Origin of the sequence: Brucella pseudogrignonensis, assembly GCF_032190615.1 — a bacterium.
GTDB classification, from domain to species: domain Bacteria; phylum Pseudomonadota; class Alphaproteobacteria; order Rhizobiales; family Rhizobiaceae; genus Brucella; species Brucella pseudogrignonensis_B.
The window spans coordinates 113,185-170,855 of sequence record NZ_JAVLAT010000001.1; the positions used below are offsets into that span (position 1 = coordinate 113,185).

Here is a 57,671-nt window from a genome sequence, read left to right on the forward strand (position 1 = left end):
CGCCCGTCGTGTAGAAAGAATGAAGCGCTGCGCCATGCGGATCAGCGAGAGCGATCTTGATATCGGCGTTCTTATCCTTGAGGCCAAAGGCAGTGCCTGCAAGAGTCCCACCTGAGCCCACAGCCGAGACAAAACCATCGACCTTGCCATTGCTATCGCGCCAGATTTCCTGCGCAGTGGTTTCAATATGTGCGATGCGATTGGCAACATTGTCGAACTGGTTAGCCCAGATTGCGCCATTGGGTTCGGTCTTCGCAAGCTGCTCGGCGAGACGACCGGACAGCCGCACATAATTGTTCGGATTGCGGTAAGGCGCGGCAGGAACCTCAATCAGCTCAGCTCCCAACAGGCGCAGCGCGTCCTTCTTTTCCTGACTTTGTGTTTCAGGGATAACAATCACAGTGCGATAGCCAAGTGCCTTCGCAACAAATGTGAGGCCAATGCCGGTATTTCCAGCTGTACCTTCAACAATAACGCCACCGGGCTTTAGCAGGCCGCGCTTTTCAGCATCATGGATAATATAGAGTGCTGCGCGGTCCTTAACCGACTGGCCGGGATTGAGAAACTCAGCCTTGCCGTAGATTTCACAACCTGTGATTCCAGAAGCCTTTTTCAAGCGGATCAGTGGGGTGTTGCCGATAGCATCGAGTGCGGAATTGAGCATGGCTTCTGTTCCTTCTGTTGAGAGGAAACTATGTTGAAGCATGGCTTTCTTCAAGCAAGCGCGAAATATTTTCCGTGTGAAAGCGCAATTGCAAACTGGTTAGTATCAATGAAACGAAAAAACCGCCCTGTTGAGGGCGGTTTAAAGTAAATGTCATTCTGGCAGATTAAGCAGCGCGCTGACCGCCACCGCCGCCACTGGGACGGCGCTTGCGATGGAATGGACGCTTTGGCTTTGCAGCGGCTTCACCACTTGCAGGTTTTGCAGCCGGGGTTGCACGGTGTTCACCAGACTTTGCCATTTTGTGAGCTGGACGACGATGCTTCTGTGGAACGCCGTGCGAACCGGGCTTGCGGTCCGAACGTGGCTTGTCTTCTCCATCGTCGAACTTTGCGACTGGTGCAGGTGCCAGCTTAACAGGCGCTTCCTTAATGGTCAGCTTGTTACGCGTCACACGCTCAACGGCGCGCAGCTTTGTGTCTTCCGTTGCTGCATCATAGAGCGTGATCGAAGCACCGCTTGCGCCGTTACGACCGGTACGGCCAATACGGTGCACATAGGTTTCAGGCTCATCTGGCAGGTCGTAATTGACGACATGGCTGATGCCCGGAACGTCAATGCCGCGTGCAGCAATGTCGGTCGCAACCAGAATGCGCAATGTACCATCGCGGAAACCGTTCAGCGCGCGCTGGCGGGCGTTCTGCGACTTGTTGCCGTGAATTGCAGCAACATCAAAACCATCGCGTTCGAGATGGCGAACAACGGCATCTGCACCATGCTTGGTACGGGTGAAGACGATAACCGACTTCATGCCCTTATCGCCAAGAAGACCAGAGAGCAGACGGCGCTTATCTCTGGTTGGAACCGGATGCACAACCTGTGTGATTTCAGCGGCCGTTGTACCCTGCGGTGCAACTTCAACGCGTACTGGGGTTCGTAGCAGGCTCTGTGCAAGTTCTGCGATTTCTTTTGGCATCGTGGCCGAGAAAAGCGCTGTCTGGCGGTTTTTATGCGTGCCCTTGGCGATGCGCTTCACATCATTGATGAAGCCCATGTCGAGCATACGGTCAGCTTCATCGAGAACCAGCCAACGGGTTTCTGACAGATCAACGCAATTTTCGCGGACCAGATCGGTCAAACGACCCGGCGTTGCGATCAGAACGTCCACGCCGCCCTGCATGCGCTTGATCTGGCTCAGACGCGACACACCGCCGAGAATAAGCGCAGTGGAGATATGGGCCTGCTTGGCAACAGTGCGAATTGTTTCTTCGATCTGCACAGCCAGTTCGCGGGTTGGTGCGAGGATCAGCGCACGTGCAGTCTTGCCTTTACGCTTGTCGCCAAGTGCAATGATTTTCTGAAGGATCGGCAGGCTGAATGCAGCAGTCTTGCCCGAGCCTGTTTGTGCGATGCCCAGAATGTCGCGACCTTCCAGTTGATGCGGAATGGCCTGCGTCTGGATCGGCTTTGGCTCAGTCATACCAGCAGCCTCAACGCCCTTAAGCAGAACGCCAGTAATACCAAGAGCGGCAAAGCCGCCGATGTTTTCAGCTGCGTTTTCAGCAATATTTTCAGTCGTCAATTTAAACTCTTTCGGCGGCACCGCAAAGCTGCGGTCCGCTTTAAAACTTCGGACAAGCGCAACTTGCCGAACGGGAATTTCATGGATGTACGACGGGACGCCGGAAACAATCCGGTCGACTTGCGCTGCCGTGCCCGAAACCAGCCGGGTCTCCCCTGCTATCAGACCATTCTGACTGCAAGAGGCGAGACGCAACAAGTCCAATTCCGGGAGGGCTGAATTTGTTCAGCCCATGCGCCTGAGCCGCCATATGGGGTATTATGCCCCAAAAAGCAAATGAATTTTATCTTTAGCTCTATCAGATGATGAAATCTGCGAGCACCTGATTGTCTGTAATATCCTGATAAGCCCAGCCCGCTTCCGCAAACTTCTTTTCAAGAATTTTGAAATTTCCAGCATTCTTAGTTTCAATGCCAATCAGCACAGAACCAAAATTACGCGCAGATTTCTTCAGATATTCGAAGCGGGCAACGTCGTCTTCTGGTCCAAGCAGGTCGAGGAACGAACGCAGCGCACCGGGACGCTGCGGGAAGCGGAAGATGAAATATTTCTTCAGGCCTTCATACCGAAGCGCGCGTTCTTTCACGTCCGGCAGGCGTTCAAAATCGAAATTGCCACCAGAAACAACGATAACAATACGCTTACCTTTGAGCTCGCTTTTCTTGAAATCCTTGAGCGCATCAATGCCGAGCGCGCCAGCAGGCTCCAGTACAACGCCTTCAATATTGAGCATTTCAACCATTGTGGAACACAGGCGGTTTTCTGGAACCGTGATCACAGCGCTCTTATCGAAGCCCTTGAGAAACTTGAAGTTTTCTTTGCCGATTTCTGCAACCGCTGCGCCATCGACGAAATTATCAACCTGTGAAAGCTTAACCCGTTTTCCAGCTTCAAGGCTACCTTTAAGGCTTGCAGCTCCCTGCGGTTCGACGAAGCGATAAGACACTTTCCAGCCGATGCCATCGAAATACTGCGTCACACCGGCAGACAAGCCACCACCGCCGACTGGCAGAAATACGAAATCTGGCTTTTTGCCATCTGGTAGCTGGCGTTCGATTTCGAGCGCGACAGTCGCCTGCCCTTCGATTATACCCTGATGATCAAATGGCGGCACCATCACACCGCTGTTTTCTGCTGCATATTCCTGTGAAGCTGCATAGCAGACGTCAAAAATATCGCCGACGAGTTTGATTTCGATAAACTCCGCACCAAAAGCGCGTGTCTTGTCGATTTTCTGCTGTGGTGTTGTCACAGGCATGAACACAACGCCCTTGCGGCCAAAATGCCGACAGGCGAAGGCAAAGCCCTGTGCATGATTGCCAGCCGAGGCGCAGACAAAAACTGCATTCTCGTTCGTTGTCTTCACTGCGCGCGAAATGAAATTGAAAGCACCGCGTATTTTATAAGAGCGTACCGGCGTCAAATCTTCACGCTTGAGCCAAATCTCTGCGCCATATTTACGTGAAAGATAGTCATTGAGCTGCAACGGTGTCTCTGGAAAGAGCGCACGCATTGCAGTTTCAGCTTGAACTACGGCTTTAACGAAGGCGTTCATTGGTCGGCTTTCTGCATCCATAAAAATATTTGCGCATGGCTACATGGCTTTCGTGCCGCAAACAAGCGTGAAACACGAAACATGAGTATAATAGTTATATTTTACCAAGGGGCAGATGGTGCGGTCGGCGGGACTTGAACCCGCAAGCCTAAAAGGCGACGGATTTTAAGTCCGTTGCGTATACCAATTTCGCCACGACCGCAGCTGAGACTTTCTATGTCATGATTTGTGAAGCAAATTCAAGCGGTTTTGAGCGGTTGTAACAACTGGTTTTGATAACAGTGGAAAAAATTTAGAAAATAGCCCGCAACGAATCTGTTGAATAAAAGCGATATTGATAACAATCAATCGTATGCGGGGTCTCCAGTTTGAAAAACACAGAAAATCAGTTGCAGCTTTCGTCTGCCAGGGATTAACTATGTCGATACAGAATGGAGTCTGGGCATGACGAATACCCCGCAGCAGGCCGTAACGGCTGCAATGCTTGCTATTGGCGATGAACTTCTCTCAGGACGCACAAAAGATAAGAATATTGGTCATCTGGCTGATATGCTGACCGCTGTCGGCATCGACCTCAAAGAGGTTCGTATCGTTCCTGATGATGAAGACGCCATTGTTACAGCCCTCAATGCTTTACGCCCCGATTATGACTATATTTTCACGTCGGGCGGCATTGGCCCGACCCATGACGATATTACAGCTGATGCCGTATCGCGCGCTTTTGAAGTCCCTTGTGTCTATGACGAAAAGGCTATGAAATTGCTGGCTGACAATTATGCCAAGCGCGAACTTGAATTCACGGATTCGCGTAAACGCATGGCGCGTATGCCGCAGGGATCAGAGCATATCGATAACCCGATATCAGCCGCACCCGGCTTTCATATCGGCAATGTTTACGTGATGGCAGGTGTGCCGTCAGTGTTTCAGGCAATGCTCGACAATGTTTTGCCCACGCTGAAAACGGGCCGTAAGCTTTTATCCAAAGCTGTACGCTGTCCATTTGGTGAAGGTGTGATCGGCGCACCGCTGACCGCAATTCAGAAGGAAAACCCGGAGACAATAATCGGATCATATCCGAAATTTGAAAACGGTCGTTTCAGCACCGAACTGGTGGTTCGTGGCAGTGATGAAGCAAAAGTAGACGTGGCGGTTGCTGCAATCGAAGCAATGATTGCGACACTGCAAGAACAAGGTGCAGCGTAAAGGTTCAAACTTTACCTAAGCTTACACTGCGCCATATGTTAAAATAAGAGTATAGCCGGAAGGAGATCTGATATGTCCTACAAAACGGTCGTGGCCTATTCCCGCAGCGAGGCCGAACTGAAGCGGGTGTTGTCCGCAGTTGCTCTTCTGACGCGCAGAACGCCAGATATTCATGTTATCGGCCTTTATTCTGTTCCCTCGCCCGTCGTTTATGCCGACCCAAATGGTTTTATCGATCCGGGCATGTTTGAGCTGCATGATAAGCAGCACAAAGAAATATCGGAACATCTGAAAGCGCAGTTTGAAGAAGAAATGCGCCGTCAGGGAATCTATCATGAGTTCCGTATCACACGCTCTGAAACCGGAACCGCTGCTGATGGTGTATTAACGTCATGTCTCGGCGCAGAATTGTTGGTGGCAGGTCAGCCAGATCCAGATGATCCGGCGACGAATGATGAAACAGCCGATACGCTCGTGTTTAATTCCAGCTGTCCTGTGCTGTTGGTGCCTCATGCGCCCGTTGTTGCGATGGAGGCCATTGATCGCATCGTGGTTGCATTCAACGGCAAGCGTGAAGCAGCACGCGCCGCCTTCGACGCTTTGCCTTTAATGAAAAATGCGAGCCGAACGGAACTGGTTTGGATTGATCCGCCTGAGCGCGAAGGTGAAGACGAAGCCCTTGCTGGGAGCGAATTAGCAGAAGCCCTATCGCGTCACGGAGTGGATGTCAGCCTTACACCGCTCGCATCCAACAGCCGCAATGCGCAGGACGTGCTTCGGGAGCATATTATCGCGCACCGCACGGATCTTTTGGTGATGGGTGCATATAGCCATTCGCGATTGCGCGAACTGGTTTTCGGTGGCGTTACCCGTTCAATGTTAAACGACCTACCCATCTTAACGCTGTTCTCACGTTAAAAATATCCATAGCGTCGGGCTGCTTCATGCAGTCTGGCGCTATATTTTTAATATTGGGAGAACGTTCGACCTCACGCCGCTCTTGCGTAAAAGGTCATTTTGCGGTTATCAGCATCACCCGGCGCTGACTGTGCCGGGCGGAGAGCCTTTTCTTTTTGGGCAGCATGCATAGGAAATGCCGTGCGCGCATCAGGAAAAGCAGCAGATCCAAACAGTTCAGCGCGAGTGGCACCCGTCATCGCGCATTTTTGGTTTGACAAATCCGGAGTGAAACTCGCGGATTTTCCATGGAGCGTTCCGATGTCGTTGCCTGATAAAGCCTTTCCCGTTTCCTGGGATCAGTTCCACCGTGATGCCCGTGCGCTCGCCTGGCGTATCGCCGATATGAATCAGGAATGGCGCGCTATCGTCGCTATTACACGGGGCGGTTTGGTTCCTGCAGCTATTGTTTGTCGCGAACTTGGCATCCGCTTGATCGAAACGGTCTGCGTTGCATCCTATCACGATTATACATCGCAGGGTGAAATGGAGATTCTCAAAGGCATAAGCACTCCGCTTCTTGAAAATGGCGGAGAAGGCGTAATTGTCGTTGATGACCTGACGGACACTGGCAAAACCGCAGCCATCGTGCGCGAAATGATGCCGAAAGCGCATTTTGCAACCGTTTATGCAAAGCCGAAAGGTCGTCCGCTGGTCGACACTTTCGTGACAGAAGTCTCGCAGGATACGTGGATCTATTTCCCATGGGATATGGGATTCACCTATCAGGAACCAATAGCTGGCGCAAAACGAGGCTAAACGAAAATAAATGAAAGTCGATTGCGGTGGTAAAACAACCGCAATCGCACTATATTGAAAGTCTGCCAAAATTGGATGGAGGCGTGACTTCAAGCTATTTAGCTACAGTGTTACGTTTACTAATTTCAGCAAGGTCTTAAAAATAAATGCATTTTATGCTTCATATCGTGGACCCCTGTTAAACAAATCCATTGTCATTTTGGCGAATCAATCCATTCTGTTTTGAAAATGGTGGGACTTTCGCAGTGAAAACACAGGCTAAAAAATTTGTTGCGACGGAAAAGCGTATTTTGACGCCTTCTGGCCGTTTGCAGCAAGTTGCGGCTCTTGTTTACCGCTATGAAGCAGAGGAACGGCAAGTTCTTGTTATCACCAGTCGTGGAACCGGTCGCTGGGTCATCCCTAAGGGCTGGCCCCAAGTGGGTCGTACACTTGCCGAGACGGCTGCACGTGAAGCTTATGAAGAGGCTGGCGTGCGTGGGGAGATATCATCTCATCCGATTGGCAGCTTTGACTATTGTAAAAACGATCTTCCGCCTGAATGCATCAATCAGTTTACGGTTGCAGTTTATGCTTTGCACCTTGTTGAACGTGCGAAGGACTGGCCGGAGCGTGAGCAGCGTATCTGTGAGTGGGTTTCCCCTCGTCAGGCTGCTGAGCGTGTGGATGAATTTGACCTCAAGCGCATTCTTTTGGGTTTCGATGGGTCACTCACCGCGATCGCTGCTGAATGACGGTCGCTGCAGAAAGATAAGTCGCTGTTTTGTCAGATAGCTGTATAATCCAAATGACGGTGTTGCTAATTGGCATGTGTCACACCATTATTTGAGCTGACCTTCATATATCTGTCATTCTCCCCGTTATCCACATTCTCCCTCAAAGCTCGATCACAATATCTAGCGGCGTAAGCCTTATGGTAAACCAATGCTTGACGCTCATGTCCGAGTCGTTTTTTATGAAACTGTCGTTGCGTGAGTAGCGTGGCCGAGTGTAAAATTATGTCGGTCTTTTCTTCAATTTAGTCGGTCGAATTACGGGCGTAGCGTTGAAAATACGTTTATCGAACGAAATTTTTTGCGTCTAAATTTCAGATGCTTAGCTTAGCGGGAAGATTTCGGTTTATTGGTGTCGATGTCGGATTAATACTAGATTTAGTATTTTTAATCATGATAACATACCAGATAAGCAAAGTCCTATCCGAGAGCATGTTTAAATCTGCGTAAAACTGGCCTTATGGCTGGAGCGCTGATCATGCGCTGACTAGGGCATTTGATCGAATAAATTCTTGAGGAGCTTGCTCCTCGATATGATTGCCCTCCCGCATTGGGAGGACGTTCGAAACGAATATGCAAGACGCCGGTCGCGGCTGGCGTTCCAAGGCTGAACTAGGGCTGAAATCGATCAGTCCAGTTACTATATATAGAACGTTTGGATGGGACAGATGAAGATCGAACGCCGTTTTACGAAAGAAAACCAGTCAGCTTATGCGGAGATCGAATTTCGCACAGCGACGAGCGAGATCAAAAATCCCGATGGTTCGGTGGTGTTTCGCCTTGAAGGCATCAATGTTCCGGCACAGTTCAGCCAGGTAGCAGCCGATATTCTCGCGCAGAAATATTTCCGCAAAGCCGGTGTCCCTGCCCGCTTGAAAAAAGTTGAAGAGAACGATGTCCCATCGTGGCTCTGGCGTTCTATCCCGGATGAAGATGCTCTTGCAAAGCTACCAGAAGAAGAGCGTTATGGCTCCGAGATGGACGGCTGTCAGGTTTTCGATCGCCTCGCAGGAACATGGACCTATTGGGGCTGGAAAGGCGGCTATTTCAATTCTGAAGAAGACGCGCGCGCTTTCCGCGATGAACTGGCTTATATGCTGGCGACGCAACGGGTGGCACCGAACAGCCCGCAATGGTTCAACACGGGTCTTCATTGGGCCTATGGCATCGACGGTCCGGGTCAGGGTCATTTCTATGTCGACTGGCAGACCGGCAAGCTGACCAAATCCAAGTCCGCTTACGAGCATCCACAGCCACATGCCTGTTTCATTCAGTCGGTTGGCGACGATCTGGTAAACGAAGGCGGCATCATGGACCTTTGGGTTCGTGAAGCACGTCTGTTCAAATATGGTTCCGGCACTGGCTCTAACTTCTCTCATCTGCGTGGCGCTGGCGAAAAATTGTCTGGCGGCGGTAAGTCTTCCGGCCTGATGAGCTTTCTCAAGATCGGCGACCGTGCAGCGGGCGCGATTAAGTCGGGTGGCACAACACGACGGGCCGCCAAGATGGTGGTTGTTGATGTCGATCACCCGGATATTGAAGAATATATCGACTGGAAGGTGAAGGAAGAGCAGAAAGTTGCCGCTCTCGTCACCGGCTCCAAGATCGTCAAGCAGCATCTAACTGCAATCATGAAGGCTTGCGTCAATTGCGAAGCCGATAATGATGACTGCTTCGATGCATCGAAAAACCCTGTTCTCAAGCGCGAAATCAAAGCTGCTAAGAAAAACCAGGTTCCTGAAAATTACGTCAAGCGCGTTATTCAGTTTGCGCGTCAGGGTTATACGGACATTGAATTCAAGACCTATGACACCGATTGGGACTCAGAAGCCTACCTGACTGTTTCCGGTCAGAACTCCAACAACTCCGTGTCGCTCAAGGATGAGTTCCTGCGCGCTGTTGAAAATGACGGCGACTGGAACCTGACCGCGCGTCGTGATGGAAGCGTGATGAAGACGCTCAAGGCCCGCGATCTTTGGGAAAAAATTGGTTATGCGGCATGGGCATCGGCTGATCCGGGTCTCCATTTCAACACCACAATGAATGATTGGCACACCTGCCCTGCAGCTGGTCCAATTCGCGCGTCCAATCCGTGTTCGGAATATATGTTCCTTGATGACACAGCTTGTAATCTGGCATCGATAAACCTGCTGACTTATCGCAACAAGGATGGCTCGTTCGACATCGAAGCTTATGAGCACACCGCACGTCTCTGGACGATGGTTCTCGAAATCTCGGTAATGATGGCGCAGTTCCCGTCCAAGGAAATCGCCCGCCTCTCCTATGAATATCGCACGCTTGGTTTGGGCTTCGCCAATATTGGCGGCCTGCTGATGACATCCGGTATCCCATATGACTCCGACGAAGGTCGTGCGATCTGCGGTGCGTTAACTGCAATCATGACCGGCGTTTCCTATGCCACATCTGCGGAAATGGCCAAGGAACTTGGCGCATTCCCAAGCTATGAACCAAATGCTCAGAGCATGCTGCGCGTTATTCGCAATCATCGTCGCGCCGCTTATGGCGAAAATGACGGTTATGAAGGTCTGGCCGTTAATCCGGTTGGTCTGATTGCTGAAGATTGCCCTGATCAGAACATGATCATCCGCGCACGTGCTGTATGGGACAAGGCGCTGGAACTTGGTGAAAAACACGGCTACCGCAATGCCCAGGCAACCGTTATCGCGCCGACTGGCACGATTGGCCTCGTCATGGATTGCGATACCACAGGTATTGAGCCTGATTTCGCACTGGTAAAGTTCAAGAAACTTGCTGGCGGCGGCTATTTCAAAATCATCAACCGTGCCGTTCCTGAAGCGCTGCGCACCCTTGGTTATTCTGAAAGCCAGATTGCTGAAATCGAAGCCTATGCTGTCGGTCATGGCAACCTTAATCAGGCACCGGGCGTCAATCCTTCGACACTGAAAGCTAAGGGCTTTACAGATGAGAAGATTGAAGCACTGAATGCTGCTCTCAAAAGCGCTTTCGACATCAAGTTTGCTTTCAATAAGTGGACACTCGGCGAAGATTTCTGCAAAGACGTCTTGAAGCTGACCGATGAGCAGCTCAACGACTTCTCGTTTGAAATGCTGCCAGCAATTGGCTTTGGCAAAAAGGAAATCGAAGCAGCAAATGTTCATGTTTGCGGTGCGATGACCCTGGAAGGTGCTCCTTTCCTTAAAGAAGAGCATTATGCCGTGTTTGATTGCGCCAATCCTTGTGGCAAGATCGGCAAGCGTTATCTCTCGGTCGAAAGCCATATTTGGATGATGGCAGCGGCACAGCCGTTTATTTCGGGTGCGATCTCGAAAACCATCAACATGCCAAACGAAGCAACTGTTGAAGATTGTAAGAGTGCTTACTTGCTTTCCTGGAAGCTGGCACTGAAAGCCAATGCGCTTTATCGCGACGGCTCCAAGCTTTCGCAGCCGCTCAATGCATCACTGATCTCCGATGATGAAGACGAAGATGATGCAGTTGAAGCTTTGATCGAAGCGCCTGCTGCTGCACGCGCTGTTCAGATCACAGAACGCGTTGTCGAGAAGGTCATCGAAAAGATCGTTCATGAGCGTGAAAAACTGCCGAATCGTCGCCAGGGCTACACGCAGAAGGCTGTTGTTGGCGGCCACAAGGTTTACCTGCGTACAGGTGAATTTGGTAATGGTCGCTTGGGCGAAATCTTCATCGATATGCACAAGGAAGGCGCCGCTTTCCGTGCGATGATGAACAACTTCGCCATCGCCGTGTCGCTTGGTCTGCAATATGGCGTACCGCTCGAAGAATATGTCGAAGCTTTCACTTTCACCAAGTTCGAGCCTGCTGGCATGGTCATCGGTAACGATGCAATCAAGACAGCAACATCGATCATCGACTATGTGTTCCGTGAACTGGCTGTGTCTTATCTTGGCCGCAACGACCTTGCGCATGTCGATACGAGTGATTTCTCGAACACCGCACTTGGCAAGGGTATTCAGGAAGGCAAGACCAATCTCGTTTCTACAGGCTGGACCCGCGGCTACAAGCCAACGCTCGTGTCGAACACACAGACCGGCATTGAGTCAAAGGGTTCGGTCACATCGGCACCGCAGGGCTCCAATGTTACCACGCTGAAAGCGTCTGCGACGCGCTCGGCAACTGTTGGTCTGGCAACGGATGGGGCGACTGCGCTGAAACGTGAGTTTGAACAACAGCCAGCAACTGCACCGCAGCAGGATAATGTCGCGGCAACGGAATTGTTCTCCGACAAGGCAGCGGCTGATGCAGCATCTGCGCGAGCTGAGACAAACAATGCGGCTAAAAAGCTTGAGGCCGATCGTCGTATCAAGTCGATGATGCAGGGGTATACGGGAGATAGCTGCTCCGAATGTCAGAACTTCACCATGGTTCGTAATGGCACTTGCTTGAAATGTGACACCTGTGGCTCTACGAGCGGCTGCAGTTAATCTGAAGTTTAATTGAATATAAAAGACAGGCCGGATAATTCCGGCCTGTCTTGTTTTGGTACATCTGAATTATTTTTCTTAAGCACCAGAATTCAGAAAAAAATCAAATTAAAAATTGGAACCCTATTCACATCTCTACGTTCAACTAGTGGAACAAGATGAACAAAGGAGATGATTATGCTTAGAACAACACTGCTGACAACGACATGTGCGCTGCTAATTAGTGGTTCGGCTTTTGCCCAGACAGCGTCTCCAGCACCAACTGAATCGGCGCCTGCTTCAGCAGAGCTTCCGGTTTCTTCCCAGAATATGTTTGGTAGTCCGCCCGCTGCAGAATCTGAAAAGATTGGGTTTGTTGAAGCGAAGGATGGTCAGTTGCTTGTGTCAACCTTCATTGGACAGACCGTCTATGAAAGTGATGCAGCCGATGCAGCCTCAGTAGGTAATCTCAATGATCTGATCGTGAGTCCCGATGGTGAAGTTCAGGCCGCAGTGATCGGTGTTGGTGGCTTCCTGGGCGTTGGTCAAAAGGATGTGGCCGTAAGCCCAGACCAATTGCAGCTTGCAACACGGAGTGACGGTAAAAAATGGCTGGTGATCAAGGCCACCAAGGATCAATTAACTGAGGCCCCTGCCTTTGATCGCTCTGTGTTGTTTGTTGACGGCGTCGCTGATCCAGTAGCTGCTGGAGCAACAAATGCTCCAGCAGCCGATCCAGCCTCCCCGGCTCCCATGGCTGATCCTGCTCCGGCACCAGCTGCCCCTGCTGCGCCAGCGCAGTAAACTGAAATATTTATATATCGCGATCAATATCCCGGCCAGAGGCCGGGATTTTCTTTGAAATGAGGCCGAAAGGTTGATTTCAGCGGTTCACACACGTAGGACTCGTAAAAATCACCAAGCTATTCGGGAAAATCGATTGACGGAATTTTTTATTGCCCACCCATGGGCGCAGACTCTTGCAGCCCTTACAGGCCTTTTCCTGGCAGCCTTTGTGGCAAATTTTCTCATTAAAGCGATATTGCTCAAAGTTCTCGACCGGATTGTTCAGAAAACTGCTTTTGGTCAGGATGAGGAACTCAAACAACACGGCGTCATTGCGCATTTGGCCAACATCGTTCCCGCGCTGATTATTGCAACGGGGGTTGCGGCTGTGCCGGAGCTTCCCCCGACTGCACTAAAAGTCATCAGCAATGTTGCCATTGCCTTCATCATCCTGACGCTGGCCTTTACCGTCAGTGCGGCGCTGAGCGTTGTCGACACGCTGTATAGCCGCCGTGAAGAGTCAAAAGACCGACCGATTAAGGGCTATGTACAAGTCAGCAAGCTGGTGATTTACCTTGTCGCGGTGGTGCTGATCATCGCGACGCTTCTGGATCGTTCGCCCGTGATCCTGCTGTCTGGTGTCGGTGCCATGGCTGCTGTGCTTATTCTGGTATTTCAGGATACACTGCTCTCACTCGTTGCCAGTATGCAGATCGCTTCATCCAATATGGTGCGCGTCGGTGACTGGATCGAGATGAAAAATCTTGATGCCAATGGCGACGTGGTGGAGATTGCGCTTTATACGGTCAAGGTTCAGAATTTCGATAAAACGATCACTACAATTCCGATCCGCAAGCTGATCACAGAACCGATGAAAAACTATCGGGGAATGCAGCAATCGGGTGGCCGCCGCATTAAGCGTGCCTTGTTTATCGATCAGGCAACCATCCGCTTTTTGAGCGAAGATGAACTTCATAGTCTGGCTTCCATCGATCAACTTACGGGCTATCTGTCAAAGAAAGAAAAAGAAATCGCTGATTGGAATGCCAAGCTTGGCGATAAGGCAAAAAATCCGGTCAATACGCGCCGGTTTACAAATATCGGCACGTTCCGCGCCTATGTCGAAACCTATCTGCGGAATCACCCTAACGTTCACAAGGGCATGACGCTGCTTGTGCGCCAGATGGACCCGACACCGGATGGTTTACCGCTTGAAGTCTATTGCTTCACCAATACGACCGTCTGGGCATCTTATGAGCAGATCCAGTCCGATATTTTCGATCATCTTTATGCGGTTATGCCGGAATTTGGGCTTTATCCGTTCCAGAACCCAAGCGGCGGCGATTTCCGCAAGCTCAATCTTGTGGACCTCCCTCCGCGTTCTGCAAAGCCTTGATGATAGCAGCCTGAAGCTCAGGAACCTTATAGCCTGTGCGCGATGGCGTGAGGCCAAGGCGCACAATGGCGAGGTTCATGGATGGAACAATGATCAGGCTTTGACCGTCATGGCCCGACATCCAGAAGGCATCTGCCGGAATGCCTTCTGTTCCAGCTTTAACGCCCGCAGTTTGCAGCCAAGTCTGCGCTGATCCGTAGCGGCTGTCAGAGGCTTTGGACGGCTTTTGCATCAGTTGAATGAAATCTTCGCTTAGAAGCTGTTTGTCGCCCACTTTGCCCTTATCGAGCAGCAGGCGGGCGATGGAAAGCCAATCTTGCACATTGGCATAAAGATAAGATGAGCCAACAGGAACGCCACTGACATCAGCCTCCAGCGTGGCGCTTGCAATGCCTAATGGTTCAAAAAGCGTCGTCTGCGCATAGGTCAGCGCCTGTTCGGGCGCATCGAAGCTTTCCATGTAAAGCTTTGATAGAATGTTGGCCGTACCGCTGGAATAATTGAATTTGGTGCCGGGCTGTGCTTCGAGCGGCAGTGAGGCCGCAAATTCCGTCATATTGTTTTCGAGGAATAGCATCCGCGTTACATCGGTTACGTTACCATAATCCTCATCAAATTTGAGGCCGCTTTCCATTGCCAGCAAATCAGCAAGCCTGATTTTTGATCGGTCGTCACCATTCCATTCTGGCAAAAGATGATCGCGCTGCAGATCCATTTTGCCTTCAGCAATGCGCATGCCAATCAGCGTTGCCATAACAGATTTCGTCATCGACCAGCCAAGCAAAGGCGTGTTGGCATCAAAGCCTGACCCATAAGTTTCGGCGATAATCTGGCCGTCTTTCAACACGGCAATCGCGCGCATCCCCGGCCCGGCCAATGCTGGATTTTCAATAATACTCTGTATTGCCGGATTGATATTTAGATCTGCAATGGCTGCTGCCGCATCCATAGACTGGTTCAATGAAGGACGCAGATCAACGTCGTGCACATTGGCGCAACCAAGGCCCGGACGATAAACGGCCTTGCTTGGTGCAAAGAAACCGAAAATATGGGAGGTAACTGTCTCGGTGGCATTATCGACTGAAACATCGACAAATTTCAGTAAAGGATGACCGGGAGCCTGAACATCAAGCGCCAGCACTTCTTGCGGATCACGATGGGCCAGAAACACATTCGAGCAGACGATCTTGGCAGCATAGCCGGTACCAACTTTAAGAAGTTCAGGCGGGCGAAAACCAAGCCATAGAATGACGACCAGAATAGCAAGAAGGAGAATGGAACCCGTAACTTTCAAAAAGCGCATCGCATTTTCTTCTTCATAAGAGATTCATCAACTGCCTTTCGCGAGCCAGTTATCTATGCCGTTCGCCGCCGCTAAGCCCGTTGCAAAACACGCGGTCAGAAGATAGCCGCCAGTCGGCGCTTCCCAGTCAATCATCTCGCCAGCGACAAACGTGCCCGGCAATTTGGTGAGCATATAATGCTCGTCAATCTCACTCCATTCTATGCCACCAGCCGAGGATATTGCCTCTTCAATCGGACGTGGACGAACGAGCGGAATTTTGAGTGCTTTGATGGTGTGCGCAAGCTTGGCCGGGTCTTTTTCGCGCTGAATTTCAAGCATGAGGGCTGCTTTAACGCCCGTAAGTCCCGCACCCTTTCGCAATAAATTACTGATACTTAGCCTCTTATCCTGACGCGATAAATCATGCGTTAGGCGTTCAAGTGTGCGACCCGGCGCAAGATCGAGAAAGAGGTCTGCATGGCCGTCGCGTTGCAGCGTGTCGCGTAAAGCACTTGAATGCGCATAGACAAGACTGCCTTCAACACCGCCACGCGTGATCACGAACTCACCCTGTATAACACCCGCATCGCTGGTGATGGTCACAGACTTAAGCGGCTCGCCTGCGAAACGCTCGGCGAAAAAAACGCTCCAGTTTACATCAAAGCCGCAATTGGCTGGGCGCATTGGAGCAGACAGAATGCCCTGCTCCGCAAATAGTTCAACCCAAGCGCCATTAGAGCCAAGTTTCGGCCAACTTGCACCGCCAAAGGCAAACAGTGCTGCGTCAAAGCTTATGACCTCTGTACCTGTCGGTGTTTCGATGACTGGCTTTCCATTCTCAAAACCTGCCCACTTATGGCGGGTGAGAATTTTGACGCCCTGTGCTTCCAGTCGCTTTATCCATGCGCGTAAAAGCGGCGATGCTTTCATGGCTTTTGGAAACACACGACCGGATGAACCAACAAAGGTTTCCGCACCCAGCGCATCTGCCCAGTCGCGCAAATTCTGCGGCGTGAACTGTTCCAAAGCTGACCGAAGGCGCTCATTGCTCGCACCAAAGCGCTGCACAAATTGAGCTAAATTTTCGGAATGAGTGATGTTGAGGCCGGATTTTCCAGCGAGCAGAAACTTGCGCCCGACGGTTGGCATCTGCTCATATACAGTAACGGAATGCCCAAGTTTAGACAAATGTTCGGCGGCAAACAGCCCTGCTGGACCGCCGCCGAAAATTGCAATCTCGCGTTCACGCATTGCTGTCTGCACGGCGTTTTGTCATCAATCCTCTTTTTCCAGCATTTCTTTAACAGTAGTTGCTAACTGTTTGAGAGAGAATGGTTTTGGCAGAAAACCGAACTTGGCATCCGCTGGAAGATTGCGCGCAAATGCATCTTCTGCATAACCCGAAACGAAGATGAACTTGATGTCCGGATGCGTCTTGCGCAGTTCACGCAAGAGTGTTGGTCCGTCCATTTCTGGCATTACAACGTCAGAGACAACAATATCGACCTGGCCATTGAGTTCTTCCAGCACCTCAAGCGCTTCAACGCCGGATGCTGCTTCGTGCACGGTATAGCCACGCGATTGCAACGCACGCACGCCGCCCATACGCACCGCATCTTCGTCTTCAACCAGAAGTACCGTTGCGGAGCCGGAAAGATCTGCAGCCTTTTCGACCTTCTTTTCCTTGACCGCGACAGGCGCATTGTCTGCGCCTTTTTCTTCGATATGGCGTGGCAGGAAGATTTTAAAGGTCGTGCCTTTGCCGACTTCTGAATCGCAATAGATGAAGCCGCCAGTCTGCTTGATGATGCCATAGACCATTGAAAGGCCAAGACCTGTGCCCTTGCCGACTTCCTTGGTGGTGAAGAACGGCTCGAAGATTTTTTCGAGCACATCGGCTGGAATACCGGTTCCGCTGTCCTCCACTTCAAAAACAACATAATCGGCTTCGGGCAATTCGCGATAATTTAGTTTAGCTGATTCCGACGCTGTGACGTTGCGTGTGCGCAGCGTGATTTCGCCACCCTCTGGCATTGCATCACGCGCGTTAACAGCCAGATTGACTGCAACCTGTTCGAACTGACCGAGGTCAGCCTTCACTGGCCAGACATCGCGTCCATGCTCGATCTTAAGTGCAATATCCTTGCCCACCAGACGGGCCAACAGCATACGCAAATCAGCCAAAACATCGGTCAGATCGAGAACTTCTGGACGCAGCGTCTGACGGCGCGAGAAAGCCAGCAACTGCCGCACGAGTGATGCAGCACGGTTGGCATTCTGCTTGATGTTCATAACATCCGGGAAGGACGGATCAGAAGCGCGATAATTGCTTAACAGCAGATCGGACGACATGATGATCGCAGTCAACACGTTGTTGAAATCGTGCGCGATACCGCCAGCCAACTGGCCGACTGCCTGCATCTTCTGGCTCTGAGCCATCTGATTTTCGAGCGCTTTCTGCTCGGTGGTTTCCACGGCAGAAATAATCGCTGCTTCTTCGCTGGTTTCGCCAAGATCAGTAACAGCGCTGAGGTAAAAGCGGATGTGACGATCTTCATTGCCCGGAAGCACTGTATCAACGGGCGAAATACTCGCCTGCCCTGCGAAAGCCGCCGCAAGCGCCTTGTTAAAGGTTTCGCGGTCACGCTCATGAACGACATTTTCAAGCTTCACGCGGTTATCGACCGCATCGCGATCAACCACCGGCGCAAAAATATCTAGGAAGCGTGCATTGGTTCGCAGTGTATGGCCTTCGGCATCAACGGCAGCGATAGCCATCGGAGCTGAATTGAAGAAGCGCGTGAAGCGCACTTCGGCAGAACGCAGTGCGGCGGATGAATCTTCGCCCTCTGCACGATCCAGAACAATTGTGCGGCTTGTACCGCGCGTACCATCGCGCGCAGCCTGAACACGGTGATAAAACCGAACCGCAAGGCTCTGACCGTTACGCTTGATAAGATCAAGATCAATCACCGTATTGCGGCTGGTGCCCGGCTCTGCCTTGACGGCCTTGATAAGCGCCATGCCGCTGCCCGCGACAATGTCTTTCAACGTAAGCGAGCCCGGCGTGAATTGCGTCAGGTCAACGCCAAGCCATTCGGCAAGCGTGGCATTGAGATAGATAATGCGGCCCGAAGGATCAGCAGAGAAGAAGCCAGCAGGTGCGTGGTCAAGATGATTGATTGCCTCCTGCAGTTCCTGAAAGAAACGCTCTTGTTCTGCGCGTTCATCCGAAATGTCAGCAATCTGCCAGGCGACGAGCTGACCTTTATAGTCCTGTCCACCATCAACCGGGCGTGCTTTGATGCGATACCAGACCGGCGATGCTGAGCCTTGACCATCCCGCGAAAGACCACCGGAAATGCGCACTTCTTCCTGTGCAGAAAGTCCATCGCGGACCGCATTTGTCAGGCGATAGATTGCGTCAGACGCGGCCGGTTCGCTTGTCAGAATATTATCAAGCGAGCGCACGCCGTCGGCCTCCGCTACACCTGTCATTCCGGCATAAGCGTTGTTTGCATAGACGATCTGGCCACGCGCATCTGAAATGACGGTACCTTCCGGCATCGTATCCATAAAACGATGCTCAAGATCCCGCTCGCCATGGCGTTGACTGAACTCGATCAATCCGGTTGCAGCGCCAAAAAGATAGAACACGCCGATCATCGACAGAATGCCCATCAATACGATAGCAAATCCATCGCCAAGTTTATCGCGAAACACGAAATAGACGATTGCTGCAACCGTCAGCACAATGCCGATGATCAGGAGCCGCAAAGCTGAACTTGAGCCACGCTTCGGCATGACGAGCGGTTTCGGATAATTATTGTCCGTCGGTCGCGACATCAGGCTCACTGCCCTTTCATGCTGTTTAGCTGAACTACAAGGGCCGCAAATCGTCCCGCTGCTTTTTGTTTCAGCTTAAGCGCTATCTTATTCATCAAGCAAAACCAATCACGTTCCCTGCTTCGTTTTCCAGCTTCATATCTTGTGCCAGATTTTGACGCATATTGCAGGGTATATACGATTCGTAGAATGCGTTAATCGCCCGGCAGCACAAGCTTGCAGACTTTAAATCAGCTTTAAATGGCGCGTTTTGCACTGCTTTGGCTGGGGATCATATGTTTCAGCCCAATGGATGGAACATTCCCAAGTGAGACAAATTGAATTAGTGTTGCGTAAGAAATGCATTGTCCGTGATTTATGGCTTCGGGATTTAGGCGCAGGGAATTGTGGTTTCCGTCACGGATAGTATTGGTTTTAGTATGAGAGGGTTACCCGCATGAAAGAATGGCTCAGCGGTCTTGTTGGGGAAAGTGCAGCAAATATTATCGGCTTCATTCTCATTTTTGCGATCATTCTTGGCGGAATTTTCGTTGTTCTGAGCATTATCCGGCGCTTCAGTGGCAGTGGTTTTTCCACGAGCGGACGAACAGGTCGCCAGCCAAGGCTCTCGGTGATGGATGCAGCAGCTGTTGATGGGCGCCGTAAGCTGGTTCTGATCCGCCGCGATGATGTCGAGCACCTTCTGCTGATCGGTGGCCCAAATGATGTTGTTGTTGAGCAAAACATTGTCATGGAAGCCCGTGCAAATACGTGTTTGCAATCATCCCGTATCGAGCCTGAACACATTGAGCGCTTCCGTCAACACGAAGCGAGCGTTACATCGGACGTGGCCGAGCGTCCAGCACTTGCTCAACCTGTTGCTCAAGTTGTTGAAAAAGACGAAGCCATTCAGCTCAATTCTCCAATTGAACCGGTTGCCCAGCGCAAACCTGTACCAGTTCAGCAAATTTCCCCTGAAGCCCAGCAATTTCGTGCGCCTCCACGCCCTCCGGTAGCACCGCCTGTAACCCCAGTTGCCCCACACGCTCCGCAAAAGGTTGAAGCTCCAGCGCGTCCACAGCCGCCTCGCCCAGCTCCTAATTATCCGCCGCAGCCGCGCACTGTTCTTCCAGCCGCACGTCCGTCTCAGCAGCCGCAGTCGCCGCGTCTGCACCCGGCCTATCCACTCAGTCAGGTTTCCCGCGGCGTTCTTAGTTCAACGTCCGCAGCCAGTGCTGCCGCTGCTGCGAGCGTTGCAGCTGCCAACCTTGGTAACGTCACGCCAGCCAATGAACAGACGACGATTCCACGGGTTGCTGCACCTGAGGTTAGCCCGGCTGCAACAATTGCGCCGGCGTTCAAAACTGAACCAGAGCCAATTGTCTCAACAGCTAAAGAAGAACCATTTGACGTCATTGCTTCAGAGCCAGAACCGCAGTTTGAAGACGACCTGGGGGATATTGGTGGCGCGCTGCACGACGCCATTATGGCTGATCTTGCGACAGATGGCGGCGATATTGCAGGTAACAAAGAACCGGAAATGCTTGAAATCGATATTTTCGAGGAAGAGTTACTTGGCTCGCTCGACATTTCTCCAAATGGCAACAAGCCGGATGACAGCATTGAGGACGAAATGGAAAAACTGCTCGGTGAACTCACCAGCGATGAAACCCGTAAGTTCTGATTAAATACGTGATCTGAAAAAGGGCGTCGGCAGAAATGCTGACGCCCTTTGCGTTTGACCTATAAGCCAAAGAAAAAAGGCTGCGAAAACGCAGCCTTAAAAATTTCTGTTCGACTGAAATAAATCAATCGTCGCGATAAACCTTTTCGCGGCGCTCGTGGCGCTCTTGTGCTTCAATGGAAAGCGTTGCGATTGGTCGTGCATCCAAACGTTTCAAACTGATTGGATCGCCGGTCTCCTCACAAAAACCGTAGGTCCCTTCGTCAATACGGCCAATGGCTGAATCGATTTTGGAAATCAGTTTGCGCTGTCTGTCACGTGCGCGAAGTTCAATAGCCCGATCCGTTTCGGAGGATGCCCTATCCGCCAGGTCCGGGTGGTTTGCATTTTCCTGCTGTAACGCGTCGAGAGTTTCGCGCGCTTCGCGCAGAATATCATTCCTCCATGCAATAAGCTTTCCACGGAAGTAAGACTTCTGCCGTTCATTCATGAACGGCTCGTCTTCAGTGGGCCTATAGTCAAGGTCGATCAATTCACTCATTCTGAATTACCCCACATCTAGGAGACGCGTGCGGTATATAAGTCGATCACATCGATGACACAACATTAAACACACGCTGCGAGCTATTTTTTAGTTCATCAAAATTATGTGATTATGATGAATTTATAAGCGACTGAAATTAAAAATGTAAAAAATTCGCATTTATTTTTGTAAAACGCTTCAAAACAGCAATCTTAGAACTCTTTACGAAACATAATTACCGCAACAGGACAATCCTTGATCAATCTTATGCCCAATATTGAAGCAAAACTACCTGTGCATATTAATTCTCTTAATATAAAAATTGGCTGAAATTGGAAATCCTATCCCTATTTCGAAGCAATTGTGGCATGAAATGTGTTCGATCCTCCTCAAAGTTTGCACGGGATTCCATAATGAGTCGCCTCTTTCTTCTTCGACATGCCAAAGCAATCTGGCCAAAACCAGCCATGAAGGACTTTGACAGATCGCTGGATGAAGAAGGCATAGCTTCATTGGACGGGCTCGCAAATGTGATGAAATCATCTGGCGCGCTTCCAGACAGGATTGTTTTGTCCGCTTCTTCCAGAACCCGCGAAACCGCATTTGGTTTGATAGAGCGACTTGGGATTGATGTTGAGACGGTTGTTGATCAGACAATATATAGCGGCGGCGCTGGCGAATATTTGCAGGCCATAAAGAACAATTCAAGTTCCGAGCAGCTAATGTTGGTCGGGCATAATCCGAGCATCGAGGATCTCGCACTGGCGCTGACAGGTGATGGTGATCCGCAAAGCGTGGCAAGGCTTGAGGCAGGCTTTCCCACAGCTGCACTCGCAACATTCACATTTGATGGACCATTGTCAGAGATTGCGCAGAAGCAGGGTTTCCTGGAAAGTTTTCTAGTTCCACGCTGAATGCATAGCACAACGATATTGCTGACACCTTGTTGATATGCCTCACAAGTTCCTATCTATGGATTTGATATGGCGCAATTTTTACGAGGGCACAATTGGTAAAACTGACCAGTTTCGGCGATGAAGCACGGATCGCACTCGACACGTTGACCGATCGGGCAACCGGCCTGATGTCTCCTTCGCTTAGGCTTGGTGTCACTGGTCTGTCCCGCGCGGGCAAAACCGTTTTCATCACGGCTCTTGTGCATAACATGGTGCATGGCGGTCGTCTGCCGCTATTCGAAGCGTATAAGTCAGGCCGCATATCGCGCTCGCAGCTTGAGCCGCAACCAGATGATGCTGTGCCGCGTTTTCAGTATGAAGAACATCTTTCAGCGCTGCTTGATGATCGCATCTGGCCGGATTCTACTCGTGCCATATCGCAGCTTCGCCTGACAATTGAATATGAAACCGCATCGGCATGGGGGCGCTGGCTTTCTCCGGGTCGACTTTCCGTTGATATTGTCGATTATCCGGGTGAGTGGCTGCTCGACCTGCCCTTGCTCGGCAAGACCTATCGTGAGTTCAGTGCCGATTCCTTTGCGCTCGCAAACGAACCGACGCATAAGGATCTGGCTCAGGAGTGGATTGCTGAAGCCCACACCGTCACGCCTTCCGATAATGCCGATGAACTGACCGCGCAGCGCCTTGCGAAGAGTTTTACTGCCTATTTGCGTGCTGGTAAGGCTGATGAGCGGGCATTATCGACGCTTCCTCCGGGGCGTTTCCTGATGCCCGGTGATCTGGATGGGTCACCTGCCCTGACATTCGCGCCTCTGCCCGATTTGAAACCGGAAGATTTCAAAACCGGCAGTCTGGCTGCAATGATGGAACGCCGTTATGAGTCCTATAAAACACATGTCGTAAAGCCGTTTTTTCGCGAGCATATCGCGCGTCTTGATCGCCAGATCATCCTGATTGACGCCATGCAAGCTATGAATGCTGGTGGCGCTGTTGTTGCCGATCTTGAACGAGCACTGACCGACATCATGTCCTGCTTCCGCCCCGGTCGTGCGAATTTGCTGACGGGGCTTATTCAGCGCCGCATTGGTCGTATTCTGGTGGCCGCCACGAAGGCCGATCATCTGCATCACGAAAGCCATGACCGCTTGCAAGCCATTGTTCGGCGCCTGGTCGAACGCGCGATTGAGCGAGCAGATTTTTCTGGTGCCGACATTGAGGTTCTGGCTATGGCTGCTGTTCGCGCCACTCGCGAAGCAACGGTTAAAGAAGGCAAGGACACGCTGCCAGTTATCATCGGAACGCCACTCAAGGGGGAGCGGATCGATGGTGAAATCTTTGATGGTGAAACAGAAACTGCTATATTTCCCGGTGATTTACCAAAAAATCCTAATGTAATATTCGAACCATCGCTTTCGAGTGATGATCCTGCAATTCGCTTCGTCCGTTTTCGCCCGCCGCGCCTTGAACGCACGGCGGAAGGTATCACGCTTTCGCTGCCGCATATCCGGCTGGATCGTGCATTGCAGTTTCTGATTGGAGATCGTCTGGCATGAGTGAGCAACCTCCACGCAAACCAGCGGCCTTTAGCGTTCAGCAGCCTGCGGAAAAGGTTGTCGCGGCAGAAACACCGCGCCGCCCACGTGCCGTTACCGATCTTGAAAAAGTCGTACCCGACATTGATGTTTTTGCGCTGAGTGAAGAGGAAGCTGCAGAACTTGAGATTCTGGATCCGACTTTTGAAGCACCACCGCGTAGCCGATGGTCTTTGAGCAAGGTCTTGTTTGGTGCTCTGGGTGTTCTCGCGTCCTTTGCCATTGGCATCTGGATTGAAGATCTCATTCAGGCGCTATTCTCACGCGCTGATTGGCTTGGTTGGACAGCGCTTGGCGTGGCGATGGTGGCGCTTGCTGCATTTGTGACAATTATTGCGCGCGAGTTGATGGCTCTTCGACGGCTTGCCTCGGTGCAGCACTTGCGAAAACACGCGGCAGATGCGGCTGAGCGCGATGATATGGCAGCAGCGCGAAAAGCGGTTGATGAGTTGCGTGGGATCGCAGCAAGTCTGCCGGAAACCGCACGCGGACGGCAGATGCTGGATGGTCTGACCAATGAGATCATTGATGGTCGTAATCTCATTCGCCTTGCCGAGACTGAAATCCTTCGCCCGCTGGACCGTGAAGCACGTGCGCTGATCCTCAATGCGTCGAAGCGTGTTTCGATTGTCACGGCTATCAGCCCGCGTGCGCTTGTTGATATTGGCTATGTAATTTTTGAATCAGCGCGTCTCATACGCCGGCTTTCACAGCTCTATGGTGGGCGACCGGGAACGCTTGGCTTTCTCAAGTTGGCTCGTCGCGTTGTGGCACATCTGGCAGTCACAGGCACGATTGCCATGGGCGATAGCGTTATTCAGCAACTCATCGGACATGGGCTTGCGTCGCGCCTTTCGGCAAAGCTCGGCGAAGGCGTGGTCAACGGTCTGATGACCGCGCGGATCGGCATTGCCGCTATGGATGTGGTTCGACCCTTCCCGTTTAATGCAGAAAAACGCCCCGGTGTTGGCGACTTTATTGGCGATATCGCTCGATTAAATGGCGATAAGGCTGTAAAGTCAAAGGATCGTAGCTAGAAAGCTTTTTATTCTCGCTAAATTTGCCAGCTTTAATAGCGATGACAATAAAGCATTAACCATTCACGACGATTATGAGAGATGAATTTAGGGTGTTCGAATCTTTGATCCTTGCGCCATAAAACACTCTGCCCTTCGGTTGCGGCGTGTTTACAAATAATCTATTGGAACTGTGCCCTTCAGGCCAAAATTCCGGGACAGAGCTGACTATGAAAAACACCATCGCTGCATGCCTCACGCTCCTGCCCGCATCGCTTTTCGTTGCGCCATCTCTAGCCGCAGATAAGGATGAACAGTTTTTCCAGACAATCGAAGGCCAGTGGTCCGGTCCGGGTGAAATTGTTGCTGGTAAATACAAAGGCACCAAATTCGTCTGCAATCTCGCTGGCACAACGCCGGATGCCGCAGTCGGCATGACACTTGATGGTACATGCCGCGTTGGTGTTTTCTCACAGGCGATGAAAGCGACAATCACACGCGATGGCTCTACCTATTCCGGTAAGTTTAACGATGGTGCAGAAGGCAAGGGCCTGAACGTCACTTCCGGCACGGTCACAGGCAACAAGGTTGTTCTTGGTCTTAACCGCAAAGAATTGAACGGCGCGATGCTTGCGCGTGTTGCTGATAAAAATACGATGAATGTCACAGTATCTGTTCGTGTCGAGAAAGAACTGGTTCCGGTGATCGGTATGAGCCTCAAGCGCGTTGACAATATCGCTGTTGGCAGCATCGCGAAAAACTAAAGCTCTCTATTCTTCAAGCCACCAGCCCGCATCTGTGCGGGCTTTTTCTATGTCAGAACTCGCGCAGGCAGCGTTCCATTCGGAAATACTTTTGCATGAGATATTAAGTTCTGGGGCAATATCATTGAGTGGAACCAGTACGAAAGCCCGCTCCTGAATGCGCGGATGCGGCAGTTCGAGCGTCGCATCATTCATGATGATCGCCTCTCCTGCTTTTGTTTGCATCGCAAGAATATCAATATCAATGATACGCGGTCCCCAACGCTCAAGGCGAACGCGCTTCAATGAACGCTCAACATCAAGGCAGATCTCAATCAATTGAAGCGGTGCAAGCGTGGTTTTGATTTCCGCACAGGCATTATGAAACCAAGCCTGATCCGTCTTGCCCCAGGGCGGTGTGCGATAGACCTTCGATACTGAGACGACTTCTGTGTCGTGCCGGGCATCAAGCAGTCTTAAGGCTTTTGCGATAGACGCAATTGGATCATCAATATTGCCGCCAAGACCAAGCCAGGCGCGATAAGGCAATTCATTGTTCATCAGCGCGGATAAACCACCGTAACTTCAACATGGTCAAGTACACCCGGAACCGGCGCATTTGGCTTGCGAATGGTGATTTCGGCGCGTTTGATCTGCGGGAAACGTTCAGTCAAAGCTTTGCCGACGTCCAGCGCAAGTGTTTCGATCAGATAACGCTGACGACCAGTAATAATGTCCTGAATAACGGTAAAGGCGATGCCATAATGAACAGTGCCTTCAATATCGTCATTTTCCAGGGATGAACCGGCATCAACATCAAGTATTGCATCGACATAGAAGCGCTGCCCGAGCTTATTCTCTTCGTCAAAGACGCCGTGATGCGCGAAGAAAGCGCAATTCATAATGCGGATGGTATACACGGCTCTTTTCCTATTGTGAACGTGCTCTGCTTTGCAGGATAGCATCAGCAACTGCAAGGGCGTCTCTGTTAAACGCGACATTATGAACGCGGAAAATGCCGGCTCCTGCCAAGCGTAGCGCTACCGATGTCGCAGCAGTTCCTATATCGCGCTGCAAAGGCTCAGCCTGTCCGGTCATCGCACCGATAAAGCGCTTCCGCGAAGTCCCGACCAACAGAGGATAACCGAAACGCTGCAATTCTTCCATGTGCGCCATCAGCGCAATGTCCTCATCCTGACTTTTGCCAAAGCCAAAACCCGGATCAAGCGTAATATTCGAAGCGTTGATGCCTGCCCTGCCCGCTATTTCGAGTGACCTATCCAGAAATGCAAATTGATCGGCGATCACGTCTGCATCGATCTCCCGGTCCCGGCTTGTATGCATAATGACAAGCCCCGCACCCGTCTCTTTCGCAACTTGTGCAATTTCCGGTTCTTTTTGCAGTCCCCAGACGTCATTGACGATATGTGCACCCGCTTCCACCGCAAGCCGCGCGGTTGAAGCGCGGTAGGTATCAATAGAAATGATACAGCCAAATTGCTCGGTCAGTGCACGAATGATTGGCACAACGCGCGCAGCTTCGGTTTCTGCGTCGACTTTGGCCGCACCCGGACGGGTTGATTCACCACCCACGTCGATTATCGTAGCGCCTTCATCAAGCATTGTTTTTGCAGCAGCCACCGCATTATCCAGCTCAATATGCTTGCCACCATCGGAGAAAGAATCTGGTGTAACGTTCAAAATACCCATGATGACCGATTTTGAACCCAATTGGAGGCTACGGCCATGAGCGAGCTGCCATTGTTTGATCATTCAATGATATTCCAATTGTTTATTAACGCTGCCAACACAACTCTCTAACGAGAGTGCCATTTTATGAATGCGTTATAGTTCTCTTGACGATTGCATGCCATGTTGCTCATCAATGAATTTGCAATTTTCTTTCTGGTTTATGAAGAGGTGCCGGAACATGTCTTTGAAAAAACGAGTTCTGGCATTGGGACTGGCTTTTGCCATCATTGCTCCACAGGCGCAGGCAGCTTCGATTTTCCGAACCTTCAGCTATTATAATGTGAATGGAAAAACTGCAGAAGATCTCGATAAGGCTTTGTCACGAAGCGGGCCTTTTCTGAAAAAGACTGGCCAGCATCATCCGGGTGCCGCCGAGATACGTTTTGATGCTAAAGTTCGTTATGGCCGCGCCACAGGTCAGAAAGCCTGTAAGGTGCAGGATGTTTATGTGAACGTTCACGCTAAGGTCATGCTGCCACGTTGGAAACAGCGCCGCAAAGCTGAACCGGAAATCGCACTGATCTGGGATACACTTTATCAGGATATTCGCCGCCACGAAGAAAGTCATATCGTGATTGCCCGCAGCCATGCAAGCGAAATGGAACGTCAAATACGGTCCTTACGCAGCCGCAAAGATTGCGCTTCGCTCCGCGCTGACATTGATAAAGTAACGGAAAAGCTGATGGCAGCACATGATAAAGCGCAGGAAAGATTTGACCGTGTTGAAACGATCAATTTCGAGCGCCGCTTTGAACGCTTGCTAACATATAAGCTCGAAAAGATGGTTCAATAGCCGAAAATTACAAATGCCGCTGAGGTGCATGAACACACTTCAGCGGCATCCTTATATAATACAATCTTAGTTCTGGCGTTCTGGCACTCTGATCACAACACCATTGAGCTCATCGCTTACACGGACCTGACAGGAAAGACGCGAGTTGGGCTGCGGCTCGTAAGCGAAATCCAGCATGTCTTCTTCCATGGCATCTGGTCCGCCAACAACCTCGGTCCACTCTTCGTCAATATAAACGTGACAGGTTGCACAGGCACAAGCACCGCCGCATTCGGCATCAATCCCCGGCACGCCATTGCGAACAGCCGCTTCCATCACACTTGATCCGTTATCAGCCTCAACTTCAATGCGTGAAGCGCCATCGGCGGATACGAAGATAATCTTTGTCATTTTAAGTTCCTGAACACGCGCGTTCTGCGTGTTTGATAAGCTCATGCGATGCAAAGTGATCGCTGTGAGTTCTATTAATATCTTGCAGACGCAAATACGGCCTTATTCAAAGAGTTTCAACCGCCATAACCTGTTGTTTAAGCCAACTGCGCCAATATGCCGTTATGATCACATCTTCTGGGGTTAAACGCTGCCATTAGCATCCCACCCCTTGTCGGGACCACGATGAAAACATTAATATCGGCGTCAATAAGCCTATTCGATACGGGCACGATGCAGCAAAGTTGAATCAAACCCAAAAGTGCAGAATATTGCCAGTTCACTTTTTACGTGTATTTTTGTTAACGAATTGAAGAATAGATATTTTGGTTATAGGATAAGCGAGTGCGATTTCCACAGAATGATCATTAACTATGAAACGCCAGATTTCCGGGGTTTTATGCAACTCAGGTCATTTCTGTTAACCTTGTATTTAAAGTTTTACAGATCAAGCTTGGGCGCCTATTTCCTTAACAAGCCCGAGCCGATACGATGAAAAATGGCGGAGTAAGTTTTGTAACGGCTCTCAGTTGATCCGGCCGTCGCAGTAAAGAGTACGAGGTAGGCAAGGCTATGGCTTCTAAATCCAAGGCGCAAAAGCTCGACCACGAGGTTGAACAGGCACTTGAACATGCACTCGACATCGAATTCGGTGACGACTTTGACATTGATATGGATCTGAGTGCACTTGACGAAGAGTTCTCTGTTGATGACCTCGAAGAGCAGATTTCGCGCGCAGCCGAAGAACTAGTTGCTGAGCAGAACACGAAAGTGGTCGATGCTGCGACTGTTTCTCCTGTAGACATTACTACCGAAGGAACTGCGAAGGCTGAAGCGATTGCAACCGTTTCCGTCATTGCCAGCCCTGCCGCGCCACCCATGCCGCCAGTTGTTAATGCTGCCTTCCCAACTGCTAAGCCAGAAGCTGCCAATGTTGCGCCAAAGCCAGCCAACAAAGCAAAGCCTGCCGCTGAGCAAACTGCACCGAAGCCCGCCGCTTCGCCAGCGCCTGTTGTTGCTGCCACGCCTGCCGCAGCTCTTACACCGGCCAATGACGATTCCCGTAGCAGCCGTACAATCACTGCTGCGCCTCGCCGCGTAACAGAACGCTCTTCCAAGCTCTACTGGACGACAACTGCCATGAGCGTCCTTTGGGCCGCCGGCGGCGTTGCGATTAGCAAGGCAATCAGCCCTGACGTGTTTTCGAGCCTGCAGGCAACCACAAATTTCTTTTCCTCACCTGCTGGTATCGGCGTGATGGCTGGTGTCGCACTTCCAGTCGCGATGTTCTGGGGCTTTGCGCACATCGTTAAGCGCGCGCAGGAAATGCATGTTGCTGCACGCAGCATGTCGGAAGCAGCACTTAAACTCTTGCAGCCTGAAGCAGCAGCTGGGGATCGCGTATCGACGCTCAGTCAGGCTGTTCGTCGCGAAGTTGCTGCGATGAATGAAGGCATTGAACGCACACTTGCACGCGCTGTTGAGCTGGAAACGCTTGTTCAGTCTGAAGTCAATCAGCTAGAGCGCGCTTATACAGATAACGAAGTTCGTATTCGTTCGCTCGTGAGCGATCTTGGCAATGAACGCGAAGCTGTGGTCAGCCATGCGGAGCGCGTACGCTCGTCCATTACAGGCGCTCATGAGCAGCTCAAAGAAGAATTGTCGAGCGCTGCCAACATTATACGTGATAATGTTGCATCAGCATCTGAACAGCTCAGCTCTCTCTTGGGCGATTCCGGTGAGCGTCTGATCAGCAGCATTAATGAAAGCGGCGGTGCAATTGCTGATGCAATTGAAACGCGTACTGGCGACATTGCCACCCGCATCACGACTTCTGGTGAAGCTTTCTCAAGCCAGCTCGACTCTCGTATTACGACACTTGACCAGCAGTCGCGTGAGATTTCAGAACGCGTTAGCGCGGCACTTGATGAGCGTACCGCTGGCATTGCGACACTTCTTGGTGAAGCAACGCAGTCGATGGTCAGTGAGTTTGATGCACGTCTGACTCAGCTCGACACCACGCTTAATGAACGTGGTCGCTCGCTGCTTAGCGAGTTTGAAAACCGCGCTCATGCGCTCGATAGCAGCACGGAGAAGCTCAACGCGGCTCTTGAAACCCGCTCGCGTCAGATTAATGAAAACCTCATTGCACGTACCCGTGAGATTGCGGAAACCTTCTCAGGTGGCCGCAATGCACTGAGCACGATGATCGATGAGACAAAGGCAAAGATCAGTGATGATCTGACCTCGATCAGCGTCAGCGTCGGTAATGTTCTCAATGAAAATGCCACAGCATTTGCCGGTAAGTTGTCGGAAAGCCGTGATGTTCTTGCAGCGTCGCTTGAAGGTGAGACCGAGCGCGTTTCAGCTGTTATTCGCGGTCATGCCGATACACTTGCTGCCCGCACAAACGACATCGAAAGCGCTATCAACAAAAGCGCTTCGGCTCTCAATTCGGTTGCGGAACATCATGCGGCAATTCTCGCTGACAGAACCAACGTTCTTCAGGAAGAAATGGCAAACAATGCTTCGCGTCTTGATGCGACATTTGCTGATCACGCCCGTTCACTGGATGAACGCGCTGCTTCCCTTAGCGGTGTCATTGCCGGCAATCAGGCTATGCTTGCTCAGTTGATGGACGAACGCACAACAGCATTACGCGATAACTTCAATGAAAATCGCGAAGTTTTGGCGCGCACTTTCGATGAACGTGTTGCATCGCTAGAGGCGCTCATTGCTGGAAATCAGCAGGAGCTTGCTCGCGTGTTTGACGAGCGTTCGCATGCCATCAGCCAAACGATCGGTGCCAGCCGCGATGCATTCGAGGCGACATTTACCGATCACGTACAGCGCGTTGAAGAACGCACAAGCGGTCTTCGTTCGGTCCTGAACGATCACAATAGTGCCCTTGCCCAAATTCTTGATGGTCATGAACAGACCATTGAAGGTCGCACGGCTGCAATTCGTGAAACATTGACTGAAAGCACAGCTTCGCTGAGCCAGGCACTACAAGATCACGGAGATATTCTTTCGCAGCGAACAGACAACCTGCACAATGCGATTGAAAACAGCAGCGATAGCATCAGCCGCGTCTTTGAAGGCCAGACTGGTATTATCGAAGAACGCACGCAGACAATGGAAAAGGCGCTTGCGATTGGCGTCGATAATGTTCGTCGTGCTCTTGAGCAGAGTGCTGGCACGGTTGCAGGTTCGCTGCGTGACAAGATCACAGAAGCAGCAAGCATTCTTTCCGCAGAAGCTGCGAAAGCTGGTCAGTCGCTTGATGGATTTGGACAGAGCTTCACTGCTGATCTCAGCAATAATCTCGCCGCCACAGAACAACGCCTCAGCGAACGCGCAAATGCAATTGCATCCCGTATGTCCGAGATTGAATACAGCATTGCAGAGACCGCTGCCAAAACCAGCGAGACGCTGGCCGGACACGGTGAAGCCTTTGCTGCAAGCGTTGCTGAAAATCTGGCAGGCACAGAAGCTCGTTTGAATGAGCGTGCAAGCACCATTGCCGGCGGCCTTGAAGCCATTGAAAGCCGCCTCACCGGCGAGCTTTCGGCGATTGAAGCCCGTATTGCTGATACTGCAAGCAAGACAAGTGAAACACTGGCTGGCCACAGCGAAGCCTTCTCGTCGAGCGTTGCCGACAATCTCGCAGGCACCGAAGCGCGTCTTAACGAGCGTGCAAGCGCGATTGCTGTTGGCCTTGAAGCCATTGAAAGCCGCCTCACCGGCGAACTTTCAGCAATTGAAGCACGTATCGCTGATACTGCAACCAAGACCAGTGAAACGCTGGCTGGCCATAGTGAAGCCTTCTCAACCAGCGTTACTGAGAATCTGTCGGGGACCGAAGCTCGTCTTACCGAGCGCGCAGATGCTATTGCGACACGTCTGGGAGACATTGGTTCGCGTATCACTATGGAACTCGGTTCTGTTGAAGCGCGTATCGCTCAGGTAACGGATACAACTGCTGTTACCCTTGAAGAACGTACCCGCGAACTCAATGCGGTTCTCTCCGCTCGTTCGCAGGAGATTACGCAGATCCTCAACGATACTGCGGAACCTTTGGTTCAGCGTCTGGCTGATAGCGGTCGAGGCCTTGCAGAACAGCTCGAACAGGCAACCCATGCAGCAACCGATCGTCTGCGTGCGGAAAATGCTGCCCTCGTCAACGCACTGGCTAACCGTACAGCTGAAACCATTGCTGCGGTTCAGCAGGCAAAATCCGGTCTTTCGGAAAATGTCAGTGAGCTGATTGAACGCCTCTCGGCGTCGAATGGCGAACTTGGCAAGTTGATCGATGCGGCCGCGAACAACCTCAATAGCATCGATGGCCGCCTTGTCGAAACGACAAGTAACTTTGTTGAGAATGCAAACCGTGCAGCGCAGATGTTCCAGGCTTCGACTGGTCTCATTGATACAAATATAGGCACCCTTCGCGCACTCTCCGATGGAACTTTGTCGCAGATTGCAGATATTGCCGAGCGTTTTGAAGATCATGGAAAGGTTCTCGCGACTGCTTCCGATATGATTAACTCAGCACAGAACGGTCTTGCTGGTACGCTAGAAGATCGTCACCTGGCACTCGACAAGCTGGCTGCTGGTCTCGTTGAAAAATCGGAAGGCATCGAAAAGTTGATGCAGTCGTTTGAATCTGTTGTCACGCTCGCATTCCAGCGCGCCGAAGGCCAGACACGCACATCGGCTGAAAAGATGCGCGAAAGCGTCGCTGAGATCGTTGAACAGGCTTCCCAGAAGTTCTCTGCTGCTACCGACGATATTCGTCGCACTGCAACGGAAATTCGCAGCGAACTCGACACGACCCGCGGCGAACTCAAGCGCGGCGTTCTCGATATGCCCGCGGAAGCCAAGGAAACGACGAGCGCAATGCGCAGGGCAGTTGGCGAGCAGATCAATGCTCTGAAAGAGCTGGCTGAAATCGTCAATAAGTCGGGCCGTCTGGTCGATGTTGGCGAAAGCCGTGCAGATCGTCGGGTTTCGCGTCCAGTAGAGACACAGCGTGCAGCACCTGCTCCGGTTCAGGCGCCTGTAGCAGCAGCGCGCCCGCAGCAGGCAGACGTGGCAGTTCGCAGCCGCCCAGTTGAGGTTCCAAAGGTTGCGCAACCAGGACAGTCTTCCGAAAAACCACGCGGCTGGGTTTCTGACCTTCTTGCTCGTGCATCGGTTGAAGATGAAGTTTCTGCTCCTTCTCAGGCACAGCCAACACAGACCCCACGTTCGCCCAGCCATGTTGTTGAATCGCTCAACTCGCTCTCGGTCGATATCACTCGCGCAATTGATCATGAAGCATCGGTTGAATTGTGGGATCGTTACCGCCGCGGTGAGCGCAATGTCTTCACGCGTCGTCTTTATACCCTCAAGGGTCAGCAGACGTTCGATGACATCAAGCGTAAATATCAGACCGATGGTGAGTTCCGGCGCGCGGTTGATCGCTACATGGACGACTTCCAGCGCTTGCTCGAAGACGTTGCACGTAACGACCGCGACAACATGGTAACTCAGACTTACCTGACGTCGGACACCGGCAAAGTTTACACGATGCTGGCTCATGCAAGTGGACGTCTGCGTTAAGAAAAACGGACATAAATCAGAAAAACGCAGCCAAAATGCCGCTTCAGACTGCTGACAAACCCCTGGCGCGAGCTGGGGGTTTATGATTCACTGGGCCATGTTGAAGAAACCCGCTCCCGAACAGACGGCTCTCGAGATGGTGACACTAGATAGCCTGGTGCCGAAGGATCACCTGCTTCGCAAGATCGACGCGGTGATCGACTTCTCCTTCATTCATGATCGCGTCGCGAGGCTCTACTGCGCCGACAACGGTCGGCCGCCGCTCGATCCGACGCTGATGTTCAAGGCGCTGTTCATCGGCTACCTGTTCGGGGTGCGCTCGGAGCGTCAGTTGGTGCGCGAGATCGAGGTGAATGTCGCCTATCGGTGGTTCTTGCGCATGAAGCTGACGGACCCGGTCTTCGAGGCCTCGACGCTTTCCCAGAACCGTCGCCGCCGCTTCAACGACACGTCCGTGGCGCAGGACATCTTCGATGCGATCGTGGAGCAGGCGATCCGCCATGGCCTGGTGGATGGCACGGTGCTCTATACGGATTCGACCCATCTGAAGGCCAATGCCAACAAGGGCAAGTACGATCTGGTGATGCTGAAGAAGTCGCGAGCCGACTACTGGGCCGATCTCGACCGGGCGATTGAGGCCGAGCGTGTGGCGCACGGCCAGAAGCCGTTGAAGGACAAGGAACGCGAAGCTGAGGTGAAGGAAACCAAGGTCAGTCATACCGATCCCGATAGCGGTTACATGGTCCGCGACGGTAAGCCTAAGGGTTTCTTTTATCTCGATCACCGCACGGTCGATGGCCGCCATGCCATAATCACTGATACCTATGTGACGCCAGCCAATGTGCATGACTCCATCGTCTATCTCGAACGATTGGACCGGCAGCGTGAACGCTTCGAATTCACTGTCGGCGCAGTCGGTCTGGATGCGGGCTATGCCACGGCAGGCATTGCTAGAGGTCTGGAGGGGCCAGAGGTCTGGAGGGCAGGCAAATCCTTGGCGTGACCGGCTATCGCAGGCCGACCCCGCCCAAAGAGGGGATGGTCGCCAAATCGAAATTCGTCTACGAGCCCGAGGCGGACGGTTATCGCTGCCCTCAAGGCCAGTTACTCAGCTACGCCACCACCGACCGCAACGGCTACAAGCACTACCGCTCGGACCCGTCAGTGTGCTGCGACTGCCCGCTTCTGGCATCGTGCACCGCAAACGCCAAGGCGGAGCGGACCATTACCCGGCATGTCTGGGCTGATGCCCGAGAGCGCACCGGCATGAACCGCAAGACGACGTGGGGCAAGGTGATCTACAAGCGGCGCAAAGAGACGGTCGAACGCTCGTTTGCCGATGCCAAACAGCTACACGGGCACCGCTATGCCTCTTTCGCGGTCTCATCCAGGTCAGATGGCAATGCCTGCTTGCAGCGAGCGCCCAGAATATCAAGAAGATCGCAATGGCGATGACGAAAACCCCAAAACCAGCTTGGGGATGAGGGCTCTCAAGCCCACTTCAAACTCCGCCCACCCAGCCCCGAAAACACCATCTGAACACGCACTCACAAAACACCAAAAACCCGCCAAAAAAATCGACGGGTTTGTCAGCAGTCTGAGGCCCGCTTAGGCGGGCTTTTTACAATTATGCTTTGCGCAGACGCAGCAAATCCGGCGGCGTTGCTTCCTCTATGAGACGCGCAATTGCCTGATCCAGTGTCATCGATTCCTGATCGCGTGACCCCAGACGACGCATATTGACCGTCTTTTCTTCCGCTTCACGCATACCGCAAACCAGAATGACCGGAACCTTCTGAACCGAATGCTCACGGACCTTGTAGTTGATCTTCTCGTTGCGAACGTCAGTCACGACCTGCAAGCCAGCAGCTTTAAGCTTGGCTGCAACTTCAGCAGCATAACCGTCAGCTTCGGATGTAATGGTTGCTACAACGACCTGAATTGGAGCGAACCAAAGCGGCATATGACCAGCAAAGTTTTCGATCAGAATCCCGAGGAAACGTTCCATCGAACCGCAGATTGCGCGATGGATCATAACCGGCTGAGTCTTTTCCGAATTGCTATCGATATAGAATGCGCCGAAACGCTCCGGTAGGTTGAAGTCAACCTGAGTTGTTCCGCATTGCCATTCACGACCGATCGCGTCTTTCAGCGTATATTCGAACTTCGGACCGTAGAAGGCACCTTCGCCCGGCAAAATGCCGGTCTTGATGTCGTCCGACTGTTCCTTGATCTGCTCAAGAACCGTCATCATCACGCTTTCGGCGCGATCCCACAATTCGTCCGAACCGACGCGCTTTTCAGGGCGTGTCGAGAGCTTGATCGTGATCTCCTTGAAGCCGAAATCCTTGTAGACCGACAAGATAAGATCGTTGATACGCAGGCATTCCGCAGCCATCTGTTCTTCGGTACAGAACACATGCGCATCATCCTGTGTGAAGCCGCGCACACGCATCAGACCATGCAAAGCACCCGAAGGCTCGTAACGATGCACATTGCCAAACTCTGCAAGCTTTATAGGCAGATCTCGGTAAGACTTAAGACCATGCTTAAATATCTGAACGTGACCCGGGCAGTTCATTGGCTTTAGTGCAAATACGCGGTCATCGTCGGTATCATCACCGGCAACCGTGACCTTGAACATGTTGTCGCGATACCAACCCCAGTGACCTGAAGTTTCCCAAAGCGACTTGTCCAGCACCTGTGGTGCGTTGACTTCTTGATAGCCATGGCTATCGAGACGACGACGCATATAGGCCACAAGCGTCTGGAACATGCGCCAGCCTTTGGCGTGCCAGAACACAACGCCCGGACCTTCTTCCTGGAAATGGAACAGATCCATTTCGCGGCCCAAACGGCGGTGATCGCGCTTTTCGGCTTCTTCAAGCATATGAAGATAAGCGTTGAGATCAGCGTCATTGGCAAATGCTGTTCCGTAAATACGCGTCAGCATTGGATTGTTTGAATCGCCGCGCCAGTAAGCACCTGCAACCTTCATCAACTTGAAGGAGTTACCGATCTGACCTGTGGACGCCATATGCGGGCCACGGCAAAGATCGAACCATTCGCCCTGATTGTAGATCTTGAGATCCTGACCTTCAGCGATCGCATCAACCAGTTCGACCTTATAGCTCTCGCCCTTATCGGCAAAAACCTGCTTGGCCTTTTCGCGTGACCAGATCTGCTTGGTGAACGGCTTGTTGCGCTGAATGATTTCGCGCATTTTCTTTTCGATCACCGGCAGATCATCGGGTGTGAACGGTTCATTACGCGCAAAGTCGTAATAAAAACCATTCTCGATAACCGGACCAATTGTAACCTGTGTGCCCGGGAAAAGCTCCTGCACGGCTTCTGCAAGAACGTGTGCCGTATCATGACGGATCAATTCAAGCGCACGCGGGTCTTCGCGGGTCAGAATTTCAATTGCACCGGAAGCGCCAAGCGGATCAGACAGATCGCGCACGGTGCCATCTACGGCGTAAGCCACGGCCTTTTTAGCAAGTGATTTGGAGATTGATTCAGCTAACTCGAAACCGGTTGTTGCAGCATTATATTCGCGCACCGATCCATCAGGAAACTGCATGGAAACATTCGACATCGTATTGTCCTTATCCAGTCCCGCCAACGATTGCGGGTGGTTAGTCATGAAACGATCCTGCTTTGAATTGGCAGAACCATCTATATGTTGCTTGCACAACAGGAAATGAAGACCGGCTAATAATCTTTTTTGGCCATTACGTAAAGCAAAAGCACCGTGGCAAACTGCATCACGGTGCTTTCAGGACGTCTCAAATTTGGCTGAAATCAGTTGCGAATAGCCAAACACGGAACACCCTGCAATTTGAGCTGGGTACAGGTCCTTTGCGCAGCATCTGAATCTTTAAAGCCGGTAAAGCGAACGCGATAAAGCTTGCGACCACGCGGCGCGGTCGAAATCTCAGCTTTGGTGCCCGGCACCAACCGGTCTACGACTGGCAAATATTTCGCCTGCAACTCGTCCGCACCTTTGCGCGATGGCGTCATACCGACCTGAACACGCCATGGCGACGCTGCAGGATTAACCAGAAAACCACCATCGCCCTGCTCTATCTTGGAATCATCGATCATATCCGAGACGGCATCTTCTTTTGGCTCAGGGGGCTTAATCTGCGTGACGATTGGCAGAGCATTTTCAATTGGCGCAGCAAAGGCAGTCAATTCACGTCCTGCAAATCCGGCTCCTTCTGTGCCAAAGCGCGTGAGGAGCTTCGACATGCGATCATCGCGCTCACGTGACGATCCGGCACCAAGAACAACGCCAACAAGATGCTTGTTGTTGATGATTGCGGATGAAACCAGATTATAGCCCGAGACATCGGTATATCCGGTCTTAATGCCGTCAACGCCCTGATAACGATACATCAGATTGTTATGGCCGTTAAATGGACGGCCTTTATATTCAAACGAACGCTGTGAAAATAACGCATATTCCTGAGGAAAATCACGGCGAAGCGACATTCCAAGCACCGCCATATCGCGGGCAGTTGTCAGCTGTGGCAAATGCCCTGTCAAACCCGATGGATTGACGAAATAAGTGCTTTTCATACCGAGATTTCGGGCTTTCTGCGTCATCAAACGACCGAAACCTGCTTCCGAACCGCCAAGATACTCGCCCATAACTGTCGCTGCATCATTGGCCGATACGATGATCATGCCATTGATAGCGTCACGAACAGAAATCGTCTCACCGGGCTTAAGATAAAGCTTCATGCGGACTTTCGCCGAAGCATTCTTTGTCACCGGCATTTGATCATCCCAATGGATACGACCTGTCTTCAACGCTTCAAATGCCAGATAGAGCGTCATCATTTTGGCCAGCGATGCTGGCGCGTGTTGCTCAGTTGCTCCGTCCTGCCCCACCACTACGCCCGTATCCGCATCAAATACGACCCAAGAAACATTGGCCATGGCGCTGGTTGCACAGAAAACACTGGCAGAAAGCGCAACACCGGCAACAAGCTGGGCGATGCGGGAAGACGATTTATGCATGATGGCTCGCAAGACTAGAAAACACGATGCAAATGCAGCTGAAATGCGGCGTCAAAAAGACGTTGGTTAAAACTGATTTGCGTTTCCTGATAAAACAGAATTACCATTAACGAATTCTAATCAACGCGAAATTCATCAACAGATTTTATGAAAGAATTTAATTTTTGGGTGACGAAACGCGCCAATAGCGCCACGGCAAATACCACTTGAAATAAGGAATTAATTCTCTCGGCACGGGATCAAAACCGTGGGTGCCCATCGGCCCACAACGCATGATCCGGAAAAGCCCCATCCAGCTGCCACTCCACAAGCCATATCGTGCTACAGATTCGTAGGTATATTCGGAACAGGTTGGCATATGGCGGCACGAATTGCCGATGAAGGAAGAAAGTGTGAGCTGATATAATCGTATCAAACTCGTACCCAGCACCCTGCCCGGCGTTTTGCGCCACGGATCGCTGAAGTTGCGGGTCTGGCGCGTTTTGCGCCTCTCGGCATCACCCGTGTGATGTTTCCCGCAACCACACATCAGGCAGCTTGCACCTTTTCTTCGATTTGGCGAATGCAATCAACGACCGCATCAAACGTCAGAAGCGTAGAAGCGTGACGAGCCTTATATTCGCGCACTGGCTCAAAATATTTTAAATCCTCAAATCGACCTTCAGGTTCAGGACCGTTTTCCTTCAGCATTGCATACATTGAATCGCGCACTGCCCTAAGCTCTCCGGACGTACAGCCAATAACATGCCGTGCCATAACCGACGATGACGCCTGCCCCAATGCGCAGGCTTTTACCTCATGCGCAAAGTCCGTAACCACGCCATCATGCATCTTAAGATAGACCGTGAGGGTTGAACCGCACAATTTTGAGTGAACGGTCGCAACGGCATCCGGGTCAGCAATGCGGCCAAGCTTTTCAATATTCCCTGCAAATTCAAGGATACGTTTATTATAAACATCGTCGATCATTGAGACGAACCTTCTGCCTTGCCGGATAAATACGTAAATTGTCGCCCGGTTACGGTTTGAAGTTGCATTTTGCGCTCTATATAATAGGCAAGTCGCGACTGCGCCATGGTCAGATTATCACATGGTTATGAAGTCGCATAAATTCCTGTCCGGCAACTTGGTGTTGTCGGATCAATACACCGCACGCTCAGACCTCTCATAACTGAGCGCATCGTTGTATTGTCCGTTTAACTCGTCTCCTCTTTGAAGGAGGCTACTGGAGAATAACGATGGACGCGCGCATCAAAAAAATCCGTGACGAATCTATTGTATCAGCACAATTGCAAAAGCCAACGCAGGCTGAAGCAGAGGCCGCTGTGCGCACCCTCCTTCTCTGGGCAGGAGATAATCCTGATCGTGAAGGTTTGCTCGATACGCCAAAGCGTGTAGCGAAGTCCTATAGTGAGCTTTTTGGCGGTTATGCCGAAAGCCCTGAAGAGGTGCTTGGCACCACCTTTGAAGAAGTATCCGGCTATGACGATATGGTGCTGGTGAAGGATATTTCCTTCTTCTCACATTGCGAACACCATATGGTGCCGATCATTGGGAAGGCACATGTCGCTTATCTGCCAGATGGAAAAGTGCTTGGTCTGTCTAAAATTGCCCGTGTTGTTGATATTTTTGCGCGTCGCCTGCAAACGCAGGAAAGCATTACGGCTCAGATCGCTGACAGCATTCAGCGTATATTGAAGCCACGCGGCGTTGCCGTATTGATTGACGCTGAACATATGTGCATGGCGATGCGTGGCATTCGTAAACAAGGGGCAAGCACGATCACCACGACCTTTACCGGCGATTATAAGACAGACGTGAACGAACAGGTTCGTTTCATGACTCTTATTCGTAAGTAAGTATATTATCAGGCGCAAAAATGAGTAGTTTTCCAGCACAACCTTCCGACAAGAAGGCAATTGAAGAAGGCGCGGTTTTCATGCCGCGCTTTGACGCTTCCGGCCTTATCACGGCGGTCGTCACTGACGCGCAAGATGGCGAGTTGCTCATGGTCGCTCATATGAACGACGAAGCGTTGCGCCTGACGCTTGAAACTGGCATCGCGCATTACTGGTCGCGCTCGCGATCCAAGCTTTGGAAGAAAGGCGAAACGTCTGGCAATCTTCAAAGCGTTATCGAACTGCGTACTGATTGCGATCAGGACGCGTTGTGGCTGAAAGTCCGCGTAGCTGGCGATGGCCCAACCTGTCACACGGGTCGCCGCTCGTGTTTTTACCGACAGGTTCAGTCCGAAAATGGTCAAGTTAGCCTTTCAATTGAAGGCTCCTGCGATCACGACCACTAGAGCGCGCCCAGAAAACCATTTCGCACCTTTCGTAATGCGCTTTAATTTTTCCGAGCTGTTATTTTTAACATTTATTGTTTCGCTACAGTGTTTTGATAAACTCGCCGAAACAAGAGGTGTTGATCGATATGTTCCCTTGGGGTCAAAAGCGTAAAGCAGCCAGTTCGCAGCCTTCGAACATCGAAGGTGCCGAAATTGCCAAGCCTCAAGCCCGACCTGAGCCACGACGAATCGCACTCGCATTAGGCGGCGGCGCAGCGCGCGGCTGGGCTCATATCGGCGTGCTTCGCGCTCTTGATGAAGCGGGTATCGAAATCGAAATGATCGCCGGTACATCAATCGGCGCACTGGTTGGTGGTTGCTATCTTGCAGGCAAGCTCGATCAGCTGGAAGAGTTTGCACGTAGTTTAACACGACGGCGCATGTTCAATCTTCTGGACATAACCTTGCGCGGCAGCGGACTTTTCGGTGGCATGAAGCTTGATAGTCGTATGCGCGAACACCTTGATGGTCTGCGTCTCGAAGATCTCGACCGGCCTTTTGTTTCCGTCTGCACCGAATTGCGCACAGGTCATGAAATCTGGCTCTCTACAGGCCCGCTGGTCGAAGCCATGCGCGCATCCTATGCCTTGCCCGGTATATTCGAGCCAGTTCGCTGGCAGGAACGCATTCTTGTTGATGGAACCCTCGTCAATCCTGTGCCCGTCTCTGTCTGTCGCGCTTACGAGCAGCGGTTGGTGTTGGCCGTCAACCTGCATTACGATCAGTTCGGACGTGCTGCAGTCATCAAACATGCGCAATCGCATCCAGATACGTTAAGCGAGATGATTCATGGCGGAAACGAAGGCCGCCTTGGTATTACTGGCGTTATGATGGAAGCTTTCAACATCATTCAGGACCGCATTTCCCGCGCCCGTATGGCTGGCGATCCACCTGATGTCTCCTTGATGCCAACTGTTGGACAAATCGGCCTTGCGGACTTTCACCGCGCCTCGGAAGCAATCGATATTGGTTATGCAGAAACGATGAAACGATTGGAAGATATCAGGCGCCTACAGAGCATAACTGCTTAATAACGCGATATTTCAAAAAAGATTGAAACTAACTAAAGAATAAGCTTGTGCCTCTCTGATCGATTTGCTAGACGGCTCATCGCTGACAGTGTTCAGCTTCTACCACACAGTGCGGTCGTGGCGGAATTGGTAGACGCGCAGCGTTGAGGTCGCTGTGGGGCAACCCGTGGAAGTTCGAGTCTTCTCGACCGCACCATTCTCTTCCAAAATATTTTATCTGCTCTTGTTGAAGCTTTGCTATCTGGTTTACTTCAGATGATGCGAAGCTTTTTGCATTTTAAAATCATGTATTTAAGAGTTTTATGAATTAATTTCATTCAATTGTTATGAACTTGAAGAATGGCCTTGTGCAGTCGAAATTGTTTTGCTAAATGCCCTCTCGCTGACATTGTTCAGCTTCTACCACACAGTGCGGTCGTGGCGGAATTGGTAGACGCGCAGCGTTGAGGTCGCTGTGGGGCAACCCGTGGAAGTTCGAGTCTTCTCGACCGCACCATCCTATTCAAAAATAATAGTTTGTTTTGCGCTTTTTTCAGCTGCATCAAACCATCTCAACTACCTAAACAAAACCCCGCCTAAAGCGGGGTTTTCTATTATTTATCGATGCTATGTTCACCCAGTTTTGGCGAGCGCTTATCCAATTTCAGTTCGGCGTCCGAGAATCGGATTGGCGTACGCAAGCCCGGTACACCATCGGGATCGATTCTCATCTGGCGCGCGATGAATTGCGGATCAGCAAACACGTCTTCAACCGTGTTGATCGGCCCGGCGGGCACCCCTGCCTTAGCAAGCGCTTCCAGAATATCATCCCGTAACCATTGCGTTGTACGCTCTTCAAGCATTGCCGTCAGTGCATCACGATTGGCGACGCGCGATGCATTGGTGAGGAAGCGCGAATCGCGCGCAAGTTCACCGATTCCCAGCAAAGCCGTCAGTTTTGCAAACTGCCCGTCATTGCCACAGGCGATAATGAAATAACCGTCCGATACAGGCAGCGTCTGATAAGGCGCGATATTGGGATGCGCATTGCCCATACGCTTGGGCGAAACGCCGGATGCCAGATAATTCATCGCCTGATTGGCAAGAACCGCTGACATGCAATCAAACAGCGCCATATCGATATGCTGACTCTTGCCCGTGCGCTCACGCATGATGAGAGCTGACTGGATAGCGATGACGCTGTACAGCCCAGTAAAAATGTCTGCGAAAGCCACACCAATTTTCTGCGGTTGCCCGTCCGGCTCGCCAGTCAGATCCATGATGCCGCCCATGCCCTGGATCATGAAATCATAACCCGCACGTTGTGCATAAGGCCCGGTGTGACCAAACCCCGTGATTGAGCAATAAATCAGCCGCGGATTGATTGCTTTCAGGCTTTCATAGTCGAGGCCGTATTTATCAAGACCGCCGAGCTTGAAATTCTCAATCACCACATCCGCATCGGCAACCAGCTTGCGCACAAGCTCCCTGCCCTCATCAGAGCGAAAATCAGCAATAATCGATTGCTTGCCACGATTACAGGCGTGGAAATAGGCTGCCGACTTTTCGCCTTCAACCTCGATAAATGGCGGCCCCCATGTGCGGGTGTCGTCACCTTCAGGGCTTTCGACCTTGATGACGTTGGCACCAAGGTCGGACAGTGTCTGTCCGACCCATGGACCTGCCAGAATGCGAGCCAGCTCAATGACTTTAAGACCCGCAAGCGGTGTATTCTGCATTTCTCAAAACCTTTCCGGCGATCAGAAGAAGGCCTGAATTCCGGTCTGCGCACGTCCGAGAATCAGCGCATGAACATCATGCGTACCCTCATAGGTGTTGACGGTTTCAAGATTCTGAGCGTGGCGCATGACGTGATATTCGATCTGAATACCGTTGCCGCCATGCATGTCGCGAGCCTGACGCGCAATATCGAGCGCCTTGCCGCAATTGTTGCGCTTAACGATGGAAATCATTTCGGGCGCCATTTTGCCTTCGTCAAACAGACGGCCAACGCGAAGCGATGCCTGCAAGCCGAGCGTAATTTCAGTCAGCATATCGGCAAGCTTTTTCTGATAAAGCTGCGTTCCAGCCAGCGGCTTGTCGAACTGCTTGCGATCGAGACCATACTGACGCGCGCGGAACCAGCAATCCTCTGCCGCGCCCAGCACACCCCATGAAATTCCATAGCGCGCACGGTTGAGACACCCGAACGGACCCTTAAGGCCCGATACATTCGGCAACAATGCATCTTCCGATACTTCCACGCCATCCATAACGATTTCGCCAGTGATCGACGCACGCAACGAAAGCTTTCCGCCAATCTTGGGGGCAGAAAGACCCTTCATGCCCTTTTCAAGCACAAAACCACGGATCGCACCGTCATGGGCAGTCGACTTGGCCCAGACCACGAAAACGTCGGCAATCGGCGAATTGGAAATCCACATTTTTGAACCGCTGATGCGATAGCCGCCATCGATCTTGTCGGCGCGGGTTTTCATGCCAGCAGGATCGGAACCGGCATCAGGCTCGGTGAGACCAAAGCAGCCGATCAATTCGCCGGAAACCAGACCCGGCAGATATTTCTTGCGCTGTTCGTCGGAACCAAAAGCATAGATCGGATACATGACGAGCGACGACTGAACGCTCATCATCGAACGATAGCCGGAATCGATGCGCTCGACTTCACGTGCCACCAGACCATAGGAAACATAGCCAGCATTGGCTGCGCCGTATTCTTCGGGAAGCGTTACACCAAGAAGACCAGCCTGCCCCATCAGCCGAAACAGGTCCGGATCAGTCGTTTCATCAAGATAAGCTTTTTCAATGCGCGGCAGCAGAACATCGCTCGCAAAAGCCTGCGCCGAGTCGCGGATCATCCGCTCGTCTTCGGTCAGCTGCTCATCAAGCAGAAATGGATCTTCCCAGTTAAATGCGGCACGCGACATGAATAATCTCCTCAAATTTGGTTGATGAGACTATGGCGCAGCATTATGCGACATGCAATTTACGTTTACTCATCTAACTATTCCATTTAGTAATAGATGATGATTTCACTTTCGAGACGCCTGCTTCCTTCTACAAGTGCGCTTGCAGCCTTTGATGCAGTCGCGCGCTATCAGAGCTTTTCGAGCGCCGCAGAAGAGCTGTCTTTAACGCAAGGTGCAGTTAGTCGTCAGATCGCTTTGCTGGAAGAACAACTTGGCGCTGCTCTGTTTGACCGCACCAGCCGCCATGTTTTACTGACCGATGCCGGACGTGCCTATCTGAGTGGGATAAGCCCTGCCCTTGCCTCCATTCGCGCGGCCTCATTGCAGGTCATGTCGCAAATGCGTGGGACAACGCTCAATCTTGCATTTCTGCCGACCTTTGGAACTCGTTGGCTGATCCCAAGAATCCCGCGTTTCGTCGCGCAATATCCGGATATTATTCTGAATTTTGCCACCCGCATTGGCCAGTTCGACTTTGAACGCGAGGGCCTTGATGCGGCAATCCATATTGGCCAACCGGACTGGCCAAATGCCGATTGCACATTTCTTATGGAGGAAACCGTTGCGCCTGTTTGCAGTCCAGCTTTTCTGAAACAGCACGCCATCACAGAGCCGAATGACCTGTTGCGCCTGCCGCTTTTCAACATGGCATCACGCCCTGGAGCATGGAGCCACTGGTTCAAAAGCCTCGACATTGCAGCACCGGTTGCGGGCGGAATGCGCTTTGAGCAGTTCTCAAATGTCTCTCAGGCTTGTGTCGCAGGTCTTGGGATTGCACTGATGCCGCTGTTTCTGATCAGTGCCGAAATTGAAAGCGGGCAGCTTGTCGTGGCCTATCAGCACACAGTCAAAAGCCCGAGCAGCTATTACTTTGTGACACCGCAGGCGCGTGCAAACACGCCTGCGGTCAAAGCTTTCCGCGATTGGCTTCTTACTGAGGTCAATCGCGAGTTCGAACCTCACGCCATCGAGTTGCTGACGATCTCATAAGAACGAAGACGCTGCTGATGGTCATAGATCATGCCCGTCACCATCAATTCGTCCGCACCAGTGCGTTCGGCAAATTCGCGAATGCCCTTGTCGACGGTTTCAGGACCGCCCACGACACGACATGATAGCATCTGGCGAACCAATGCCTGTGCGGAAGGATCAAGTTGCTCCTGATAACCCGCCACAGGCGCAGGCAACTTGCCCGGACGGCCGCTGCGCAAGTTCACAAATGCCTGCAATTGCGATGTGAACAGATGATGTGCTTCTTCATCCGTATCCGCTGCAATGACATTAAGCCCAAGCATAACATAAGGCTTCTGCAGATATTCGGACGGCTCAAATCGTTCGCGATAAAGCGCGACGGCGCGTTCCATGTCAGCCGGTGCGAAATGGGAGGCGAAGCCATAAGGCAGTCCCAGCATCGCAGCCAGTTGCGCGCCAAACAGGCTCGAACCGAGAATCCAGACAGGAACATTCAACCCCGCGCCAGGAACTGCCTGAACGCGCTGGGCAGGATCAGCTGGCTTGAAATAATTGAGAAGCTCCACGACATCGCGCGGAAAATCATTGGCACTGCTTTCCAGATTTCGGCGAAGCGCATGTGCCGTCAGCTGATCGGTGCCGGGCGCACGACCGAGGCCCAGATCGATACGACCCGGAAACAACGAAGCCAGTGTGCCGAACTGTTCGGCGATTACCAATGGCGAATGGTTCGGCAACATGATGCCGCCTGCACCAACGCGAATGGTGGACGTGCCCGCTGCCACATGGCCGATAACGACCGAGGTAGCCGCACTGGCAATACCGGGCATGTTGTGATGCTCGGCCAACCAATAGCGTGTGAAGCCCAGTTTTTCGGCCTGCTGAGCAAGCTCCAGCGTATTGCGTAGAGACTGTCCGGCATCGCTGCCTTCAGGGACGGGTGAAAGATCGAGTACGGATAAAGGTATCATGCTGGCTCATATGGTGTGAAACAGTTGGAATGCAACTTCATCCCAACAAAAAGGGCGACCCGTATAAGGCCGCCCTTAAACTGTTTATTCAATAAAAGTTTCAGTGATGAGAAGCATGGTTTGGTTGCGAACCATCCTCACTCTCTGGAATAAACTCACCCACCACGTCTTTTTCGGCGATGAACGTATAAAACATCGGAACCACGAACAGCGTGAAGATCGTCCCGATGGTGATACCAGTGAAGATCACCAGACCCATTGAATAACGGGCAGCAGCACCCGCGCCGCTAGCAAGAATCAGTGGCACAACACCAAGAGCCATAGCAGCCGTGGTCATCAAGATCGGGCGAAGACGCGTTTCGGCAGCTAGGATAATCGCCTCACGACGCGAATGCCCATGCAAACGCCGTTGCTGATTGGCGAACTCCACCATTAGAATACCGTGTTTGGTTATCAGCCCTACAAGCGTAATCATGCCGACCTGCGTGTAGATATTGATCGTACCCAACCCAAGATTAAGCGGAACAATAGCGCCGAAGATCGAAAGCGGAACCGACATCATGATGATGAAAGGATCGCGAAAGCTTTCAAACTGCGCTGCCAACACAAGATAAATCACAACAACGGCAAGGCCGAATGCGATCAGAATCGTGTTGCCCTGCTCGACTTCCAGACGTGACTGGCCGGAATAATCCAGGAAGAAGCCTTCCGGCATTTTCGAACGTGTCAAATCAACAAGTGTTTGCAGGCCTTGTCCCGTCGTTACGCCCGGCAGAGGCAAAGCGGAAATTGTTGCAGAATTTAGCTGATTAAACTGTTCAATTGCTGCCGGAGCACCAGCCTGTGTAATCTTAATCAGAGCCGAAAGCGGCACCATTTCGCCCGAAAGACTGCGAACATAGAAGTCGCCCAGCTTTTCCGGGTTCGAACGATACTCATCGGGAACCTGCGTGATGATATCGTAGCTGTTTGAATCACGGTCAAACTTCGCCACCGAAGCACCACCCGTTAAAAGCCCAAGCGTCGAACCAATATCGCTGACCTGAACGCCCAGCGTCGCTGCGCGATCACGATCAATTGAAATTCGTGTTTGCGGTGAATTAAAAGATAGCGAATTCTGAACCACAATATACTGGCCAGTTGCCTGCGCTTCGTTCTTAATTTGCTCTGCAAGTTCAAAAACCTGATTGGCAGGGCCAGTCGATTGAAGAGCGATCGAAATCGGCAGACCACCACCCGTCCCCGGCAAGGAAGGAGGCGCAAAGATAAATGACTGAACACCAGCCACTTTCGTGAGGCGCTCGGTCAGTTCCTGCTGGATTTGCTTTTGCGTGCGACTGCGATCGTTCCAGTCATTGAGCACCCATAGCGCAATACCAGAATTTGTACCGCCATCCATGCCCACAATCTGAAATCGCGTTTTAAGATCAGGCGTATCTTTCGTCAGCTCATCAATTTCCCGCGCATACAAATCTGTATAGGCGGACGTCGCATATTGTGGCGCATTTATAAGGGCAAACAGCGCACCCGAATCTTCTTCTGGAGCCAGCTCGCTTGACGTCTTCAAAAAGAGAAATCCGGTAAGTGCTACGAGTGCAGCAACAATCAAGAGCGTTACCGGCCGGTAATTGAGAGATCCAGAAACCAGACGATGGTAGAATTTTTCAAGTTTGCCAAACGTCTTATCGATGAACTTTTGAAACCGCGTTGCCTCACCATGCTTGAGCAAACGAGCACACATCATCGGCGATACTGTGAGAGCAGCAATGCCGGAAATGATAACTGCGCCCGCAAGCGTAAATGCAAACTCCCGGAACAGCGAGCCAGTCAAACCACCCGTGAAACCGAGTGGTGCAAACACCGCAGCCAACGTGATCGTCATCGCAATAATGGAACCGGTAATTTCCTTCATACCTTTGAAGGCGGCATCCATCGGACGCAGTCCCTCTTCAATATGCCGGTGGATATTCTCAAGCACCACGATCGCATCATCGACCACCAGACCAATCGCCAGAACCATCGCGAGCAGCGAAAGAAGATTGATCGAAAAGCCCAGAATATAGAGGAAGAAACAAACCCCAATCAGTGAAATCGGAATGGTAACGATTGGAATAAGAACCGACCGGAACGATCCAAGGAACACGATGATAACCAAAATAACGATAGCAACAGCTTCGCCAATGGTTGTGAAAACTTCGTTGATCGACGAACTAATTTGCTCGGTTGCATCGTACACCAGAACAATCGTCATGCCTTCCGGCAACGAGCTCTGAATTGATGGCAATTCCTTGCGCACCGCGTTTGCCATATCAATTGGATTGGCGGCAGGTGTTGGAGATACACCTACGAACGTGCCCGCAGAACCGTTGAAAGAGACAATCGTGTCAGTGCTTTGAGCGCCAAGTTCAACGCGTGCAACATCGCGCAATCTTACGATTTCATCACCAGAAGACTTAACCGGCATAGCACCGAAAGCCTCAGGCGTTTGCAACGTCGATTCAAGTGTAATCGATGAAGCCACATACTTGTTCTTCGTCTTTCCAGGGGCTGAAAGGAAGTTAGACGCCTTGATTGCAGCCAACACTTCGGACGCTGTTATCTGTCGCGCAGCAAGTTGAATAGGATCAAGCCAGATACGCATCGAATAGACCTGACCACCCAGAATTGCGGCACTTGCCACACCCTGAATTGTGGACATGCGCGGCTGGATAACCCGTTCTAGATATTCGGTGATCTGCTCATTGGTCATATTCGGATTCTGAGCTGCGAGATACATCGTCGCAAAGCTCTGGCCCGTACCTTTGGAAATCACCGGATCATCAGATTCATCTGGCAACTTACCGCGAACCTGATTGACCTTGGCGATAACTTCCGTAAGTGCCGCGTCGGGATTTGCACCAAGCTTCATCTGAACGGTGACAGTGCTGGATGATGGGCGGCTTGATGAGGTTACATAATCAATGTTTTCGGTCGTCGCGACGGCCTCTGCGATTGGGGCAGTGATAAAGCCTTGAATAAGCTCGGCGCTCGCGCCCGCATAAGTTGTCGAGACCGTGATCACGGTTTCATCTACCTTTGGATATTCACGCACTGAAAGCTGAGCAATCCCCTGTAAACCCAGGAGAATGATCATAAGCGCGACCACAGTGGCAAGTACGGGTCGCCGGATGAAGATGTCTGAAAAGCTCATCGCTAGCGCCTATTTCTTGTCTGCTGCTGGGATCGGGTTCACAGCATTGTCGATTTTGACCGACATGCCAGCAGAAAGCCTGTTCTGACCAGCTGTGATAATAACATCGCCGTCTTTAACACCACTGATGATTTCTACAACCTCACCAAAACGGCGTCCAAGTTTAACGAACACCTGCTGAGCGGTCAGATTGTCACCGTCGTCGGATTTCTCGTCTTCCTTCTTTTCGGCACGGCGAACGGCAAAAACATAGTCACCGTAAAGGCTGGTTACGATTGTCGTCTGTGGCAGAGTAATGATGTTATCTTCTGTTGGCAGTTCAACACGAACCTGTAGGAACTGGCCGGGCGTCAACTTATGGTCCGGGTTTTCAACCTCAGCACGCACAGAAACCAGACGTGTTGACGGATCGATTTTAGGATCAATACCCGTAATTACACCGGAAAAATCAAGAGCCGCCATGCTCTGGCCCATCTTGATTGTCTGACCCAATTTGATCATCGGCAGCGACAATTCAGGGATTGTGAAATCAACCCGCATTGTATCGACCTGCTGCAGTGTCGCAATCACTGTGCCCGGCGTGAGATACTGACCAAGATCGACCTTGTTGATACCGATAATGCCGGAAAACGGCGCAACAACAAATTTCTGATCAAGAACGGCTTGCGCTTTTACAACTGCAGCCTTGTTGGCACTTGCGGTCGCTTCGGTGGTGTCTGCATCGGATACTGTACCGAAACCGCTCTTACGCAGACTCTGTGCACGCTTAAGGTTCTGATCGGCGAGAACAGACTGAGCTTCCGCCGCTGCAACATCTGCTTTCTCGATGCTGTTTTCCATTTCAAGCAGCAAATCACCCTGCTTAACGTCCTGATTGGCCTTAAATGCTATCTTTTGAACGATACCATTGAGCTGGACAGTCAAGTCTACGCCGTTTTTTGCATTTGCAGTTCCGATTGCCTCAATACCGGGCGTCCAGCTTGAAGGTGAGACTGTAATGGTCGAAACAGTCTGCGCCGGCTGTTTCATGTTCGCAAAATAGTCCTTAATGGCTTTCTCCCTGAACAGGTTGAAGCCAACGAGCCCCCCCACGACGATCACGAGAAAGATTATTGCCAGAATAAGGCGTTTGATCATTGCGGCTGCACTCCAGGGCGGCTCAAGCGCGTTTCTGCCTCAGCAAAAAATCGCGCGTATTTTACTTGAATGTTTGGATCAAATAACTGTACCGTCTGGACGGTATTGTCAACTATTGAACTGTCAGGAGCCTCACAGAATTGTCCACGAAGAAGAAGGTCTCTTCGCGCGAACGTATCCTTAAAGCGGCTGTTGAACTCGCTCAGGAAGTCGGCCCCGCACATATTTCACTCGACGCAGTGGCTGCTCGTGCGGGGCTTTCAAAAGGTGGATTGCTCTATTCTTTTCCGACCAAAGCCAAACTTTTGGAAGGCGTGGTCGAAGAATATATGAAGGTGCATGAACACGCGATGGAGGTTCAGGAGAAACTTCAAAGTGGCGGAAAGAATCAAGTTGCGCGTGCGTTTTTTGACGTTTTTCGCGTTCAGGCAGATGATGAACCACCAGCAAGCGGTATTTTGGCTGCTCTGGTCGAAAACCCGGATTTTATGATCCCGGTCAGACATTACCACCGCGCGCTGCTCGACCGCATGCTCGAAGATGCGTCGGATCGAAATCTCGTGCTGATTACCTATCTGGCAGTTTCCGGCCTCGAATGTGGTCGGCTGCTTGATTGCGATATTGTCAGTGACGAAGAGCGACATTCATTGATTTGCCGATTAGAAACGCTTCTCGAAGCTGGCTAATCGCTTCGTATAAAAAACGCGCCTCAGAAGGCGCGTTTTTTATAGATTAAAGAGCGGGGATGTCGCCCCTCTCCCATCCGGCTGTCGTTTCAGCCGCGAAATCCTCAAAACGGCCTTCGGCAATCGCTGCACGAATGCCCTGCATGAGATACTGGTAATAGGCCAGATTGTTCCAAGTCAGCAGCATTCCGCCCAGCGCTTCACCGGATTTGACCAGATGATGCAAATAAGCGCGGCTGTAATCACGCGTTGCCGGGCAGTTTGATTCTGGATCAAGCGGACGATGATCATCGGCATGACGCGCATTGCGCAGGTTCACCTTGCCAAAGCGTGTGAACGCCAGACCATGACGACCGGCACGCGTTGGCATCACGCAATCAAACATGTCGATGCCACGAGCAACCGATTTCAAAATATCATCCGGCGTACCAACACCCATCAGATAGCGTGGCTTTTCCGCTGGCAGAATCGGGCAAACGACTTCAAGCATATCGAGCATAACACTCTGCGGCTCACCAACGGCCAGACCACCAACGGAATAGCCTTTGAGATCCATAGCTTTCAGCGCTTCTGCCGAGCGTTCACGCAGACGCGCATTGTCACCGCCCTGCACGATGCCAAACATCGCCTTCCCTGGCTGTGTTCCGAAGGCAACCTTGCAGCGTTCAGCCCAGCGCAACGACATTTCCATGGCGCGCTCGGTGTTCTTTTCAGGCGATGGCAGCGCCACGCATTCATCAAGCTGCATCTGAATATCGCTATCAAGCAGCCCCTGAATTTCAATAGAGCGCTCGGGTGTCATTTCATAGGCTTTGCCATCGATATGCGAACGGAAAGTCACGCCTGTTTCATCGATCTTGCGCAATTGCGCGAGCGACATAACTTGGAAACCACCGGAATCTGTAAGGATCGGGCCTTTCCAACCACCAAACTCGTGCAGACCACCAAGACGAGCCACACGTTCCGCACCGGGGCGCAGCATCAGATGATAGGTATTGCCGAGAATAATATCGGCTCCAAGATCCCTCACCTGATCCATATACATGGCTTTGACGGTTCCGGCTGTGCCAACTGGCATGAAGGCGGGTGTGCGCACCACGCCGCGTGGCATGGAGATTTCGCCCTGACGCGTTGCGCCATCACGCGCAAGCACTTTGAATTCAAAATTTTCGCTGGTCATGCCGTGTCTCTAAATAATTTTGACTGAAAAGGAAACCGTTTCGGCTAACCTCGTTCGAGCAAGCTTGAATCTCCATAGGAATAGAAGCGATAGCCTGTCTCAATTGCGCGCTTATAAGCTTCATGCATGACCTCGAAACCACTGAAGGCCGAAACAAGCATAAACAATGTTGAGCGTGGCAGATGGAAATTGGTCATCAGCAGATCAACAGCCCGGAATTTATAGCCCGGCGTGATGAAAATATCGGTCGGGCCTGCCCATGAGCGAATGATACCGTCTTCGCCGGCAGCAGTCTCAATGAGGCGCAGCGATGTGGTACCAACGCATATCACGCGACCGCCACGTGCATGAACGGCATTGAGCGCATCAGCCGTTTCCTTTGAGACATAACCAATCTCCGAATGCATCTTGTGGTCTGTCGTATCGTCGGCTTTGACGGGCAAAAATGTGCCAGCCCCCACATGAAGCGTCACGAAATGCTCTTCAATGCCGCGTTCGCGGATTTTTGCGAGCAGTTCCGGCGTGAAGTGCAGACCAGCCGTTGGCGCCGCAACAGCGCCCTCTTCCCGAGCATAAACCGTCTGATAATCGCTGCGGTCGCGCTCATCTTCAGCGCGCTTGGATGCAATATAAGGCGGCAAAGGAATATGGCCTACGGCAGCAATGGCTTCATCAAGAGCTGCGCCATAAAGGTCAAACACCAGCAGCACTTCGCCTGCATCGCCTTTTTCCGCAACGGTTGCATCAAGCGTGCCCGTAAAGCAGCTTGAACCGGAGTGACCAAAACGAATGCGGTCGCCTTCTTTAACGCGCTTGGCAGGACGCAGGAATGCTTTCCAGCGATCAGCGCCAGTGCGCATGTGAAGCGTCGCACTCACTTGCGAAATATTGCCTTCGCGATCGCGCATGCCTTCAAGCTGCGCGGGAATAACTTTTGTATCGTTGAAAACGAGCGCATCACCCGGCTGTAACAGATCAGGCAACTCAAACACCTGTCGATCTTCGAAAGGCTGACCGGGACGAACACGCAACAGCTTGGCATGGTCACGCGGCTCTGCTGGGCGCAAAGCAATGCTCTCATCCGGCAAATCGAAATCGAAAAGATCAACACGCATTGTAAAACCTCAAACCAAGAGCGGCCCCGGCGAAACCGGAGCCGCTATATTTCTATAGAAACGACAGAATTAGATGTCAGCAGCGATGCGTGCAGTGACGATCATGTCTGGATCGGTAACAGGTTCACCACGCTTAATCTGGTCAACGTTTTCCATTCCTTCGATAACCTGACCCCAAACGGAGTACTGGCGGTCGAGGAATGATGCATCGCCAAAGCAGATGAAGAACTGGGAGTTAGCCGAATTCGGGTTCTGTGCACGCGCCATCGAAGCTGTACCGCGCTTATGCGAAACGTTCGAGAACTCAGCCTTCAGATCAGGCTTGTCCGAACCGCCCATGCCAGCGCGCGAGCCGTTGAAATGTGCGCCGCCGGTCTTGCCGAACTTGACGTCACCGGTCTGTGCCATAAAGCCGTCGATCACGCGGTGGAACACAACGCCGTCATAAGCGCCTTCGCGTGCCAGTTCCTTGATGCGTTCAACGTGGCCAGGAGCCAGTTCGTTAAAGAGTTCGATAACAACATTGCCCTTGGTGGTTTCAAGAACGAGTGTATTTTCCGGGTCTTTATAAGCCATCGGGCCTCTCCTATTGAGCGTATCCGCAAAAGTTTAAATGATTTTTGGGACAGGGATACGCGTTGAATCTATTTTTATTTAATGATCGTGGCTTTGACGATTTTGTCAGGGTTTTCAACCGAACCATTGTCGGATTCGCTACCCTTTTTGATCTTATCAACCACGTCCATGCCACTGACAACCTTGCCAACGACAGTGTACTGGCCATTCAGGAATGCGCCATCATTGAACATAATGAAGAACTGCGAGTTGGCCGAATCTGGCGACTGACTGCGAGCCATACCAACCGTACCGCGAACGAATGGTTCCTTAGAAAACTCAGCCGGAATGTTCGGCATGTCCGAACCGCCGGTGCCAACGCGCGAAGCGTTATAGCCCTTATCAACGTTACCAAACTTCACATCACCAGTCTGCGCCATAAAGCCCGGAATCACGCGATGGAATGCAACGCCATCATAAGCGCCTTCCTTTACCAGCTTTTCAATCTGTGCAACGTGCTTTGGCGCAAGGTTCGGCGCGAGTTCAATAGCAACATTGCCGTCCTTGAGCTGCAAATTGAGGGTGTCAGCAGCAAAAGCCGCTCCCTGAGAAAGTGCAACAATGGTGGCAGCGGCGAAAGCCGAACGAATAAAGGACATAATCGAGAAACTCCCTGAATCAGGATTTGAATTTTGCTTCCAGAGCGGAAGCAACAGAGGCGGGAACGAAGGGCTTTATATCGCCACCCATTGAGGCAATCTGGCGAACCAATGTGGCAGTAATTGTGCGCACAGCCGGATCGGCGGGCAGAAAGACGGTTTGCAATTCCGGTGCCATAGTTCCGTTCATGCCTGCCATCTGCATTTCATAGTCGAGATCAGTACCATCGCGCAGACCACGAACCATCAGCTTGGCGCCATGTTCGCGCGCAGCATCAATCACAAGCGCATCAAACGATATCACAGAAACGCGCTTTGCATCTTTGCCAAGCAAAGCCTCCGCACTGGCATTGATAAGCGCGACGCGGTCTTCAAAGCTGAACAGCGGCTTTTTACCGGGATGCACGCCAATCGCGACAATAACCTTGTCGGCAAGGCGAAGCGCGCCTTTGAGCACATTCATATGGCCTTTTGTGACCGGGTCGAAAGAACCCGCATAAATCGCGATCGTCATTTCTTCCAGCTAGCCTTTTCTCATCAGATTTTCAACAACAACCACAATTGAAAGAAATCAGAAACCAAGAAAACAAATTGAATGAGCAATGAAGCACGATTTCACGACAGATTCACAACCAGTTTACCAGCATAGCCGCAAGTTTGGTGCAACCTTTTTGCTTCTCAAGCGTATCTATAATGAAAGGATACAGCGATGATGATATTTCTTCTGGCAATATCCATGATGGTAGCAATGGCTGCATCGGCGATTATTCTGCTTCTGGAAGAGAATGAAGCAAAGCGTAACCGAGTTCGTCCCGCAGCATTCAGTTTGAGTACGATGCGTAAATTGCGTTCACATTAATTGCTTATTTTAAAGATCGTCAGTTCCCTCCAGTCCTGACATCTCAAAAAGGCCGATGGCTTCCGCCACCGGCCTTTTCATTTGATCAAAAGAGTAACCTGACGACTTTGCGCATCAGGAACTCCTATTACTCTTCACCACCAGCTACAGGCGCTTCACCTTCAGAAGCTAAACCCTCAGCTTCCACAGTGCCATTCTCTTCATCGCTTTCGGTTTCCGAAATGCGCTCGACCGAAACGACCTTTTCGCCGTCAGCCGTATTGAAGATTGTGACACCCTTTGTAGAACGTCCGGCGATGCGAATGCCACCAACCGGAACGCGGATCAACTGACCTTTGTCGGAAACCAACAAAATCTGATCGCTTGCTTCGACTGGGAACAGAGCAACCAGCTTACCAATTTCTTCGGTCTTGGAGGTATCCGTTGCACGAATGCCCTTACCGCCACGACCAGAAACACGGAACTCATAGGACGAAGAGCGCTTGCCGTAGCCATATTCACTAACGGTTAGAACGGTCTGCTCGCGGGCTTTCAGTTCCTGATAGCGTTCATCATTGAGTTCAGCTTCGTTTTCAACGTCTTCGCCAACAACAACAATGTCGTCTGCATCGTCGGCACCCTGCGCGCGACGCTCTGCAATCGAACGCTTGAGATAGGCAGCACGTTCGGGTGCATCCGCATCGACGTGATGCAGAATTGCCATCGAAATAACCTTG

At 51.6% G+C, this 57,671-nt stretch carries 44 protein-coding genes, 3 tRNA genes and 3 pseudogenes (2 of these 50 only partly in view); 23 read left to right on the forward strand and 27 right to left on the reverse strand.

Annotation, left to right across the window (positions count from 1 at the left end; translation table 11 throughout):
• From RI570_RS00620 to RI570_RS00635, 4 genes and pseudogenes are all read right to left on the reverse strand, one after another.
• Window positions 1-664, reverse strand: the 5' portion of a protein-coding gene (locus tag RI570_RS00620) for a cysteine synthase A (protein ID WP_313828503.1). It extends 365 nt beyond the left edge of the window; 664 of the gene's 1,029 nt are visible here — the first part of the coding sequence; the start codon lies at window positions 662-664; its stop codon lies off the left edge, out of view.
• Between the two features lie 166 nt (window positions 665-830).
• Window positions 831-2,496 (reverse strand): annotated as a pseudogene (locus RI570_RS00625) (DEAD/DEAH box helicase).
• Window positions 2,497-2,544: 48 nt separating this feature from the next.
• Window positions 2,545-3,801, reverse strand: coding sequence for a threonine ammonia-lyase IlvA (ilvA, locus tag RI570_RS00630; RefSeq protein WP_313826504.1), 1,257 nt, complete (start codon window positions 3,799-3,801; stop codon window positions 2,545-2,547).
• A 116-nt stretch (window positions 3,802-3,917) separates the two neighbouring features.
• Window positions 3,918-4,003, reverse strand: a tRNA-Leu gene (locus RI570_RS00635).
• Between the two features lie 242 nt (window positions 4,004-4,245).
• On the opposite strand from RI570_RS00635, the gene RI570_RS00640 reads away from it, so the two are divergent.
• The 7 genes from RI570_RS00640 (at window position 4,246) to RI570_RS00670 (ending at window position 14,096) form a co-directional block, all read left to right on the forward strand.
• Entirely contained in the window at window positions 4,246-5,004 is a 759-nt protein-coding gene (locus RI570_RS00640; protein ID WP_313826505.1) for a competence/damage-inducible protein A, read from the forward strand.
• A 72-nt stretch (window positions 5,005-5,076) separates the two neighbouring features.
• The gene (locus RI570_RS00645) at window positions 5,077-5,922 is read left to right on the forward strand and encodes a universal stress protein (RefSeq protein WP_313826506.1); all 846 of its coding nucleotides are present in this window, start codon (window positions 5,077-5,079) and stop codon (window positions 5,920-5,922) included.
• Window positions 5,923-6,222: 300 nt separating this feature from the next.
• A complete protein-coding gene (gene gpt, locus RI570_RS00650) occupies window positions 6,223-6,720 on the forward strand; it encodes a xanthine phosphoribosyltransferase (protein WP_313826507.1) in 498 nt (165 codons plus the stop codon).
• 245 nt (window positions 6,721-6,965) lie between these two features.
• Window positions 6,966-7,454, forward strand: a complete 489-nt coding sequence (locus RI570_RS00655; RefSeq protein WP_313826508.1) for an NUDIX hydrolase — start codon at window positions 6,966-6,968, stop codon at window positions 7,452-7,454.
• Between the two features lie 707 nt (window positions 7,455-8,161).
• Window positions 8,162-11,935, forward strand: coding sequence for a vitamin B12-dependent ribonucleotide reductase (locus tag RI570_RS00660; protein WP_313826509.1), 3,774 nt, complete (start codon window positions 8,162-8,164; stop codon window positions 11,933-11,935).
• A gap of 177 nt (window positions 11,936-12,112) precedes the next feature.
• Window positions 12,113-12,718, forward strand: coding sequence for a PRC-barrel domain-containing protein (locus RI570_RS00665; protein WP_313826510.1), 606 nt, complete (start codon window positions 12,113-12,115; stop codon window positions 12,716-12,718).
• Window positions 12,719-12,854: 136 nt separating this feature from the next.
• Complete coding sequence (locus RI570_RS00670) at window positions 12,855-14,096, forward strand: mechanosensitive ion channel family protein (protein ID WP_313826511.1); 1,242 nt, start codon at window positions 12,855-12,857, stop codon at window positions 14,094-14,096.
• Here the strand turns inward: RI570_RS00670 and RI570_RS00675 are convergent.
• The 3 genes from RI570_RS00675 to cckA are packed head-to-tail and all read right to left on the reverse strand — an operon-like array spanning window position 14,056 to window position 19,227.
• On the reverse strand, window positions 14,056-15,399 hold the full coding sequence (locus RI570_RS00675; RefSeq protein ID WP_313826512.1) for a serine hydrolase: 1,344 nt from the start codon (window positions 15,397-15,399) through the stop codon (window positions 14,056-14,058). The genes RI570_RS00670 and RI570_RS00675 overlap by 41 nt on opposite strands.
• Before the next feature lie 27 nt (window positions 15,400-15,426).
• Entirely contained in the window at window positions 15,427-16,632 is a 1,206-nt protein-coding gene (locus tag RI570_RS00680) for a TIGR03862 family flavoprotein (protein WP_313826513.1), read from the reverse strand.
• Between the two features lie 24 nt (window positions 16,633-16,656).
• Window positions 16,657-19,227, reverse strand: coding sequence for a cell cycle histidine kinase CckA (cckA, locus tag RI570_RS00685; protein WP_313826514.1), 2,571 nt, complete (start codon window positions 19,225-19,227; stop codon window positions 16,657-16,659).
• Between the two features lie 436 nt (window positions 19,228-19,663).
• Here cckA and RI570_RS00690 point away from each other — a divergent pair, with 436 nt between their 5' ends.
• On the forward strand, window positions 19,664-20,890 hold the full coding sequence (locus RI570_RS00690; protein WP_313826515.1) for a flagellar biosynthetic protein FliO: 1,227 nt from the start codon (window positions 19,664-19,666) through the stop codon (window positions 20,888-20,890).
• 124 nt (window positions 20,891-21,014) lie between these two features.
• Here the strand turns inward: RI570_RS00690 and dksA are convergent, their stop codons facing one another.
• On the reverse strand, window positions 21,015-21,431 hold the full coding sequence (gene dksA, locus RI570_RS00695; RefSeq protein ID WP_250040726.1) for an RNA polymerase-binding protein DksA: 417 nt from the start codon (window positions 21,429-21,431) through the stop codon (window positions 21,015-21,017).
• 395 nt (window positions 21,432-21,826) lie between these two features.
• Here dksA and RI570_RS00700 point away from each other — a divergent pair, with 395 nt between their 5' ends.
• The 4 genes from RI570_RS00700 (at window position 21,827) to RI570_RS00715 (ending at window position 25,702) form a co-directional block, all read left to right on the forward strand.
• On the forward strand, window positions 21,827-22,327 hold the full coding sequence (locus tag RI570_RS00700; RefSeq protein WP_313826516.1) for a histidine phosphatase family protein: 501 nt from the start codon (window positions 21,827-21,829) through the stop codon (window positions 22,325-22,327).
• Between the two features lie 95 nt (window positions 22,328-22,422).
• A complete protein-coding gene (locus RI570_RS00705) occupies window positions 22,423-23,883 on the forward strand; it encodes a YcjX family protein (RefSeq protein ID WP_313826517.1) in 1,461 nt (486 codons plus the stop codon).
• Complete coding sequence (locus RI570_RS00710) at window positions 23,880-24,959, forward strand: TIGR01620 family protein (protein ID WP_313826518.1); 1,080 nt, start codon at window positions 23,880-23,882, stop codon at window positions 24,957-24,959. Before RI570_RS00705 ends, RI570_RS00710 begins: the two co-directional genes overlap by 4 nt.
• Before the next feature lie 209 nt (window positions 24,960-25,168).
• Window positions 25,169-25,702, forward strand: coding sequence for a hypothetical protein (locus tag RI570_RS00715; RefSeq protein ID WP_313826519.1), 534 nt, complete (start codon window positions 25,169-25,171; stop codon window positions 25,700-25,702).
• Between the two features lie 6 nt (window positions 25,703-25,708).
• Here RI570_RS00715 and folK read toward each other — a convergent pair whose 3' ends face one another.
• From folK to folP, 3 genes are read right to left on the reverse strand one after another with little or no spacing between them, the layout of a single operon-like run.
• Complete coding sequence (gene folK / locus RI570_RS00720; protein WP_313826520.1) at window positions 25,709-26,242, reverse strand: 2-amino-4-hydroxy-6-hydroxymethyldihydropteridine diphosphokinase; 534 nt, start codon at window positions 26,240-26,242, stop codon at window positions 25,709-25,711.
• Window positions 26,242-26,601, reverse strand: a complete 360-nt coding sequence (gene folB / locus RI570_RS00725; RefSeq protein WP_250040731.1) for a dihydroneopterin aldolase — start codon at window positions 26,599-26,601, stop codon at window positions 26,242-26,244. The genes folK and folB overlap by 1 nt, the downstream gene beginning before the upstream one ends.
• 10 nt (window positions 26,602-26,611) lie before the next feature.
• Window positions 26,612-27,454, reverse strand: coding sequence for a dihydropteroate synthase (gene folP, locus RI570_RS00730; RefSeq protein ID WP_313826521.1), 843 nt, complete (start codon window positions 27,452-27,454; stop codon window positions 26,612-26,614).
• Between the two features lie 157 nt (window positions 27,455-27,611).
• On the opposite strand from folP, the gene RI570_RS00735 reads away from it, so the two are divergent.
• Window positions 27,612-28,226: a DUF922 domain-containing Zn-dependent protease gene (locus tag RI570_RS00735; protein WP_313826522.1), complete on the forward strand. Its 615-nt coding sequence runs from the start codon at window positions 27,612-27,614 to the stop codon at window positions 28,224-28,226.
• A gap of 66 nt (window positions 28,227-28,292) precedes the next feature.
• Here RI570_RS00735 and RI570_RS00740 read toward each other — a convergent pair whose 3' ends face one another.
• Window positions 28,293-28,616, reverse strand: a complete 324-nt coding sequence (locus tag RI570_RS00740) for a 2Fe-2S iron-sulfur cluster-binding protein (protein ID WP_313826523.1) — start codon at window positions 28,614-28,616, stop codon at window positions 28,293-28,295.
• Between the two features lie 612 nt (window positions 28,617-29,228).
• On the opposite strand from RI570_RS00740, the pseudogene RI570_RS00745 reads away from it, so the two are divergent.
• Both RI570_RS00745 and RI570_RS00750 read left to right on the forward strand, forming a co-directional pair.
• Window positions 29,229-34,142 (forward strand): annotated as a pseudogene (locus tag RI570_RS00745) (hypothetical protein); the annotation flags it as partial.
• A gap of 214 nt (window positions 34,143-34,356) precedes the next feature.
• Window positions 34,357-35,743, forward strand: a pseudogene (locus RI570_RS00750) (IS1182 family transposase).
• Window positions 35,744-35,886: 143 nt separating this feature from the next.
• Here RI570_RS00750 and thrS read toward each other — a convergent pair.
• The 4 genes from thrS to RI570_RS00770 all read right to left on the reverse strand — a co-directional run bounded on the left by thrS (window position 35,887) and on the right by RI570_RS00770 (window position 40,256).
• On the reverse strand, window positions 35,887-37,857 hold the full coding sequence (gene thrS / locus RI570_RS00755) for a threonine--tRNA ligase (protein ID WP_313828504.1): 1,971 nt from the start codon (window positions 37,855-37,857) through the stop codon (window positions 35,887-35,889).
• Window positions 37,858-38,063: 206 nt separating this feature from the next.
• Window positions 38,064-39,287: a D-alanyl-D-alanine carboxypeptidase gene (locus tag RI570_RS00760; protein WP_313826525.1), complete on the reverse strand. Its 1,224-nt coding sequence runs from the start codon at window positions 39,285-39,287 to the stop codon at window positions 38,064-38,066.
• Between the two features lie 157 nt (window positions 39,288-39,444).
• A complete protein-coding gene (gene yidD / locus RI570_RS00765) occupies window positions 39,445-39,816 on the reverse strand; it encodes a membrane protein insertion efficiency factor YidD (protein ID WP_313828505.1) in 372 nt (123 codons plus the stop codon).
• The gene (locus RI570_RS00770) at window positions 39,816-40,256 is read right to left on the reverse strand and encodes an iron-sulfur cluster assembly scaffold protein (protein ID WP_313826526.1); all 441 of its coding nucleotides are present in this window, start codon (window positions 40,254-40,256) and stop codon (window positions 39,816-39,818) included. Before RI570_RS00770 ends, yidD begins: the two co-directional genes overlap by 1 nt.
• A 269-nt stretch (window positions 40,257-40,525) precedes the next feature.
• Between RI570_RS00770 and folE the strand changes: the two genes are divergently transcribed.
• From folE to RI570_RS00795, 5 genes are all read left to right on the forward strand, one after another.
• Window positions 40,526-41,146, forward strand: coding sequence for a GTP cyclohydrolase I FolE (gene folE, locus RI570_RS00775; RefSeq protein WP_313826527.1), 621 nt, complete (start codon window positions 40,526-40,528; stop codon window positions 41,144-41,146).
• Window positions 41,147-41,166: 20 nt separating this feature from the next.
• Entirely contained in the window at window positions 41,167-41,592 is a 426-nt protein-coding gene (gene hisI / locus RI570_RS00780) for a phosphoribosyl-AMP cyclohydrolase (protein ID WP_313826528.1), read from the forward strand.
• Between the two features lie 128 nt (window positions 41,593-41,720).
• Complete coding sequence (locus RI570_RS00785) at window positions 41,721-42,665, forward strand: patatin family protein (protein ID WP_313826529.1); 945 nt, start codon at window positions 41,721-41,723, stop codon at window positions 42,663-42,665.
• 111 nt (window positions 42,666-42,776) lie between these two features.
• Window positions 42,777-42,861 (forward strand) — tRNA-Leu (locus tag RI570_RS00790).
• Window positions 42,862-43,076: 215 nt separating this feature from the next.
• A tRNA-Leu gene (locus tag RI570_RS00795) sits at window positions 43,077-43,161 on the forward strand.
• A 97-nt stretch (window positions 43,162-43,258) separates the two neighbouring features.
• Here the strand turns inward: RI570_RS00795 and RI570_RS00800 are convergent.
• On the reverse strand, window positions 43,259-44,383 hold the full coding sequence (locus RI570_RS00800) for a CaiB/BaiF CoA-transferase family protein (RefSeq protein WP_313826530.1): 1,125 nt from the start codon (window positions 44,381-44,383) through the stop codon (window positions 43,259-43,261).
• Between the two features lie 21 nt (window positions 44,384-44,404).
• The gene (locus RI570_RS00805) at window positions 44,405-45,589 is read right to left on the reverse strand and encodes an acyl-CoA dehydrogenase (RefSeq protein WP_313826531.1); all 1,185 of its coding nucleotides are present in this window, start codon (window positions 45,587-45,589) and stop codon (window positions 44,405-44,407) included.
• A 99-nt stretch (window positions 45,590-45,688) separates the two neighbouring features.
• Here RI570_RS00805 and RI570_RS00810 point away from each other — a divergent pair, with 99 nt between their 5' ends.
• Complete coding sequence (locus RI570_RS00810) at window positions 45,689-46,621, forward strand: LysR family transcriptional regulator (RefSeq protein ID WP_313828506.1); 933 nt, start codon at window positions 45,689-45,691, stop codon at window positions 46,619-46,621.
• Here the strand turns inward: RI570_RS00810 and RI570_RS00815 are convergent.
• From RI570_RS00815 to RI570_RS00825, 3 genes are all read right to left on the reverse strand, one after another.
• Complete coding sequence (locus RI570_RS00815; protein ID WP_313826532.1) at window positions 46,591-47,574, reverse strand: LLM class flavin-dependent oxidoreductase; 984 nt, start codon at window positions 47,572-47,574, stop codon at window positions 46,591-46,593. The genes RI570_RS00810 and RI570_RS00815 overlap by 31 nt on opposite strands.
• Before the next feature lie 100 nt (window positions 47,575-47,674).
• Complete coding sequence (locus tag RI570_RS00820; RefSeq protein WP_313826533.1) at window positions 47,675-50,764, reverse strand: efflux RND transporter permease subunit; 3,090 nt, start codon at window positions 50,762-50,764, stop codon at window positions 47,675-47,677.
• Between the two features lie 9 nt (window positions 50,765-50,773).
• On the reverse strand, window positions 50,774-51,901 hold the full coding sequence (locus RI570_RS00825; protein WP_313826534.1) for an efflux RND transporter periplasmic adaptor subunit: 1,128 nt from the start codon (window positions 51,899-51,901) through the stop codon (window positions 50,774-50,776).
• Window positions 51,902-52,041: 140 nt separating this feature from the next.
• Between RI570_RS00825 and RI570_RS00830 the strand changes: the two genes are divergently transcribed.
• Window positions 52,042-52,587: a TetR/AcrR family transcriptional regulator gene (locus RI570_RS00830; RefSeq protein WP_313826535.1), complete on the forward strand. Its 546-nt coding sequence runs from the start codon at window positions 52,042-52,044 to the stop codon at window positions 52,585-52,587.
• Between the two features lie 46 nt (window positions 52,588-52,633).
• Here the strand turns inward: RI570_RS00830 and tgt are convergent, their stop codons facing one another.
• The 5 genes from tgt to coaD all read right to left on the reverse strand — a co-directional run bounded on the left by tgt (window position 52,634) and on the right by coaD (window position 56,610).
• On the reverse strand, window positions 52,634-53,767 hold the full coding sequence (tgt, locus tag RI570_RS00835; RefSeq protein WP_313826536.1) for a tRNA guanosine(34) transglycosylase Tgt: 1,134 nt from the start codon (window positions 53,765-53,767) through the stop codon (window positions 52,634-52,636).
• A 44-nt stretch (window positions 53,768-53,811) separates the two neighbouring features.
• Window positions 53,812-54,882: a tRNA preQ1(34) S-adenosylmethionine ribosyltransferase-isomerase QueA gene (gene queA, locus RI570_RS00840; RefSeq protein ID WP_313826537.1), complete on the reverse strand. Its 1,071-nt coding sequence runs from the start codon at window positions 54,880-54,882 to the stop codon at window positions 53,812-53,814.
• 69 nt (window positions 54,883-54,951) lie between these two features.
• Complete coding sequence (locus tag RI570_RS00845; RefSeq protein ID WP_250039827.1) at window positions 54,952-55,458, reverse strand: peptidylprolyl isomerase; 507 nt, start codon at window positions 55,456-55,458, stop codon at window positions 54,952-54,954.
• 74 nt (window positions 55,459-55,532) lie between these two features.
• The gene (locus RI570_RS00850) at window positions 55,533-56,096 is read right to left on the reverse strand and encodes a peptidylprolyl isomerase (RefSeq protein ID WP_313826538.1); all 564 of its coding nucleotides are present in this window, start codon (window positions 56,094-56,096) and stop codon (window positions 55,533-55,535) included.
• Window positions 56,097-56,115: 19 nt separating this feature from the next.
• Window positions 56,116-56,610, reverse strand: a complete 495-nt coding sequence (gene coaD, locus RI570_RS00855; RefSeq protein WP_313826539.1) for a pantetheine-phosphate adenylyltransferase — start codon at window positions 56,608-56,610, stop codon at window positions 56,116-56,118.
• Window positions 56,611-56,805: 195 nt separating this feature from the next.
• Here coaD and RI570_RS00860 point away from each other — a divergent pair, with 195 nt between their 5' ends.
• A complete protein-coding gene (locus RI570_RS00860; protein ID WP_313826540.1) occupies window positions 56,806-56,955 on the forward strand; it encodes a hypothetical protein in 150 nt (49 codons plus the stop codon).
• A gap of 127 nt (window positions 56,956-57,082) precedes the next feature.
• On the opposite strand, the gene gyrA is transcribed toward RI570_RS00860, so the two are convergent.
• A protein-coding gene (gene gyrA / locus RI570_RS00865; protein WP_313828507.1) for a DNA gyrase subunit A crosses the window boundary here: on the reverse strand, window positions 57,083-57,671 show its 3' end. Its footprint extends 2,186 nt past the window's final position; 589 of the gene's 2,775 nt are visible here — the last part of the coding sequence; its start codon lies beyond the right edge, outside the window; the stop codon is at window positions 57,083-57,085.

Excerpts from the sequence above, each read along its gene's own strand:
- ilvA (WP_313826504.1), bottom strand. The coding sequence starts at position 3,801 with ATGAACGCCTTCGTTAAAGCCGTAGTTCAAGCTGAAACTGCAATGCGT.
- RI570_RS00640 (WP_313826505.1), top strand. The coding sequence starts at position 4,246 with ATGACGAATACCCCGCAGCAGGCCGTAACGGCTGCAATGCTTGCTATT.
- RI570_RS00645 (WP_313826506.1), top strand. The coding sequence starts at position 5,077 with ATGTCCTACAAAACGGTCGTGGCCTATTCCCGCAGCGAGGCCGAACTG.
- gpt (WP_313826507.1), top strand. The coding sequence starts at position 6,223 with ATGTCGTTGCCTGATAAAGCCTTTCCCGTTTCCTGGGATCAGTTCCAC.
- RI570_RS00660 (WP_313826509.1), top strand. The coding sequence starts at position 8,162 with ATGAAGATCGAACGCCGTTTTACGAAAGAAAACCAGTCAGCTTATGCG.
- RI570_RS00665 (WP_313826510.1), top strand. The coding sequence starts at position 12,113 with ATGCTTAGAACAACACTGCTGACAACGACATGTGCGCTGCTAATTAGT.
- RI570_RS00675 (WP_313826512.1), bottom strand. The coding sequence starts at position 15,399 with ATGCGCTTTTTGAAAGTTACGGGTTCCATTCTCCTTCTTGCTATTCTG.
- RI570_RS00680 (WP_313826513.1), bottom strand. The coding sequence starts at position 16,632 with ATGCGTGAACGCGAGATTGCAATTTTCGGCGGCGGTCCAGCAGGGCTG.
- cckA (WP_313826514.1), bottom strand. The coding sequence starts at position 19,227 with ATGTCGCGACCGACGGACAATAATTATCCGAAACCGCTCGTCATGCCG.
- RI570_RS00690 (WP_313826515.1), top strand. The coding sequence starts at position 19,664 with ATGAAAGAATGGCTCAGCGGTCTTGTTGGGGAAAGTGCAGCAAATATT.
- dksA (WP_250040726.1), bottom strand. The coding sequence starts at position 21,431 with ATGAGTGAATTGATCGACCTTGACTATAGGCCCACTGAAGACGAGCCG.
- RI570_RS00700 (WP_313826516.1), top strand. The coding sequence starts at position 21,827 with ATGAGTCGCCTCTTTCTTCTTCGACATGCCAAAGCAATCTGGCCAAAA.
- RI570_RS00710 (WP_313826518.1), top strand. The coding sequence starts at position 23,880 with ATGAGTGAGCAACCTCCACGCAAACCAGCGGCCTTTAGCGTTCAGCAG.
- RI570_RS00715 (WP_313826519.1), top strand. The coding sequence starts at position 25,169 with ATGAAAAACACCATCGCTGCATGCCTCACGCTCCTGCCCGCATCGCTT.
- folK (WP_313826520.1), bottom strand. The coding sequence starts at position 26,242 with ATGAACAATGAATTGCCTTATCGCGCCTGGCTTGGTCTTGGCGGCAAT.
- folP (WP_313826521.1), bottom strand. The coding sequence starts at position 27,454 with ATGATCAAACAATGGCAGCTCGCTCATGGCCGTAGCCTCCAATTGGGT.
- RI570_RS00735 (WP_313826522.1), top strand. The coding sequence starts at position 27,612 with ATGTCTTTGAAAAAACGAGTTCTGGCATTGGGACTGGCTTTTGCCATC.
- RI570_RS00740 (WP_313826523.1), bottom strand. The coding sequence starts at position 28,616 with ATGACAAAGATTATCTTCGTATCCGCCGATGGCGCTTCACGCATTGAA.
- thrS (WP_313828504.1), bottom strand. The coding sequence starts at position 37,857 with ATGTCGAATGTTTCCATGCAGTTTCCTGATGGATCGGTGCGCGAATAT.
- RI570_RS00760 (WP_313826525.1), bottom strand. The coding sequence starts at position 39,287 with ATGCATAAATCGTCTTCCCGCATCGCCCAGCTTGTTGCCGGTGTTGCG.
- yidD (WP_313828505.1), bottom strand. The coding sequence starts at position 39,816 with ATGTGTGGTTGCGGGAAACATCACACGGGTGATGCCGAGAGGCGCAAA.
- RI570_RS00770 (WP_313826526.1), bottom strand. The coding sequence starts at position 40,256 with ATGATCGACGATGTTTATAATAAACGTATCCTTGAATTTGCAGGGAAT.
- folE (WP_313826527.1), top strand. The coding sequence starts at position 40,526 with ATGGACGCGCGCATCAAAAAAATCCGTGACGAATCTATTGTATCAGCA.
- hisI (WP_313826528.1), top strand. The coding sequence starts at position 41,167 with ATGAGTAGTTTTCCAGCACAACCTTCCGACAAGAAGGCAATTGAAGAA.
- RI570_RS00785 (WP_313826529.1), top strand. The coding sequence starts at position 41,721 with ATGTTCCCTTGGGGTCAAAAGCGTAAAGCAGCCAGTTCGCAGCCTTCG.
- RI570_RS00800 (WP_313826530.1), bottom strand. The coding sequence starts at position 44,383 with ATGCAGAATACACCGCTTGCGGGTCTTAAAGTCATTGAGCTGGCTCGC.
- RI570_RS00805 (WP_313826531.1), bottom strand. The coding sequence starts at position 45,589 with ATGTCGCGTGCCGCATTTAACTGGGAAGATCCATTTCTGCTTGATGAG.
- RI570_RS00810 (WP_313828506.1), top strand. The coding sequence starts at position 45,689 with ATGATTTCACTTTCGAGACGCCTGCTTCCTTCTACAAGTGCGCTTGCA.
- RI570_RS00815 (WP_313826532.1), bottom strand. The coding sequence starts at position 47,574 with ATGATACCTTTATCCGTACTCGATCTTTCACCCGTCCCTGAAGGCAGC.
- RI570_RS00820 (WP_313826533.1), bottom strand. The coding sequence starts at position 50,764 with ATGAGCTTTTCAGACATCTTCATCCGGCGACCCGTACTTGCCACTGTG.
- RI570_RS00825 (WP_313826534.1), bottom strand. The coding sequence starts at position 51,901 with ATGATCAAACGCCTTATTCTGGCAATAATCTTTCTCGTGATCGTCGTG.
- tgt (WP_313826536.1), bottom strand. The coding sequence starts at position 53,767 with ATGACCAGCGAAAATTTTGAATTCAAAGTGCTTGCGCGTGATGGCGCA.
- queA (WP_313826537.1), bottom strand. The coding sequence starts at position 54,882 with ATGCGTGTTGATCTTTTCGATTTCGATTTGCCGGATGAGAGCATTGCT.
- RI570_RS00845 (WP_250039827.1), bottom strand. The coding sequence starts at position 55,458 with ATGGCTTATAAAGACCCGGAAAATACACTCGTTCTTGAAACCACCAAG.
- RI570_RS00850 (WP_313826538.1), bottom strand. The coding sequence starts at position 56,096 with ATGTCCTTTATTCGTTCGGCTTTCGCCGCTGCCACCATTGTTGCACTT.
- coaD (WP_313826539.1), bottom strand. The coding sequence starts at position 56,610 with ATGACGATCGCGATTTATGCGGGTTCTTTCGACCCGGTCACAAAAGGC.
- RI570_RS00860 (WP_313826540.1), top strand. The coding sequence starts at position 56,806 with ATGATGATATTTCTTCTGGCAATATCCATGATGGTAGCAATGGCTGCA.